General features: G+C 63.2%; 50 protein-coding genes and 1 tRNA gene. 22 read left to right on the forward strand and 29 right to left on the reverse strand.

From position 1 onward, the window contains the following. Positions 1-220 precede the first annotated feature (220 nt). The 3 genes from VNH11_06770 to VNH11_06780 form a co-directional block, all read right to left on the reverse strand. Positions 221-484, reverse strand: coding sequence for a hypothetical protein (locus VNH11_06770; protein ID HVA46060.1), 264 nt, complete (start codon positions 482-484; stop codon positions 221-223). Between the two features lie 3 nt (positions 485-487). Then, a complete protein-coding gene (locus tag VNH11_06775) occupies positions 488-745 on the reverse strand; it encodes a hypothetical protein (protein HVA46061.1) in 258 nt (85 codons plus the stop codon). 137 nt (positions 746-882) lie between these two features. Continuing rightward, positions 883-1,086: an ORF6N domain-containing protein gene (locus VNH11_06780; protein HVA46062.1), complete on the reverse strand. Its 204-nt coding sequence runs from the start codon at positions 1,084-1,086 to the stop codon at positions 883-885. A 287-nt stretch (positions 1,087-1,373) separates the two neighbouring features. Here VNH11_06780 and VNH11_06785 point away from each other — a divergent pair, with 287 nt between their 5' ends. The 4 genes from VNH11_06785 to VNH11_06800 are packed head-to-tail and all read left to right on the forward strand — an operon-like array spanning position 1,374 to position 4,419. After that, on the forward strand, positions 1,374-2,213 hold the full coding sequence (locus VNH11_06785; protein HVA46063.1) for a sugar phosphate isomerase/epimerase: 840 nt from the start codon (positions 1,374-1,376) through the stop codon (positions 2,211-2,213). Between the two features lie 5 nt (positions 2,214-2,218). After that, entirely contained in the window at positions 2,219-3,082 is an 864-nt protein-coding gene (locus tag VNH11_06790) for a carbon-nitrogen hydrolase family protein (protein ID HVA46064.1), read from the forward strand. Further along, positions 3,083-3,871 (forward strand): SDR family oxidoreductase, encoded by a 789-nt coding sequence (locus VNH11_06795; protein HVA46065.1) that lies wholly within the window; start codon positions 3,083-3,085, stop codon positions 3,869-3,871. It begins immediately after the preceding gene. Positions 3,872-3,882: 11 nt separating this feature from the next. After that, positions 3,883-4,419, forward strand: a complete 537-nt coding sequence (locus tag VNH11_06800) for a hypothetical protein (protein ID HVA46066.1) — start codon at positions 3,883-3,885, stop codon at positions 4,417-4,419. A 4-nt stretch (positions 4,420-4,423) separates the two neighbouring features. Here the strand turns inward: VNH11_06800 and VNH11_06805 are convergent, their stop codons facing one another. The 11 genes from VNH11_06805 to VNH11_06855 all read right to left on the reverse strand — a co-directional run bounded on the left by VNH11_06805 (position 4,424) and on the right by VNH11_06855 (position 18,723). Further along, positions 4,424-5,752: a DUF1501 domain-containing protein gene (locus VNH11_06805; protein ID HVA46067.1), complete on the reverse strand. Its 1,329-nt coding sequence runs from the start codon at positions 5,750-5,752 to the stop codon at positions 4,424-4,426. Between the two features lie 97 nt (positions 5,753-5,849). Beyond that, on the reverse strand, positions 5,850-8,243 hold the full coding sequence (locus VNH11_06810; protein ID HVA46068.1) for a DUF1549 domain-containing protein: 2,394 nt from the start codon (positions 8,241-8,243) through the stop codon (positions 5,850-5,852). Positions 8,244-8,434: 191 nt separating this feature from the next. Further along, the gene (locus VNH11_06815) at positions 8,435-8,752 is read right to left on the reverse strand and encodes a hypothetical protein (protein HVA46069.1); all 318 of its coding nucleotides are present in this window, start codon (positions 8,750-8,752) and stop codon (positions 8,435-8,437) included. A 96-nt stretch (positions 8,753-8,848) separates the two neighbouring features. Beyond that, positions 8,849-9,340: a biopolymer transporter ExbD gene (locus VNH11_06820; protein HVA46070.1), complete on the reverse strand. Its 492-nt coding sequence runs from the start codon at positions 9,338-9,340 to the stop codon at positions 8,849-8,851. 71 nt (positions 9,341-9,411) lie between these two features. Then, a complete protein-coding gene (locus VNH11_06825; GenBank protein ID HVA46071.1) occupies positions 9,412-9,855 on the reverse strand; it encodes a biopolymer transporter ExbD in 444 nt (147 codons plus the stop codon). Between the two features lie 4 nt (positions 9,856-9,859). After that, a complete protein-coding gene (locus VNH11_06830) occupies positions 9,860-10,654 on the reverse strand; it encodes a MotA/TolQ/ExbB proton channel family protein (GenBank protein ID HVA46072.1) in 795 nt (264 codons plus the stop codon). Between the two features lie 158 nt (positions 10,655-10,812). Then, positions 10,813-11,850, reverse strand: a complete 1,038-nt coding sequence (locus VNH11_06835) for a hypothetical protein (GenBank protein ID HVA46073.1) — start codon at positions 11,848-11,850, stop codon at positions 10,813-10,815. Between the two features lie 32 nt (positions 11,851-11,882). Then, positions 11,883-15,263, reverse strand: coding sequence for a hypothetical protein (locus tag VNH11_06840; GenBank protein ID HVA46074.1), 3,381 nt, complete (start codon positions 15,261-15,263; stop codon positions 11,883-11,885). A 114-nt stretch (positions 15,264-15,377) separates the two neighbouring features. After that, complete coding sequence (locus tag VNH11_06845) at positions 15,378-16,862, reverse strand: von Willebrand factor type A domain-containing protein (protein ID HVA46075.1); 1,485 nt, start codon at positions 16,860-16,862, stop codon at positions 15,378-15,380. Then, the gene (locus VNH11_06850; GenBank protein ID HVA46076.1) at positions 16,855-17,370 is read right to left on the reverse strand and encodes an RNA polymerase sigma factor; all 516 of its coding nucleotides are present in this window, start codon (positions 17,368-17,370) and stop codon (positions 16,855-16,857) included. The genes VNH11_06845 and VNH11_06850 overlap by 8 nt, the downstream gene beginning before the upstream one ends. 927 nt (positions 17,371-18,297) lie before the next feature. Next, positions 18,298-18,723, reverse strand: a complete 426-nt coding sequence (locus VNH11_06855) for a hypothetical protein (protein ID HVA46077.1) — start codon at positions 18,721-18,723, stop codon at positions 18,298-18,300. 415 nt (positions 18,724-19,138) lie between these two features. Between VNH11_06855 and VNH11_06860 the strand changes: the two genes are divergently transcribed. Continuing rightward, entirely contained in the window at positions 19,139-20,152 is a 1,014-nt protein-coding gene (locus tag VNH11_06860; protein HVA46078.1) for a hypothetical protein, read from the forward strand. A gap of 185 nt (positions 20,153-20,337) precedes the next feature. On the opposite strand, the gene purN is transcribed toward VNH11_06860, so the two are convergent. Next, entirely contained in the window at positions 20,338-20,979 is a 642-nt protein-coding gene (gene purN, locus VNH11_06865; GenBank protein ID HVA46079.1) for a phosphoribosylglycinamide formyltransferase, read from the reverse strand. Between the two features lie 10 nt (positions 20,980-20,989). Beyond that, on the reverse strand, positions 20,990-22,741 hold the full coding sequence (locus tag VNH11_06870) for an ATP-binding protein (GenBank protein HVA46080.1): 1,752 nt from the start codon (positions 22,739-22,741) through the stop codon (positions 20,990-20,992). A gap of 128 nt (positions 22,742-22,869) precedes the next feature. On the opposite strand from VNH11_06870, the gene VNH11_06875 reads away from it, so the two are divergent. The 6 genes from VNH11_06875 to VNH11_06900 all read left to right on the forward strand — a co-directional run bounded on the left by VNH11_06875 (position 22,870) and on the right by VNH11_06900 (position 30,027). After that, positions 22,870-23,583: a hypothetical protein gene (locus VNH11_06875; protein ID HVA46081.1), complete on the forward strand. Its 714-nt coding sequence runs from the start codon at positions 22,870-22,872 to the stop codon at positions 23,581-23,583. Between the two features lie 62 nt (positions 23,584-23,645). Beyond that, a complete protein-coding gene (locus tag VNH11_06880; protein HVA46082.1) occupies positions 23,646-26,453 on the forward strand; it encodes a PD-(D/E)XK nuclease family protein in 2,808 nt (935 codons plus the stop codon). Positions 26,454-26,587: 134 nt separating this feature from the next. After that, positions 26,588-27,319, forward strand: coding sequence for a ThuA domain-containing protein (locus VNH11_06885; GenBank protein ID HVA46083.1), 732 nt, complete (start codon positions 26,588-26,590; stop codon positions 27,317-27,319). A 180-nt stretch (positions 27,320-27,499) separates the two neighbouring features. Then, positions 27,500-28,150, forward strand: a complete 651-nt coding sequence (locus VNH11_06890) for a penicillin-binding protein activator LpoB (GenBank protein HVA46084.1) — start codon at positions 27,500-27,502, stop codon at positions 28,148-28,150. A gap of 45 nt (positions 28,151-28,195) precedes the next feature. After that, a complete protein-coding gene (locus tag VNH11_06895) occupies positions 28,196-29,602 on the forward strand; it encodes a hypothetical protein (GenBank protein ID HVA46085.1) in 1,407 nt (468 codons plus the stop codon). Positions 29,603-29,775: 173 nt separating this feature from the next. Further along, positions 29,776-30,027, forward strand: a complete 252-nt coding sequence (locus tag VNH11_06900) for a hypothetical protein (protein HVA46086.1) — start codon at positions 29,776-29,778, stop codon at positions 30,025-30,027. Positions 30,028-30,344: 317 nt separating this feature from the next. Here the strand turns inward: VNH11_06900 and VNH11_06905 are convergent, their stop codons facing one another. From VNH11_06905 to VNH11_06915, 3 genes are all read right to left on the reverse strand, one after another. Beyond that, positions 30,345-31,466 (reverse strand): serine hydrolase domain-containing protein, encoded by a 1,122-nt coding sequence (locus VNH11_06905; protein ID HVA46087.1) that lies wholly within the window; start codon positions 31,464-31,466, stop codon positions 30,345-30,347. A gap of 85 nt (positions 31,467-31,551) precedes the next feature. Beyond that, a complete protein-coding gene (locus VNH11_06910; GenBank protein ID HVA46088.1) occupies positions 31,552-32,040 on the reverse strand; it encodes a universal stress protein in 489 nt (162 codons plus the stop codon). Between the two features lies 1 nt (position 32,041). Then, the gene (locus tag VNH11_06915; GenBank protein ID HVA46089.1) at positions 32,042-32,224 is read right to left on the reverse strand and encodes a hypothetical protein; all 183 of its coding nucleotides are present in this window, start codon (positions 32,222-32,224) and stop codon (positions 32,042-32,044) included. 299 nt (positions 32,225-32,523) lie between these two features. Between VNH11_06915 and VNH11_06920 the strand changes: the two genes are divergently transcribed. Both VNH11_06920 and VNH11_06925 read left to right on the forward strand, forming a co-directional pair. Continuing rightward, positions 32,524-33,645 (forward strand): GNAT family N-acetyltransferase, encoded by a 1,122-nt coding sequence (locus tag VNH11_06920; protein HVA46090.1) that lies wholly within the window; start codon positions 32,524-32,526, stop codon positions 33,643-33,645. Then, positions 33,633-34,490, forward strand: coding sequence for a hypothetical protein (locus VNH11_06925; protein HVA46091.1), 858 nt, complete (start codon positions 33,633-33,635; stop codon positions 34,488-34,490). The genes VNH11_06920 and VNH11_06925 overlap by 13 nt, the downstream gene beginning before the upstream one ends. Here VNH11_06925 and VNH11_06930 read toward each other — a convergent pair. Further along, a complete protein-coding gene (locus VNH11_06930; protein HVA46092.1) occupies positions 34,487-35,854 on the reverse strand; it encodes a hypothetical protein in 1,368 nt (455 codons plus the stop codon). The two genes, VNH11_06925 and VNH11_06930, sit on opposite strands and share 4 nt — an antisense overlap. Positions 35,855-35,997: 143 nt before the next feature. Here VNH11_06930 and VNH11_06935 point away from each other — a divergent pair, with 143 nt between their 5' ends. From VNH11_06935 to VNH11_06945, 3 genes are read left to right on the forward strand one after another with little or no spacing between them, the layout of a single operon-like run. Continuing rightward, complete coding sequence (locus VNH11_06935; protein ID HVA46093.1) at positions 35,998-37,689, forward strand: hypothetical protein; 1,692 nt, start codon at positions 35,998-36,000, stop codon at positions 37,687-37,689. Between the two features lie 2 nt (positions 37,690-37,691). After that, positions 37,692-38,369, forward strand: a complete 678-nt coding sequence (locus VNH11_06940; protein ID HVA46094.1) for a DUF4190 domain-containing protein — start codon at positions 37,692-37,694, stop codon at positions 38,367-38,369. Positions 38,370-38,375: 6 nt separating this feature from the next. Next, positions 38,376-39,065 (forward strand): DUF3299 domain-containing protein, encoded by a 690-nt coding sequence (locus VNH11_06945; GenBank protein ID HVA46095.1) that lies wholly within the window; start codon positions 38,376-38,378, stop codon positions 39,063-39,065. Between the two features lie 10 nt (positions 39,066-39,075). Here the strand turns inward: VNH11_06945 and VNH11_06950 are convergent, their stop codons facing one another. From VNH11_06950 to VNH11_06970, 5 genes are all read right to left on the reverse strand, one after another. After that, positions 39,076-39,432, reverse strand: a complete 357-nt coding sequence (locus VNH11_06950) for a hypothetical protein (GenBank protein ID HVA46096.1) — start codon at positions 39,430-39,432, stop codon at positions 39,076-39,078. Between the two features lie 196 nt (positions 39,433-39,628). Then, entirely contained in the window at positions 39,629-40,474 is an 846-nt protein-coding gene (locus VNH11_06955; protein HVA46097.1) for a hypothetical protein, read from the reverse strand. A 198-nt stretch (positions 40,475-40,672) separates the two neighbouring features. Further along, on the reverse strand, positions 40,673-41,242 hold the full coding sequence (locus tag VNH11_06960; protein HVA46098.1) for a DUF1501 domain-containing protein: 570 nt from the start codon (positions 41,240-41,242) through the stop codon (positions 40,673-40,675). A gap of 21 nt (positions 41,243-41,263) precedes the next feature. Next, positions 41,264-41,881, reverse strand: coding sequence for a redoxin domain-containing protein (locus tag VNH11_06965; GenBank protein ID HVA46099.1), 618 nt, complete (start codon positions 41,879-41,881; stop codon positions 41,264-41,266). A 48-nt stretch (positions 41,882-41,929) separates the two neighbouring features. Then, entirely contained in the window at positions 41,930-42,379 is a 450-nt protein-coding gene (locus VNH11_06970) for an FxsA family protein (protein ID HVA46100.1), read from the reverse strand. Between the two features lie 87 nt (positions 42,380-42,466). Between VNH11_06970 and VNH11_06975 the strand changes: the two genes are divergently transcribed. The 4 genes from VNH11_06975 to VNH11_06990 all read left to right on the forward strand — a co-directional run bounded on the left by VNH11_06975 (position 42,467) and on the right by VNH11_06990 (position 45,117). After that, positions 42,467-43,345 carry a tetratricopeptide repeat protein gene (locus tag VNH11_06975; GenBank protein HVA46101.1) on the forward strand — a complete coding sequence of 293 codons (879 nt, stop codon included), beginning with the start codon at positions 42,467-42,469 and terminating at the stop codon, positions 43,343-43,345. 78 nt (positions 43,346-43,423) lie between these two features. Beyond that, positions 43,424-43,498 (forward strand) — tRNA-Pro (locus VNH11_06980). 312 nt (positions 43,499-43,810) lie between these two features. Further along, the gene (locus VNH11_06985) at positions 43,811-44,566 is read left to right on the forward strand and encodes a DUF4339 domain-containing protein (protein ID HVA46102.1); all 756 of its coding nucleotides are present in this window, start codon (positions 43,811-43,813) and stop codon (positions 44,564-44,566) included. Between the two features lie 83 nt (positions 44,567-44,649). After that, positions 44,650-45,117 carry a hypothetical protein gene (locus VNH11_06990; protein HVA46103.1) on the forward strand — a complete coding sequence of 156 codons (468 nt, stop codon included), beginning with the start codon at positions 44,650-44,652 and terminating at the stop codon, positions 45,115-45,117. Positions 45,118-45,369: 252 nt separating this feature from the next. Here VNH11_06990 and VNH11_06995 read toward each other — a convergent pair whose 3' ends face one another. Continuing rightward, on the reverse strand, positions 45,370-45,642 hold the full coding sequence (locus VNH11_06995; protein ID HVA46104.1) for a hypothetical protein: 273 nt from the start codon (positions 45,640-45,642) through the stop codon (positions 45,370-45,372). Positions 45,643-46,371: 729 nt separating this feature from the next. Between VNH11_06995 and VNH11_07000 the strand changes: the two genes are divergently transcribed. Further along, entirely contained in the window at positions 46,372-47,301 is a 930-nt protein-coding gene (locus VNH11_07000; protein ID HVA46105.1) for a hypothetical protein, read from the forward strand. Between the two features lie 65 nt (positions 47,302-47,366). Continuing rightward, positions 47,367-47,879, forward strand: a complete 513-nt coding sequence (locus tag VNH11_07005; protein HVA46106.1) for a hypothetical protein — start codon at positions 47,367-47,369, stop codon at positions 47,877-47,879. A 93-nt stretch (positions 47,880-47,972) separates the two neighbouring features. On the opposite strand, the gene VNH11_07010 is transcribed toward VNH11_07005, so the two are convergent. The 3 genes from VNH11_07010 to VNH11_07020 all read right to left on the reverse strand — a co-directional run bounded on the left by VNH11_07010 (position 47,973) and on the right by VNH11_07020 (position 49,836). Next, positions 47,973-48,353 (reverse strand): HipA N-terminal domain-containing protein, encoded by a 381-nt coding sequence (locus VNH11_07010; GenBank protein ID HVA46107.1) that lies wholly within the window; start codon positions 48,351-48,353, stop codon positions 47,973-47,975. 249 nt (positions 48,354-48,602) lie between these two features. Continuing rightward, positions 48,603-49,400 carry a HipA domain-containing protein gene (locus VNH11_07015; protein ID HVA46108.1) on the reverse strand — a complete coding sequence of 266 codons (798 nt, stop codon included), beginning with the start codon at positions 49,398-49,400 and terminating at the stop codon, positions 48,603-48,605. A 136-nt stretch (positions 49,401-49,536) separates the two neighbouring features. Further along, complete coding sequence (locus tag VNH11_07020; GenBank protein ID HVA46109.1) at positions 49,537-49,836, reverse strand: hypothetical protein; 300 nt, start codon at positions 49,834-49,836, stop codon at positions 49,537-49,539. Positions 49,837-50,030 lie beyond the last annotated feature (194 nt).

Below are 50,030 nucleotides of genomic sequence, written 5' to 3' on the forward strand. Positions count from 1 at the left end.
CCAGCGCGGCCATGATCCAAATCAGTAACGTGCATCTGATGCTGCGCCGGCTTGCCCCGGTCGCTCAGCCCGAATTCCACTACGCCGGCGCTGCTTGAATTCTACGGAAAAACAAGCGAAAAGTTTTCGGATAGCCTCTGAACCCCTCGCTCACCCCCTTCGCTCATCCGATTCAAATTCATCCAGGTTGTGGGCCCGTCGAAGCAACAGCCCGGCCAGGCTAAACAGCCCGAGGAAGCCGAACCAGAATGCTGGGAAGGCCCGCTTGTGCCACCATGTCAATCTCGATGAGATCCGCCGCATCTTCGATCAAGGACCCGTTGCGATTGCCGCGATTTCCGCCGAGCTTGTGGTTATCTAACAAGCTCTCATCAATAATAGTACGACGAGCACCGCGCTTGCCGCAGCAGGTGCGGGTGGTGCGGCGCGTGGGTGGCCGTGTCGATCCGCAGCCGAGCAAATTTCGCCAATCACTCTCTTTCATGGTTCATTGCCGCGCCTTGGCAGTTCGCTTCCTCTTCACCTGATCCGTGATCTGGCCCTTCGCGGCGTCGTCGGCGTCGGGCAAGAAGCCGATGCGGCGCTTCTTGGGCGCCGCGGGCGGGGCCATGAGCTGGCGGATGGCTTCGAACACGATCTGGAACGTTTGATCGTGCTCGCCGAGATTACGCTCGTGGTCGTCGAGCTGGCGGGCCAGGTCTTTGTGCGTGGCCAGGATTTCGCGCAACCGGACGAAGGCCCGCATGATGGCGATATTGACCTGAACCGCACGCTTACTTCGTAAAACGCTGGATAACATCGCGACCCCTTGCTCCGTGAAGGCGTAGGGAAGGTAGCGGCCTCCACCGCGCCCGGCGGGCTTTGAGATTCCAGTTTGGAATCTCAAAGAGTCGGCCTCCCCCGCACTGAGTTGGACATAAAGTCAGCCGGGAATCGGTCGATGTTGCGTTTGACCGCCTTGTTCAAGTTGAAGGTCTCGACGCCGTAGAGTTCGGCCAGGTCGCTATCGAGCAGCACCTTCTGGCCACGTATGGATAGAATCGCGTGCTCGATGCGTTCCGCCGGAACTAAAAGCTCTTTCGCCACCGCGAGCCTCCTATGACGCCAGAAATGCCGCCTCTCGCCACGAGTCTACCGCTCAAATTAGGGCCGGGCAACGGAAAGCGGCGTCCAAACGCCCTCGGTCTTCAGCTTTGTGAACGGGATCCGCACGTCGGGCCTCTGGTTGCGGCGGCGAGCCACGATCGTGTCGCCCCCCGCTCGGCTCATAAGGGAAAGGCGACCGGAACCAGACCTGCAATAGGTACTGGACGTTCCGGCGGCGGCAAGCATAATTGGAGTTCAACGCACGGCCCCTACCCGGAGAACTCAGCATGACACGCCTTTCTCGTCGACGCCTCTTAAGCATCACCGCCGGCGGCGCGGCCGCGGCCACACTCGGCTGGCCACGCCGGGCACGCGCCGCCGCGCAGCCCGGCTTTGTGCTGGGCATGCAAAGCTACTCGCTCCGCAGTTTTCCCGTCGATAAGGCGCTCGACGATATTCAAGAACTCGGATTGCACACCGTCGAGTTTTTCAACGCGCACCTCGCGATCAACAGCACGCAGCAGCAGATCGACGCGATGAAGCAGAAGCTGGCGAAGCACGAAATCAAGCTGCTGGCCCACGGCGTGAACGGGTTCGGCAAAGATCACGAAGCGAACCGCCGCGTCTTCGAGTTCGCCAAGAAGGCCGGCATCCGCAACATTTCGGCCGACCCCTCGCCCGACGCGTTCGACAGCCTCGACAAGCTGGTCGAAGAGTTCGACGTCCGCATCGCCATTCACAACCACGGCCCCGGCGCCCGATACGACAAAGTCGACGACGTGCTCAAGGCCGTGCAAGGGCGGCACAAGCTGATCGGCGCCTGCGCCGACCTGGGCCACTACATCCGTTCGGGCGAAGACCCCGTCGAGGTGATCCGCAAACTGCAAGGCCGGCTGTACGGCATTCACCTGAAGGATTTCGACCAGCCCAAGGGCAACGCCAAGGGAGTCATCCTGGGCAAAGGCCAGCTCGACGTGGTCGCGGTCTTCAAGGCGTTGAAGAAGGTCGAGTTCCCGGCCGACGGCGCGCTGTCGATCGAGTACGAGGAGCATGCCGATAACCCGATGCCCGATCTGCGTGAGTGCGTGGCCATCGCGCGAGACGCGGAGCAGAAGGCAAACGCGTAGAAGCCATGAAAATCGCGGGCGTGCAAATGGACGTGGTGTTCGGCCATCGCGAGGCGAACCTCGCGAAGATCGTCGAACGGCTGCGAGAAACGGCCGCGGCCGGTGCGCGCCTGACCGTGTTTCCCGAATGTTCGCTGCCGGGCTATTGTTTTGACCATCTCGACGAGGCCCGCGAGCACGCCGAGCCGGTTCCCGGTCCCAGCACGTTGCGTCTGGCGGAAGTCTGCCGCGAGCTATCGATCTACGCGGTGGTTGGCCTGCTCGAAACGGACGGCCCGCGGTTGTTTAACGCGGCGGCGCTGGTCGGCCCGGCCGGCGTCGTCGGCGGCTATCGCAAGATCCACTTGCCCTACCTGGGCGTCGACCGCTTTACGACGCCGGGCGACCGGCCGTTTGGCATCCACGCCGCCGGCGATGTTCGCGTCGGCATGAGCATCTGCTACGACGCGGCATTTCCCGAAGCGGCCCGCGTGTTGGCCCTGGAAGGGGCCGACGTGATTGCGTTGCCCACCAATTGGCCGCCGGGGGCGGAGTGTACGGCGGACTTCGTCATCAACGCCCGCGCCCTGGAGAATAACGTCTACTACATGGCGGTGAACCGCGTGGGCAGCGAGCGCGGCTTCCGCTTCATCGGCAAGAGCAAGATTTGCGACCCGCGCGGCCACGTGTTGGCGGAGGCGCAACACGAGCAGGAGACGGTTCTGTACGCCGAGATCGATCCGGCCCTGGCCCGGCAGAAGCACATCGTGCGCGTGCCCGGCAAACACGAGATCGACCGCTTTGCCGACCGCCGCCCGGCGTTCTATGGAAAGATTCTGGAGAAAGAGGCGGCGCCAGCCGCCAATCCCCGTGCAACACAGAGGTCCTGATTGTCCAACCTTTCCGGCAAGACCGCGCTGGTGACCGGCGCCAGTCGAGGCATCGGCCGGGCAACCGCGCTGGCTTTGGCCGAAGCGGGCTGCGACGTGGCCGTGAACTACCGCTCGGCCGCCGCGGAAGCCGAGGATCTGGCCGAGCAAGTCGGCCGTCTCGGCCGCCGGGCTTTGTTGCTCCAAGCCGACGTGGCCAATCAGGCGGAAGTGGAGCGGATGGTGGCTGAGACGACCGACCGCTTCGGCCGGCTCGACATCGCCGTCTCGAATGCCGCCTATAGCGATCGCGAGCCGTTTTATGAGGCCGACATGGCCGGATTCCGCCGCACCGTCGATGTGACCATGTGGGGCGCGTTCTACCTGTTGCGCGCGGCGGCCCGGCGGATGATCGAGCAAGGCGACGGCGGGTCGGTCGTCGTCATCAGCTCGCCGCACGCCTTTGTGGCGGTGCCGCGGTCGATGGCGTACAATATGTCGAAGGCCGCCATCGACCACATGGCCCGCACGGCCGCCATCGAGCTGGTGGAGCACCGCATCCGCGTGAATCTGATCCACCCCGGCTGGATCGATACGCCGGGCGAGCGAAAGTTCGCCAGCGAAGAACAGTTGGCCGGAGCCGCGGAAAAGCTTCCCTGGAAGCGAATGGGCCGGCCCGACGAGATTGCCCGTGGCGTGGTCTTTCTGTGCGACCCGGCGAGCGATTACATCACCGGCTCGTCGCTGGCGATCGACGGCGGCATCACGCTGCCGTGGTGGGCCAACCGCGGCTCGGCCGTTCCCGAATAGATTGAGGATGCATGCCAACGAATTATCTATTGCCGTGTGCCTGCGGCAAGAAAACGACCGTCGATGCGGGCCAGGCGGGCCTGAACGTGCGCTGCCAGTGCGGTGCGGAGTTGGCCGTGCCGACGATGCGCGGCCTATCGTCTCTGGAACGCATCGAGGCCGCTCCGACGGTCGAGCGCGGCGAACCCGCGGTGACCTGGGGACCGCGGCAAGGCCTGATGTTCTTGGGGGGAACCATTCTCGCGGCGGCCTCCTTGGCCGCACTCTGGTTCTGGTGGAGCATCCCCGCCGCGCCGTCGCTGAGGGATGACTATCAGGAGCAGACGCGGCAGGCGATTGGGCAGCTCCCGCCTGAAAAAATCGTCGACCTGTGGCATGAGTTCCGGACGGGCATCGAACAGCCGCAGTGGGAAATGGCCCTCGACCGGTACGACGCCATCGTCCGCGACCGCATGCAATGGGAGATGCTTGTCGGCGGCGTCGCCGCGGTAGGGTTGCTGCTGGTGGTGATTGGACTGCTGATCGGCCCGAAGGCGATGGGCCGATAGGCGTTCAGATCAACTCCTCGATCGCGTGGCCTTCGTTCAATACCGGCAAGGGACGCTCGGCGGCATCGTAGAACGTGTGGTGGATGTCGATGCCTAGCACGTGATACATCGTCGCCAGGATGCAGCCCGGCGAACAGGGGCGCGAAGTGGGATACTCGGCGCGCGAATCCGTCGAGCCGATGACCTGGCCCATCCGCAAACCGCCGCCCGCGTAGAGCACCGACATGGCGCCGGGCCAGTGGTCGCGGCCGGCGCCGGGGTTGATGCGCGGCGTGCGGCCGAACTCGCCCATCGCCATCACCAGCACTTTTTTCGCCAGGCCACGGCGGTCGATGTCGCTCACCAGCGCGGCCACTGCCCGGTCGAACGTGGGCAGCAAGCGGTTCTTCAGCTCGTTGAAGTTGTTGGCGTGCGTGTCCCAGCCGCCGCCCGCCTGGACCGAGACGAACGTCACCCCGGCCTCTACTAATCGGCGGGCCAAGAGACAGCTTTGCCCCAGGTCGTTGCGGCCGTATTCTGCGCGGAGCTGGTCGTCTTCTTGCTTGATGTCGAACGCCTGCCGGGCCTTGTCGCTGGTCACCAGATCCAGGGCGTCGGCGTAAAACTTGTCCAGCCCGGCGATCGAACCTTGCGTGTCGAGGTCGCGACGCATGTCGTCGAGGCTGCCCAACAAGTCGTGCCGGCGGTGCAGCCGCTTCTCGTCGATGCGGCCCGGTAAGCGGAGATTGCGCACCTGGAAGCTGTCGGAATTGGGATCGGCGTCGGGCGAGAACGGATTGTACGAAGCGCCGATATACGCCGCTTTGGTGAAGGCGTGGTTCCGCGGCAACGTGACGTAAGCCGGTATGCCCGGTGCGTTCGACCCGCGCAGCCTGGCCGTGATCGAGCCGCAGGAAGGATAAATGTTGTCGTTCACTTCCAGCGTCGGCTGGTAGCCGGTGAGCATCCATTGAGCGCCCATGCCGTGCCCGGCGTTGGTGTGCGTGCCCGAACGGACAACCGCCAGCTTGTCCATGATCTGCGATTGCAGGGGCAGATGCTCGCTGATCTGGATGCCCGACACGTTGGTGTCGATCGGTTGAAACTCGCCGCGGAACTCGGCGGGCGCCTGCGGCTTAAGATCGTACATGTCGATATGGCTGGGACCGCCCGCCTGCCAGACGAGGATGACGGCGGTGTCTTTGACCTGCGCACCGGCGGCACGCGCCAGGGCCCTCTGACGCAGCAGACCGGGCAGCGTCAAGCCGCCGACGCCCAGCGCGCCGACCTTGACGAAGGTGCGTCGCGACAGCCCGTCGCAAAGGCGGAAATTCTTTCCCAGCACGTCGAACATGGTCAGTTCTCCTCTAAGCGTAGGGCGGGACCAGCGAGCCGAAAGTCGCCTTTCGGTGGGCCGGCGCTCGCAAGCTCGCTGGTCCCACCCTACATCGTCAATGATTGAACACAAACTCCTTGGAATTCAGCAGCGTCCACAGCACGTCTTCCAACGCGGGCCGCGGATCTTTTTCGGCGACGACAAACGCCGCCGCCTTGGTCCGCTCGGCCTCGGTCGGCAAACGCGACAAGGCCCCCAAATACAATTCGTCGATGATCTCGGCCGGCGGCTTCTTCTCGGCCAGCAGCCGGGCGATCACGCCGTCGCCCGAAGCAATTTTGTTTTCGACCTCGTCGGAATTCGACAACAACAGCACCTGTCCCAGCGTCGCTCCGGTGGTCCGCTCGCACTCGCAACCGGTGACGCGGCGCGGCCGGTCGAACGTGTCCAAAAAGTACGAGCCGAACCCTTCGTGCGGCAGGTCGATGGCACGGGCCGTCGAGGCCACCCGGTCGAACCGCGTATGCGTGCCGCAGGCCTGGTCGAGACTGTCGAGCAGCACTTCGGCGATCAGCCGCCGGGCATAAAACCGGGCATAGTTCTGCCGGTCCTGCTGGTTGGCATCGGTGGGCAGCGAGTCGAGCTGGTAGACGTTGCTCGTCACGATCGTGCGAATGATGCGCTTGACGTCGAGCTTGTGCTCGATGAAGTCGCGTGCCAGGGCGTCGAGCAACTCCGGGTTCGAGGGCGGATTCGTGTCGCGCATGTCGTCGACCGGATCGACCAGTCCCCGGCCCAGGAAGTGGCCCCACATCCGGTTCACCAAGGCGCGGGCAAAAAACGGGTTGTCCGGCGCCGCCATCCAATCGACCAATGCGTGCCGCGGATCTTGTTCGGGCGACAGCTTGGCCACCGGCCCGGCCAGAAACTTCGGCTCGGGCGTTTTGCCGGTCAGCGGGTCGCGTTCGCCCGTCGTCGCATTCGGCGCCGAAAAGTAAGGCGGCGGCTGGCCGAAGCTCTTGCGGCCCAGCCGTGTGAAAAAGCCGGCCAGGCCGAAGTAGTCGTCCTGCCCCCAACGTTCGTAGGGGTGATGGTGGCAGCGGGCGCATTGCAGGCGGATGCCCAGAAAGACCTGGGCGGTGTCGGCCGTCGGCTGATGGAGTTGGTCGTCGCGCATCTGCCAGAACCAGTTGATGGCCGGCGCGTCTTGCCACTCCCCGGCCGCCGCGACCACCCCGCGCACGAACTCGTCGTAGGGCCGGTTGCGGGCGATCATCGACTTGATCCAGCCGTGAAAGGCGTAGGCCGCCTGATCGGCGCCGGCGAGCTGCGAGTTGCGCAGAATGCTACCCCAACGCAGGGCGAAGTAGGCCGGGTAGTCGGGCGACGCCAGCAGCCGGTCGATGAGTGCCTCGCGCTTGTTCGGCGAGGCGTCGGCCAGAAACGCCTTGGTCTCGGCCACCGTCGGCAGCCGGCCGCAGAGGTCGATGGTCGCGCGGCGCAAGAACGTGGAGTCGCCGGCCCGCGGCGAAGGCGCCAGACCAAGCTGCCGCCACTTGGCCAGCACCAGCCGGTCGATATAGTTCGCGACGGCAAAGTCGCCGGCGCTGGTTTGAATGCTGCCGTGGGGAACCTGGGCGCGGAACACGGCCACTTGGCCCATGTAGCGGGCCATGATCGCCGCCTCGCCGGTCTGCGTGCCGCACCGCACAAGCCCACGCTCATCGACGGCCGCCACCAGGTCGAGATTGCTGGCGTACTGGGCCTGCCGCGTCACGTCGCGCCGGCTGCCGTCGCTGTATTCGGCCAGAATGGCAAGCTGCTGCTCCTCGACCTGCGTAGCGGCCGCCGGGCCCGCGCGCAACACCCGTTCGGCGGGCTCGACGAACAGCTTGGAGATCACCGGCGCGTCGGGCGACGAGCCTGGCAGACCCTGCTCGATCCAGCGCAGCAGCAACTGATAGGGCTCGCTGGCCGGCTCCAGCCGCTGCCCGCCGCCGTGCGGCGCCGCACCCGTGGCCTTCAGCAGCAGCAAGCTTTGTTCGGGCGAGGCGGGAAACACACGCCGGCCGCGGGCGAAACGCACGATGGCGTCGTAATCGAACTGCGGGTCGAAACCAAACAGCGAAAGCTTGAATCCGTTCTGGCCGCTGGCTTTGCCGTGGCATCCGCCGGCGTTGCAACCGTAGCGTGAAAGCACCGGCACAACGTCGTTGGCAAAGTCGATCCGCCGGCCGGAATCGTAGGCGACGACCGTCAGCGGCAGCTTGGTCTGTTGCTGGCCGTGATGGACGACGATTTCAGTCTCTCCCGGCGCCAGCGGAACGACATAGCCTGCTTCATCGACGCGGGCGATGGCCGGATTGGCGACTTCGTAGGCGCAGGCATGGGTGACGTCGCCGCCGGCCGCGCTTACGAGCAATTGCCGTCGGGCCAGAGAATCTTCGAGCACCACCTTGTTCGGATTGACCGTGAGAGTTGGCTCGTCGGCGCGGATCGCGCCAGGCACCGAAGCGCAAAGGCAAGCGATTGCCAGAGCGCGGCACGCCAAGCGCAAAGGGACGCACTGCGAGACAGCGGCCGGAAGCATCGAGTTGGTTCTCCCCAGGCGGGAATCGGGGGCGGTGGGTCAACCGATCAACTGACGTTGATGTTAGCAGAAAGCCGGCAGGATGGCAAAACGCTGAGGGATTCAGCCGCTTATTCCCAAGCGTCCAGCGCCCCACCACCCAAAGCCGCGTCCGTGGCGAACCGCTCTTCGTCAACGATCGCTTGCAGCCTGGCACCGGTCCGGCGCAACTCTTCAGCCCTTGCGAAATGGTGTCCCTCGCTCTCGAACATCGAGACGACGTCTTCGAGTTGCGTGCCGCAATGGACCACCTGCTCGACGAGATCGACGAAGTAGCTCGGCGTCGCGCCGGACTGCGGAAAGCGGGCGTGCTGGCAGTAGTAGGCGAAAAGCCCGGTCGCGCTCGTCGCAAGGCGCAGCCACTCGTCAACCAACCCGTCGATCTTCAATACCGCGCGGACCGCCGCGTGTTCTTCCCGCCAGCATTCGACGAGTTTCGCGATGCCCTCGATTGCAGGTCGAATTCTTGTAATGTGTCGATGGCTTCATCCGCCTTGCTTGGGCGGGGCGAACTTGAGCTTCTCGATCAGCTTGACGATGTGCCCGGAGCGATCGACGTGGCCCGAAATGGCCGTGATCGCCCTGACGACCTCCTCGTAGTGCAGGTCGTAATCGGCGTCGATCTCGACCTCGGTCTGCGAGGCCAGCGAGTTCGGCCCCGTGTCGGTGCCGACCAACTCCATGATGGCGGAGTTCAAATCTTTGAAACTTCCCAGCCGGCGCTCGCCCATGAGGATGCCGCTGAGCCGCCCGTCGCTGTTGGCGGTGAGCCGCAGCTTGATGGGCGGCAGGTCCTGGACCTCTTGCGCGGGACCGGCGGCGGCCAGCGGCATCTTGATGTTGAAGTCGCCTTCCTGCGAGGCGATCTTGAAGCTCATCACGAAGAAGGTCAGCAACTGGAAGACGACGTCGATCATGGGCGTCATCTGCATCTCGACTTTGTCGTTGCCCGATGCGGCGGATTTGCGGATTTTCATGGCTCTCTTTTTCTAGGTCTCTGCCTCTCTCCTTCGCTCCGTCTCTCCCTCGCTCCTTCCCTCCCTCCCTTCTACGGGTCCAGGGCCTCTTGCTTGGCCCGCAACGAGAACTTCTCGAAGCCTTGCTCCTGACATTTCTTGATCAGATCTTGCACCAGGCCGGTTTTCGTGTCCCGATCGGCGCGAATGATCACCGAAGCGTCGGCGGGCTTCTTCTCCTGCCGTCGCATGATGTCGACCTCCGTCCGCAGGATCCGCGTCATGTCGGCGATCGGCACGCGGTCGCCCCCCATCAACACCGTGCCCTGCGCGGTCAACTGCAAGATCAGCGGCGCCTCGACCGGCGCGTCGGGCGGCTTGGCCAGCGCGCTCGACGGCAACTTGATCCGCTGGTCCTGGTCGCCTTCCGCAAAGTTGATCAACACCATGAAAAAGGCGATCAACTGAAACGTCATGTCGATCATCGGCGTCATGTCGCCTTCCGCCGAGATGTCGAATTTCTTTCGTTTTGCCATTCGATCAACTCTTCTTCTGGAACCGGCCCATCAGGCCTTCGCTCACAATGCCGACTTCCAGCGTCAGCCGGGCCATGCGGTTGCGCATGATGCCGAACAAGGCGATGGCCGGAATGGCCAGCCACAGGCCGACCAGCGTGGTGATGAGCGCCATGGAAATACCCTGGGCCAGCTCCGACGGCTTCGGTTGCGTGGTGCTCTGGGCGATCGTCTGGAACGCCTGCACCATGCCGTCGACCGTGCCCAGCAGGCCGACCATCGGGCTGATCGTGCCGATCAGCGCGATGTAGCCCAGCCGGTGTTCGAGCTTCATGGTCTCTTCTTCGCCCACCTCCTGCATGGCCTCGATCGCCTGAGCGTATCCCGCCGAAAGTTTGCCCAGCCCGGCGGCCAGGACGTGCCCCAGAAACGAATCGTCGTTCTTGGCCAGGTCATAGGCTTCCTGGTACTTCTTTTCATTCAAGTTCGCCTCGAAGGCCTCGACCAATTCCATCGGCACGATGCTCGACCGCCGCAGCGTGAGCACGTTCATCACGATCAAGGCCACGAAGGTGAACGACAGCGCCAGGAACGCGATCACATATTTCGGCCCCAGCGCCTTGTAAAAGAACGTCAATTGGCTTTGGCGCGGCGCTGCGGGTTCGGCACCGCCTGCGTCGGCCGGCGGCGCCGCCTCTTCGTCTTGCGCTTGGGCCGCGGCGGGGCCGAACGCGCTGAGAAAGCCGTAGTCAAACAGGCCCAACAGCAACAGGCCGCAGATGCCTGTCGCCAGCCAGCCGGTCAATTTTCGGGAACGCATGGAAGTTCTCTATTTGGGGTTGGGGGGATTTTGGATTTTGGATTTTGGAATGCCCAGGCGAGCCGGGGCGTAAGCGTGTCGGTAGGTCTTTGGTCTTGGGCCTTTGGTCTTTGGTCTTTCCTGAACCCCGAACCCTGAACCCTGAACCCTGAACCCTCCTACATCTTGGCCCACGTGCTGTTCGGGTAACGCTCCTTGAGCAACGCCGAAGCCTGCGTGGCGCGGTCGACCTTTTTCAGGTCCTGCCAAAGCGAAGCCAGGTTCCACAGCGCTTCGGCGTGATATTGAGGGTTCGCGAAATACAGAACATCCACGTGCAAATAGGCCAGCAGTGCCTGCTTCGTGTGGTTGGGAATCTTGCGGTAGCAATTGCCGGCCACGACATACGCCCAGGAGTGCAGGTCGATCTCCTCAGCCTTCAACTCCTTGATGACGGCCTCGGCCAGCTTGACGCCTTCTTCGGGCTTGCCGGTCTCGCCCAGGCAGGCCGCCTTGCCCAGCATGGCCGCCAGCTTTTGCGACTCCGGCGTTTTGCCCTTCTCGGTCAGGTCCAGCGCCGTATCGAATTCCTTCAAGGCATCTTCGTATTTTTTCTCGGCCAGCTTGGCTTTGCCGATGTCGATGCCCGCCTTGATCTTGTAGGCGTCGGCCGGGGCCGTCGAAAGCGCCTTATAGAACTTCGTCGCTGCCTCGTAACTTCCGAGCGAGACCGCCAAATCGCCGGCCAATTCATTGGCCGCGTAATAATGGTAGCTGTTGGGATTGACGTCGATAAAGGCTTTCACTTGGCCACCGGCCTGCTTCACGTCGCCGCTGCCGCCCAGCGCCAGTTTGCCGTTGCAATAGGCCCGCATATAGTGGATTTCGGCCTTCACCTCGGCCTTGTCGATCGAGTCGGTGTCGAGCTTGTCGAGCGACCGCAAGGCGTTTTCGAAGGCGCCGTTGTTCACCTGGTTGCGGATCAGGTTGAGTTGCGGCGGCTCGTCGGCCAGGCGAATCGACTCGATCTCGTAGGTCGGCACGGACTCTTCCTTGCCGCTCTTTTCATACTTCACTTCGTCCTTGCTCATCGAAGTGATCGAGCACTTGATCTGCTGCGTTTCACCGATTTTCTTGATCGTGTCGTCGGCCGCGCGGACCGTCAGGGGGACGGCCAGGCAGCCGGCAACGATCGCCGCAATGCGTGATGCTTTCATATGGATCGACTCCTGGTTATTCAGTTGTTGTTCTATCTGAATCCGGTGAATTGTTTTTCTCGCCGCGCCCGCAGGCGCTGTTCTTGCACCTTCTGGGCGCGGTTCATTTTGATGAAGACGAACACCGCCACCGGAGCGACCACGATCAACAGCACGCCGAAGATCAGCAGCGGCGAGGTGCCTCCTTCGGCTTCCGTCGACGCCGGCGCGGTCGCGGCCGGTTTCTTGGCGCCCGGCGTTGCGTTGGCCGGCGTGGTTGCTCCCGCGACGGGCGCGCTCGCCCCCTCCGCGGTGGCCGAGGAGTTTGCCGCCAGGGACGCCAGCGTCACGGGCCGATCGTTGCCTTGCAGTTGCTGGATCGTCCGAAACAGCGACTCGAATTTCTTCATCCATTCCGGACCGCCCATCTCTGGCCGATTGCGAAAGGTGTAACGGATATTGTCTTCCGCCCTTTTCAGCAGGCCGGTCTTCTCGGTGCCGCTTTTCGTCTTGGCCAGGTCCATATAGCACTTCGCCTGGTTGTAGCGGGCTTCGTCGAAGGCCTCTCCCACGTTCTTTTGTCCTTGCGTGCGGACGGCAATCATGTTCCAACCCCAGAGCAGGTTTTCGGTGCGGCCCTCCTTGTTCTTCTGTTTGACGTCGCCCTCGATGGCCTTCAGGTAAAACTCCGGCTTCACCGCGCCCCAGTCCTGAAAGTTGCGAGCGGCCTCGGCCTGCGCGTCGAGCAGGTTCGATTTTTCCTTGAGCACGGCCAGCAACTCGTCGCGGGCCTGCTGGAAATTGCGCAGCCGCCGCTGCGTGCGTGCCATCCGCACTCGCACAGCCGGAACCGCCCCTTCGGGCGCGAAAGCCTTGTCGGCCTTGGCGGCTTCGATGATGCTCTCGTCGGTCTTGAGCGACTTTTCATAGTAGGCCTTCGCTTCGTCCGGGGCCTCCTTGGCGCCGTCGGCGTCATATCCGCTGCCCAGACTGAAGAACGTCTCCGCGACCCAATTCAACGAGTTAAAGGTGTTGCCTTTGCCGCGCGACGAAATGCGGTCGAGAAACAGCTCGAACCCCTTCGAGACCTTGGTCAGCTCGTCGGCCTTCTGCTCTTGCCGCAGGCGTTGAAGCTGCTGCTCCAGTTCGCGGCCGAGCACGATATAGATGCGGGTCAACTGGCCGGCGGCATCGGCGTCGCCCGACTCGTTCACCAGCTTTTCCAGCGATTCCATTGTGCCTTCGGCCTTGTCCAGCGCCTGGTTGGCGACATAAGCCCGCAGGGCCAGTTTATAGGTCTCGACGGCGAACTTTCCTTGCTTCGTCACCGGATCGCCGGCGGCGACCAGCGTGAGCGGCCCGATCTTGGCATCGTTCAACAGGTCGATCGCCTTGTCGGCCTGGCCCGATTCGATATCAATCTGGCCCAGCGAGAGCGCGGCCGTGGCCATCGTGGCGCTGACCGAGGCCGTGCCCTTATCGATGCCGTCACGGCTCAGCTTCAAACCGTCGTCGAGCAGCTTGCGGGCGGTCTCGACCATTTTGTCCAGCTCCGCCTGGGGCGGACGCTCTTCGCTGCGCGCCGCCCGCAGATAGGCGGCCCACAGCGCTTGGCCGGCCTTGAGGTCGGCATCGCCGCGGCGCGGCGAGTCGTCGGGAATCTTGGCCAGGTACTCCAGGGCCTTGTCGAGCTGCTCTTCGCCCACGGCCACCTGCAACAGCAGCCCCCAGGCTTCGTCGGCCTCTTCGCCGCCCGGCCAGGCCCCCGTGATAAAGTCGGCCGTCTCGACCATCTTGTCGCGGTCGAAGGCGTAATCGGCCTGGGCCTTTCGGGCAGCGTCGTAGGTTTGCAGGTAGGCGGCCATGGCGATCTTGGCGCACTGCCGGCCGCCCTGGCTCTTGGGATAGTTCTTGGCCACAAACTCGCCCATTACCGCGGCATCGTAATAGTTGCCCGCCTGATAATCGAGGAAGCAGAGGTAATAGCGCGCGATATTCACGCTTTCGATCGGCGTCTCATCGTCGCGCAGCTCCAGGGCCAGCTTGAAATAGCTCAGGGCCTGGTCGCGAAGCTGCCTGGCTTCCGACTCATAGGTGGGCACGTTGGCCTGGTCTTTCATTGCGGCGGCGACTTTGATCTGCCCCAAACGGTCTTGCCAACGGTCGAGCAACTCCTTGGCCCGGTCGAGCGCTTCGGAGAAGTTTGCCGGCTCCTTCTGCTCGCCCTCCGCGCCGCCCAGCAGCTTGCGATACAGCTCCTGCCCTTCGTCGCGATAGGGATTCATGAACGCCAACGCCTTGGCGACGAACTGCGCCTGCTTCTTGGCGGCCAACAGCAGGGCCTTCTTGCGCGCCTGGTCTTCGGGCTTGCTGAGCGAGTCGGACAACAGCTTGTTGGCCAGCGCCGTGAAATACGTGATGCCCAGGCCGTCCACCGTGCGGGTTTCCGGGGGCAGGGCCTTTTCGAGCCAGTCTTCGCCCCGGCTTACGGCCGTCTCGTAGTTCTTTTCGTTCTCGGAAACGAGGCACTCCAGCGACAGCCGCAAGGCGGTGGCCTTGTAGGGGCGGATGGCGGGATCGTCGCCTTGCGAGAGCATCGTTTCATACAGCCCAATCGCCCGCTTGGTGTCGCCCAGCTTCTGATAGCACTCGCCCTCTTTCATTCGCGCCAACAGGCCGACCATGCGGCGGCGGAACTTGTCGTACAGTACCTTGTATTTGTCGGCCGCTTCGTGCAGCAGCTTTTTTTGCTCGGCCGAACCGGCGGGGTAGCTGCCGGCCATGACTTGCAAAATGCCGGCGGCGAACATCCGGGCGCGAAGCACGTCGTCGCGCGCCTGGTCGCGTTCTTCGATCTTCTTGGCCTCCTTTTTCGGATCGTAGATTTTCTTGAACTCGTCGAGTCGGGCCGTGAACTTCTTCTCCGCCTCATCGAACACCTTCTTGGCCTCTTCGAACATCTCGCGGGCCTGCTTGGTGAGCGCGTCTTTCTTGGAGGCGTTCGCCGGCCGCTCGGCCTGCTCGAGCAGACTCCGCCCGCGCTCCACCAGGATGTTGCCCAACTCGGTCTCGGCGACGGCGGCCTTGGGATTGGCGGAACTGGCCTTGATGAACGCCGCGAAACGGTCGCGGGCCTTGTCGAGCAGCTTGCTCTTGGCGGCCGCATCGCTCTCGGCCTTCGCGTTATCGACCAGCAGCCGCCCTTCTTCGAAGGCCAGCTCCTGTTTTTGTGCCTCGCTGAGCAACGGGCTGGTGCGCATCAACTCCAGGTAGTCGAGCGCCGCGTCGAACAGTCCCTGCTCTTTCAGCCCCTCGAGAAAGCGTGCGTAGGCTTCTTCGGCCGGTGCGGCCTGCGCGCACAGCAAGACGAAGCCGGCCGCGGCGCACGAAATCAGGTGCGGTAAACGACGACCCACGAAGCGAAGAAGTCTCATCGCTGTTGTCCTCGAGCGTGCAAGTGGGAAAGGTGCCCATGACCGTTCGGGTTCCGGATCCGGCGGTCGGGCTGCATAAGATAGAGGGATCACCGACAGCTCCAGCTTATAAAGTCAAAACGCGCGAAGCAAGGAACCCCGGACAGTTTGTGCCCGAACCAGCATCTCGATAAACTCTCGCCACCCCGCGCGGTCGCTCACCCGCGGCTCGATTTGCCGAGCCAGCCCGGCGATTTCGCCCAACGAAGTCTGCTCGGCGAAGGGTGAACCGGCCAGCGACTCCGCCGAGAGCGCGACCAGGGCGGCTTGCCGCCAGGCGATGGGGGACGAGTCGAAGTCGCCGCGAAACGAGGCTTCGTCGATCGACACGGTGGCAGTGCCTTCATCCGGGTCAGGCCCGCGATAACTCACCTCGCCGAAAACCATTGGGCCATGTGGCGGTCTTCCCAGGCCGTCGTTGGCCTCGGACGGCACGGGTAGGCCGCCCCACGGGGATTCTTCAGACAGCCTTTCAGCAGGCTCGATCTCCAGCAAAACCACGGCGGCGCGATCGGTTCGAACGTCGGTGTTTCCGCCAAATTCCTCTGCCGAAGCCTGGTGTTCGTGGCCGGTTTCACCGCTAGCGGGTGCGCAGCCGATGAGGCGATATGCCTTCACCCGTTCTGGATTGAACCTAACGTCGAGCGAACCGGATTGCGGAGCCACGCCAGCAATCATCACCAGCCAACGGCGCGCGGCGCCCTCTTCCGGCAACCGGCGAAACGGGCTTGGTGCCACGGCCACGATCGTCGGCCGCTGCGATTCGCCCGTGGCAAGACCATAGTCAATGGCGGCAAGAAACTCTTCCACGCGCACGACGGCCGCCGATGGAAGCCTCCCCTCTGCCAGCTCGCGCCGCACAAGGCGATAGCTTGCATCGTCGGTCGCCAACGGCGCCTCGATCGCCGGCTGGCGGGCCACAGCGAGCCAGGGCAGCAGCCCCGTTTGCCGCCAAAAACGATCGAAGCCCGCTTCGCGATTCAGACGCACCGAGGCGCGTTCGACCGCGCAGCGGCTCAGCTCATCGACCGAAAACGCGACGGGCGCAGACGGATTAAAGGCCACATCGGTCCAGGCCGCCAGAGCGAGCGGCTCATTGATAGTACACCTGATGCCGGCGCGGCCGCCTTCTTCGAGCCTCGTCGTTGCGGCAAGCGATTCCACCATAGCCGCGGGCCCGGAGTCCGGGTGGACAACCTGACTATCGAACGTGTCCAACCCGGCTTCGGTCCAGCGCCACGCCGTCGAGCGCAAGGCATCGCCCGCCAGTGCCCGCTCTTCGAATCGCCATGCCACAAAGGCCATCACCGACAAGGCGTAACCCAGGCTGAGGGCGCAAAGCATGGCCGCCGCGGCCGCCTGCCTGGCCAGCGCCGGCCAACGCTCGCGCACGCTTGGCACCATCGACAACCGTTGCGTTAAAGCGGCCGGCAGAGGCACATCGGCCAAGGCCGCGTCGAGATCGGCGTCGTCGGCCAGCGGAATCGACCGCAGGCGAGCCAACAAGCCGGTGGGCAAGTCCACGGCGTTCAGACGGGCGGCCAACTCGGCGTCAATCATGGCGTACCCCCGGATGGCAGATCGCCAACCAATGTTGCCGGAGCTGTTGTCGGGCACGGCTGACGCGCGACAAAACGGTGCCCAGCGGCACGTCGAGCACGTCGGCCGCTTCTTGGTGCGTCAGTTCTCCGACCACCACCAGCAGCAGCGTCTCGCGTAGTTCGCTGGGCAAGCGGTCGAGAGCGTGCTGCATTTCGTCGGTAAACGGTTCGAGGCATGAGTTGTCGTATTCCACCGTCGGTTCGTCGGCGGTCGCGATCGGTCCCGCCGACCTCCACGGCCGGCGGCGAAGGCGGTCAGCCACTCGTCGCCGCAAGATAGTGGCCAGCCAGGCACGTTCGCTGCCTCCCGGCCGGCAACTGCGGCGGCTGTTCCATGCGGAGCGAAACGTATCTTGCACCACGTCTTCGGCCTCATGACGGTCGCCCACGAGCCGATACGCCAACCGGTACAGGGCCGGTCCGTGCTCGGACACCAAGCGGTTGAATTCGGCAAGCGAGAGCGACACGAAATCGTATAGGACTGACCGGTGAGCGATTCTGCATTGGCCCGATCCTCATTCTACTATTCGCAGACGGGCCGCTCGATTATTCCCGACGAAGCTAAGAAGCCGGGCGGGAACAAAACTCGAATTACATAGAACCCGCGGGTTGGACCGCGTTTTCGACGATTTTGCCGAGGCCCGGCTGCGCCCCGAGCCACCACCACGAGACACCCGCGCGGCGCCGAGACGAGAAGTCCGTGCGCGTTCGTAAAGCTTCGCCGAACCCGTTCCCATTTTCACACTAACCCGAAGCGCAAGCGAGGTTTTGCCGTCTTTTTCACGTTCCTCGCTGGCGCTTCGGGTTGGTGTACGGCACCTGCGTACCGGGTTAGGCGAAGCTTTACGCGCGTTCCTCTGTAAACATTTGTGGCTTAACGGCTTATGGCGATGCCGACGTAAAGCTTCGCCGAACCCGTTCCCATTTCACACTAACCCGAAGCGCAAGCGAGGTTTTGTCGCCTTTTTCACGTTCCTCGCTAGCGCTTCGGGTTGGTGTACGGCACCTGCGTACCGGGTTCGGCGAAGCTTTACATGCCGACAGGCGGGTGCCCTGTCACGCGGACACGGTGCGCAAAACAAAATCGCGGCGCGCGCGGCGCTTTTCTTTTGCGCGAGGGGGCCGTTTTGGACCCGGCATTCGAGACCGCGCAGAACAAAAGCGCCGCGCGCGGCGTTTTTTTCTCATGCACGAGGGCCTCGTTTTGATCCCGGCCTTCGAGACGGCGCGCCGTGCAAAAGCGCCGCGCGCGGCGCACCGGGGCCGGTTGTCCGCGAGTGTCTCGACGATCCATCCGCGTGGCCCGCTGCTTGTCGGCGCCGCGCGGACGCGACACGCCTGTCGCTTCGCGCGCGCAGACCAAGCCCGGATGTGGCGGTTTACTGACGCCTTATCTACCGCCCGGCGCGGCGATTGCTGCCGATCCACTGGTCGGGCCGCACGGCGTTGTTGGCGGACCAGTGCGCCGAGTAACCGGCGATATATGGATCGGGATTCACGGTCGGGCGGGAGTTCGAATAACCGAACCATTCGCGGGCGGCGATGCGGCGCTGCCGCTGCGCCGTGCGAAACTCGGCCTTGCGGCGGACCGCCTCTTTCGGATCGTCGCGCCGCTGCATCTCCTGCGTATAAAGCCACATTTCGGGCGTCATCTGCGTCATCGACGTTCGGTGAGGCAGCTCCTCATGGACGGCCTCTAGGTCCGCCTTTGCCTTGGCTGAAGCGGCGGCCGCACGTTGCGACGCGCGCGGAGATTGGGCGAAGGCGGGAACGGAAGCGAGCAACAACCCGCAGGCCGCCGCGGAGATCAACTTCTTCATGGCAAGGATTCCTCCAGCAAGGTCCAGACAGGCTCTTCCCGCTCGGCGACAAGAGCCGACGGGACGCGGGAAGGCCGGTCGAAGGTGTTTATTGGCCCTATCAATGGCGTTTCGGCATTTGACGGACGGCGCGATTAGTCCGGTTTTTACGAAAGTGGCGTCGGCAAGGAACGTGCCGGAGATTCGGGAAAAATGGGTGGTTGTCCGTGATCCGTAGCGGTGGGTATGGTTAGATATAGTGCCGCTTCCGGTGTAAGGTGGGACCAGCGAGCTTGCGAGCGCCGGCCCACCGTTGTCAGGCGTCAGGTATCAGGTTGTTTGTCCTGACGCCTGGCCCCTGAAACCTGACGCCTCAAATCGGTGGGCCGGCGCTCGCAAGCTCGCTGGTCCCACCCTACAAGTCTGCTTATTCCGCATGCCTTATCCCCACGTCATTCGCCTGCGCGGCCCGTGGCACTTTGAGCCGCTGGCACGGGCCACGCTCGACGCCGATGGGCAAATCACTGAAATCAGCGCCGGTCTGCCGCCCGCCGGCCGCGCCACGGTGCCTGAGGATTGGGGAGATCGCTTGGGCAGCGGCTTCCGCGGCCGCGTGCGGTATCGACGGACCTTCAACCCTCCGGCCACGCTCGATCCACACGAGCGGCTTTGGCTGGTCGTGAAGGGCGTCGACGCATTTGGACACGTGTCGGTGAACGGCACCCGACTGGGCACGATCGACGGCTACGCGCTGGCGCGCGGCTTCGAGGTGACGCGCCTCGTCGGGCCGCGCAACGAGATCGACCTCGAAGTCGAGCTGCCGCAGGAATTGCCCGGCGTGACGCAACCCTTGCGGCCGGGCCGCGAGCGTTTGCCCGGTGGCCCGATCGGCGAAGTCCGGCTGGAGGTCCGCGCGCAATGGTTCCTTGAGCCGCTGGCAATCTGGAGCACTCCGGCGAGCGACGGCTTTCTGATCCGCGGCCAGGCTCGGGGCGAGCCGCTGGCATCGCCTTTGGCGGTCGTCGTCTCCGGCTGCGAACGAGAAATCGCTTACGTCGAAACGCAGGTGGGCGCGTGGTTTGAAATCCTGGCTCCCGCGCCCGATTTTCCGGTCTGGACCACGCACAGTCCAACACTGGCGCCGCTGGAAGTCAAGCTTCTCTGGGGCGGCACGGCCGTTTGGCAGGCCGTCATTCAAACGGCGTTGCGAGGGGCGGTCGTCAACGCCGACGCCACTTTGGTGGAGCAGATTTTGCCCGACGCCGCCTACCAGGAGTTCGACCGCAACGGCAGAACGGTGATCCAACGGCTGCCGCTGGAATGGGCCGAGCCGGTTTGCTTCCGACTGGCATATCATCCGTCGGTCGTCGGCTGGTCGGCCCTGCCAGAACAGCCCGCTCCCAGTGCCGCGACCTATGGCCGGCCGTGGCTTGAGAGCGGCGAGCAGTGAGGGTTCGCGGTGGCTGGGCCAGAGCCGTGCGCTCGACCCGTTCTCCACTTCACGCGCGGCCGCGGCGATGCCCCGGTAGCGCCACCACCGGGGCATCCGCTGGCCGGTGGCGCGTATTGGTGGTTGCCGGGTCGTTCTCGGCCAGCTTCTGCCCCAGCCACCGCCGTGGCTTGGGAGCGGATGAATCATTCCGGTTGCATCCACACGCGGCGGCCTTCCGCACGCAGCCGGCCCGATGCGATCTGCCGAAGGGCGTCGGGGTAAGCCTGGCATTCGGCCTCGAAGACCCGCGCCGCCAGCGACCCGGCCGTGTCGTCGTCGTGGACGGCGACCGTGCGCTGCAAGATGATCGGCCCGTGGTCGTATTGGTTGTCGACGAAGTGGACGGTGCAGCCGCTCACCTTGGCGCCGTAATCGAGCACGGCCTGATGTACGTGATGCCCATAGTACCCCAGGCCGCAGAAGGCGGGAATGAGCGCGGGATGGATGTTGACCACCCGCCACTCAAAGTCGGGCGGAATGGCCACGAACTTCAGAAAGCCGGCCATGGCCACAAGCTGGCAGTCGGCGGCCCGGCAAGCGTCGAACACCGCCCGGCTGAAGGCCGCGTCGTCAGCCGCCGCGCGCCGCTCGACCACCTTCGTATCGATGCCGGCTTCTGCCGCGAACGTCAGTCCGCCCGCCTGGGGATTGCTGGCAACCACGACCGCGATTCTCGCGTCCAGCTCGCCCCGGCCGATCTTGTCGATCAGATTGAGGAGCGTGGTGCCGCCGCCCGAAATCAACACGGCCAGCCGCAAGGGAGAACGTCGAGGAAAGTTGGGCATACGTGCGTCGCTAAAGACCCACCGGGCCGGCCGCCGGCTCTTCCAGCGAGGGTGCCAGGAAATCGTCGCGCGAGGCATGTCCCAGGTCGCCCAGCGCTTCGGCCGCCAGCCGGTCGGCCGGGGGACGCTCCGCGACTCGCCAGGGAAGGCGGACCGTGAACGTGCTTCCCTTGCCCAGTTCGCTTTCGACCGAGACATCGCCGCCCAGCAGTTTACAGAGCTCTTTGACGATGGAAAGGCCCAGGCCGGTGCCGGAGTATTCGCGGGTCATGGCGTCCCCGCCGGGAATCACGGTCCGGCCCTGCCGGAACTTCTCGAAAATTTGCGCCTGATCGTCGGCCGAAATGCCCACGCCCGTGTCGGCCACCGTCAGCAACAGCTCGTCGTCGGCGCCGGCCTTGGCGGCAACCACGATCCGCCCGCCGTCGGGCGTAAACTTGATCGCGTTGGAAAGCAGATTGGTGAGGATTTGCTGCACCTTGCCCTGGTCCTGAAAGAGTCCGGGCAAATCCGGCTCGACCTCGATGTCGAGATCGAGGTTCTTGCGTTCGGCCAGCGGGCGGGCCATGTCGCATTGGGCCCCGATCACGTGCTCAATGCGGAATTCAGTGGGCCGCAGCTCCATCTTGCCGCTTTCGATCTTGGCCAAGTCGAGAATGTCGTTGATCATGTCGAGCAGCATTTTGCCCGACTTTTGAATGTTCAACACGTAGCGGTGCTGTTTGTCATCGAGCGACTTGATGGAGCTCAGCACGTCGCTGAAGCCGATGATGCTGTTCAGCGGCGTGCGCAGCTCGTGGCTCATGGTGGCCAGAAAATCGCTCTTCAGGCGGTTCAACTCGAACAGCCGCATGTTGGCCTGAGCCAGCTCGTCGACTTTGACGTCCAGATTCTCGTTCAGCCGGCGCAGCTCTTCTTGGGCGGTGACCAGGTGGCCCAGCATGCGGTTGAAGGCCACCGCCAGTTCCTCGAATTCGTCGGCCGTGCGGATTTCGGCCCGCTGCTCCAGGTTTCCGCGGCTGACCGCGTCGCTCACGTCGCGCAGGTGCTTGAGCGGCTTGACGATCACGTAGCGGACGATGAAATAGGCGGCCAACATCGCCAAAAAAGTGATGAAGATGGCAAACGTAACCAAAATCGCGCGGTTGACAACTTGGTCCCAACGTGTGGCCGCGTTGGAGATCGTCACCTTGGCGACTGCGATGATCTGCCCTTCCGCTAGGTCGGGCGGGCCGGTGGAAACCCGATGGCACCGAATACAAGAGGACTCGGCGTAGACGGGACGGTAGTAGACATATTGCTCGCCATTGTTGATGAACCGCTGTCGATGCGGCTCCTCGGTTCCCGGGGCTTCCGCCTGCGCCGGAGCTTCGGCGAATTCGTCAAGCACCCCCGCATCAAAGGGATCGGCGGGGGTCGCGGCGTTGTCGGCGTCGGCGGGGCGCAAAAAGGTGCAGTCGTAGTCGCGACCTTGGAGGCCCGCACCCATCTTGCGCAGAAAGTCGATCCAGTCCTTGTCGCGGACTTCGTCCAGCAGTTGCCCCGCGTAGTTGACCTTGCTCCAGTGAACCGCGAGTAAGCTGGTGTCGACGAGCCTTTTGGCCGTCGACGGGTTCTGTTTGGCCACTAGGCTGTCGGTGCGCAGGCTGTAGGCCCAGAAGCTCAGGCCGATCAGCAGCACCAGGCAGATGCCGAACAGCGCCAGGAACTTGCGCTCCAGATGGGTCTCGCCAAGCTGGCGTTTGATGGAACGATACGACATGCGTTTTCGGTGCGGGTGAGGGTTCGCCCAGCCTGCCTGGCATTCTACGCCCGCCCGCCAGCGGCTCCAAGGTCAGACGGCCGGCGGTGGCTACCCTCCGCCGTCCGCCTGGGTTACGATAAAAGGCGATGCCGATCACCTTTCTTTGTCCCCAGGGCCACCGGCTCACCTGCCCTGACCATCTGGCCGGAAAACCGGGCAAGTGCCCCAAGTGCGGAGTCGTCGTGCGCGTGCCGGCCGGCGACGCGCCGGAAGAGACCGACGACGACGCCAGCCGCATCGAATCGACCGGCGACGGCGTGAGCGCCAGCGACTTGGGCGCCGACCAGATTATTTTTCTTTGCCCCAACGGGCATCGGCTGAACGGGCCGGCGAGCCTGGCCGGCCGGCCGGGCCAGTGCCCGCACTGCGGCATCAAGTTTCTCGTTCCCAACCCCGACGAGGAAGACGAAGAGGAGGATCAGCCGTTCGTCGAGGAAGAGACGCCCGACTTCCCGTTGAACGACATCGTGATCCAGATCGACACGTCGGGCAAAGGCGGTTCGTCGAAGGGAGGCAAATCGGGCCTGACGTCGGCCTCCTCGCCCAACGTCGCCGCGCATCCCTTGGCTTCGCTCTTGGCACAGCTTTGGCGATACAAAGCGCAGGGGGCGACGATTGAGCTCCACCTGGGCGACGGCAAGCTGCTCGAGCCCGATCAGTTCTCTTCGAAGGACGCCCAGCACGCGATCTTCGCGTCCACCGAAGCCAACGGCACGCACACGCTCACCGCCGTCGCCTGGTCGTCCATCCAGCGTGTCGTGGTGCGAGGTCTGCAGCAGCTTCCGAAGGAGTGGTTTTAGGGCATGGCGTCCCGGCAAAAAACTTCGCATAATGCGAGACGCCCGTTCATGAGGATGAGACCATGCCGCCCGTGCGAACCTTCTTGGGATGGATCCGACCCGCGCTGGAACAAGCGGCCCGCTGGCTGCTCGACCGCTATGCCGCGGCCGACGCGGCCGATCTGGCCAAGGTCATCGTGGTGCTGCCGGGCGCACGCGCCAGCCGCCGCTTATTGGAAATCCTCGTCGAGCAGGCGGAGCAGCGTCAGCTTGCCTGCACGCCGCCGCAAATCGTCACGGTCGGACATTTGCCCGAAAAGTTATACGAGCCATGCCGCCACGCCGACCGGTTGACGTGCCGCCTGGCCTGGCTGAAGGCGCTGGAAGACACCGACGCCGGTCTGCTGCGGCGAATTGTGCCCGACCCGCCCGACCGCCAAGACCCCGCGCGCTGGCTGGCTCTGGCCGAGATGGTGGGACGGCTTCACGACGAATTGGCCGGGCACGGCTTGATCTTTGCCGACGTGCCCGAACGAGGTTTTCGACCGGCGGAAAACTCCGCGCTGCGTGCGGCCGAGGCGATCGAAGTCGGGCGGTGGCAGACGCTCGCGGAGGTGCAGCAGGCCTATCTGCGGCGGCTGGAAAAGCTGGGCCTGGCCGACACTCAGCTTGCCCGGCTGCAAGCGGTCAACAACAGCCAATGCCGCTGTGCCAACGACATCGTTCTTGTGGGCCTGGCCGATATGCCGCGCGTGGCCGAGAAGATGCTCGAACAGGTGGGCGATCACGTGACGGCGCTCGTCTATGCTCCGCCCGCCATGGCCGAGCGGTTTACGAAGCTGGGCACCCTCGTGAGCGGCGCTTGGCGCCAGGCGCACATCGAGCTGAGCGACGAGCAGATCATCGTGGTCGATGGTCCGGCCGATCAGGCGACGGCGGCCGTCGACGCGCTGGCCGGCTACGCGGGGAAGTATGCGGCCGACGAGATCACGATGGGCGTGCCCGACGTGGGCGTCGTCCCCTTTCTCGAACGCCGCTTCGAGCAGTTCGACCTGCCTTCGCGCTATGCCGAAGCGTTGCGGCTGCGGCAAACGGCGCCTTATCGGCTGCTGTCGGCCGTGGCCGATTATCTCGACGGCGGACGGTTTGCCGATTTCGCGGCGCTCGTGCGTCATCCCGACCTGGAAATCTGGCTGGCCGGCGACGACCAATCGGGCGATTGGCTGGCCGCGCTCGACACTTGGTACACCCGTCACCTTCAGTCCAGGCTGGGCAAGGCCGCGCCCGATAACGACGACCTTGGCGGCAAGGTGGCTACGATCCAAAAAAAAATCGACCGACTGTGCAAGCCGTTTCGCGGCCAACGACCGCTGGCCGAGTGGGCCAAGGAGATCGCCGGCTTGTTGGTGGCGGTCTATGGCCGGCGGCAGCTCGATGCCAACCACCCCCCCTTTTTCGCCGGCGGTCGCATCGTGCTGGCGGCCTGCGAAAAGATCCACACGGTGCTGAAAGAGGCCTTCGGGGCCGACGCGAAGCTCGCCGGCCGCTGGGGCGCGCCCGACGCCGTTCGCCTGCTCTTGCGGCATATCGACGACGAACCAATTCCGCCCCTCGCCGGGCATTCGGCCATCGAGTTGTTGGGCTGGCTGGAGCTGCCGCTCGACGACGCGCCGGCTCTGGTCGTCACCGGTTTCAACGACGGCTTTGTGCCGTCGTTCATCAACGCCGATCCGTTCTTGCCCAACGGCTTGCGGCGGCAGCTTGGGCTGGAAGATAACGACCGCCGCTATGCCCGCGACGCCTACGCCCTGGCCGTGCTGGCCGGTTCGCGCCGCGAGCTGCGGCTGATTGCCGGGCGACGTTCGGCCGAAGGCGATCCGCTCACTCCCAGCCGGCTGGCCTTTGCCTGCCCGCGTGACAAAATCGCCGGCCGCGTGCTGGCCTATTTCGGCCTGGCGGCGTCGCCCTCTCCCGATCGCGTGCCGCGAGGCCTGGTCGCCGGTCGAGTTCAATCGACGTTCCGGCCGCCGCTGCCGGTGCCGCCGAAGGAGCCGCCGGCGAGCTTGCGCGTGACGCAGTTTCGCGATTATCTGGCGTGTCCGTATCGCTTTTATCTGAAGCACGTGTTGCAACTCGTCTCTCTCGACGATCTGGCCGAAGAGATCGACGCCGCCACGTTCGGCTGGCTGGCGCACGAAGTGCTTAAGGCGTTTGGCCAGGATCCGGACAACTCGCGGCTCACCAGCGCCGAGAAAATCGCCGACGTGCTGAGTGCCGAGCTGGCGCGTCTGGTGGTCGGCCGCTATGGCGAACAGCGTCTGCCGGCGGTCGACTTGCAGGTGGAGCACTTGCGTCTGCGGCTGGCGTCGTTTGCGCGGTGGCAGGCGGAGTGGGCGGCCCAAGGCTGGCGGATCGCCACGACCGAGGTGGAGATCGACGGCGAGGCGGCGCCCTTCCCGGTCGATGGCCGGCCGATGTTCTTGCGCGGGCGCATCGACCGCATCGACCGCCACGACGGCGATGGCCGCTACGTGATCTTCGACTACAAGACTTCGGACAAGGGGCAATCTCCCAATGCCACCCACCGCAAGAACGATTGCTGGATCGACTTGCAGTTGCCGCTTTATTGCCACTTGGCTCGGGCCATCGAAATCCAAGACGCCAAGATCGGTCTGGGTTATATCGTGTTGCCCAAGGACCTGACGGCCGTGAAAGACCAACTCGCCGACTGGACGCCCGAAGATTTGCAGGCGGCCGACGCGCAGGCGCGGGAGGTGGTCCGCCGCATTCGCGCGGGAGAATTCTGGCCGCCCGCGCCCGACCCGACCTTCGACGACTTTCCCGCCATTTGTCTCGGTCACAACGTCAATGCTGTTTTCGACGCGGACTGAAAATGACAAGAATACAGTTCGGGTTCAGGTCCAACTCATATCAGCGAGCGATCTGGTTTTTCGTCACCCTGCAACTGATTTGCCTCGGTTCTTCAGCAAGGGCGGACGAGGCGCCGCCGAAGAGGCCGAAGAGATTGCTGCTGCTCGGCCAGGGCCCCGACGGTCATCCGCCGACCACGCATGAGTACCTGCCTGGTCTGAAGGTATTGCAAGTGTGCTTGCAGGGTGTTCCGGGCGTGGAAGCGCGTGTCGAGCGCTGCGACGAGCCATGGCCGGAAGGGCCCGACAAACTGGCCGAGGTCGACGGCTGCGTGCTGTTTCTCTCCGAGGGAGCCAAATGGATCAACGCCGATCCGCGCCGCTATGAGGCGTTCACCCGGCTTGCTGCCCGCGGAGGCGGATTGGTGGCGCTGCATTGGGCAATGGGGACCAAGGATACGGAGAACATCGGACCGTTTGTGCGCCTGTTGGGCGGTTGTCACGGCGGTCCGGACCGGAAATACACGGTGATCGAAACCCGTTGGCAGGCTGCCGATCACCCGATTGCCAATGCCGTGGGTCCGCTCACGGTCCGCGATGAGTTTTATTATCGCCTCAAGCTTGTCGAACCGGGCGACGCGATTCAGCCGGTCATTACGGTGCCGATTGAAGGCCGCGACGAAACGGTGGCCTGGGCCTGGCAGCGCCCCGACGGCGGTCGCTCGTTCGGTTTCAGCGGGCTTCATTTTCACGACAACTGGCGCCGTGAGGCGTATCGGCGACTGGTCAGCCAGGCCGTCCTGTGGACATTGAAGCTTCCCATGCCGCAAGCGGGACTGCCGGTCGATGTGCCCCAGGCAATCTTCGAATTGGCGCCGCAAGACTGATTGCCGCTTGCCCAGATTGCGGTTTTTCCGTAATATCACCGCTCGTGTGCCAAGTTGCGAGAGGGCCGTTCCGGCGATGCCAAGTTTTCCAAAAGAATCGGCCGATCTACAGGTATCAGGGACCGCTGCGCCATAAATACAAGGCTGAAAAGCCTGACCTACTTGCACGGAACGGACTCCATGCACCGACGCCACTTTCTTCGATCAAGCTTCGTTACACTGGCCGGCTGCTTGGGCGGCTGCCGCGGGAATCAATACGCCGAGGTGAAACATCCGGGCGACCCGTCGATGGTCGGCAGTCACCAGGCCGGAGGCGAGACCTGGCGGCCGCTGATGGACGAGGCGGTTGGCAAGCTGCTCGGCCGCCATTCGGTCGCCCGCCAATCGGGTCCCAATGGCCAGGTTCTGCCGCCGCTGCGGATCTGTTTCGTGGGCGTCGAAAACAAGAGCATCGAAGAAATCGGCGATTTCAAAGACCAGCTTTACGAACAGATCGACTCCAAGATTCTCGAAAGCCAGATCTTTCAGCCCGTCAGCAAGCGGTTCGTCGAAGCGGGGCTGATGCAGACCCGCCTGCGGCCCGACCTGTTGATGGTGCCCGCCAACATGCGGATGTTCGTGGGCGCCATGGAACAACAGGGCCAGCCCTTCGACTACCTGCTTTACGCCACGATCACCTCCGGCACCACCCGCGAGAACAAAGACTACCAGCGCGACTATCTGCTCACGATGGAGCTCGTCGATGTCCACAACGGGCAATACGACAAGCAATCGGCCACGTTGAGCAAGGGCTACTATCATTCGCGGCTCAGTCGGCTCATGAAGGGGTGAAGAACGGTAGATGGCAGACGGTAGACGGTAGACGGGGATTCTTAGATGACCGACGATTGCCCGCTGGTTTGCGCCGTGCATCGCCGAGATCCCGGTCTACCGGCTGCCGTCTGCCGTCGATGGATCCTTTTCCTTTTACTGCCCCTTCTGCCGCTCTTCGCCCTTGGCTGCGCGACGCACGAACGGCGGCTGCTGGCCATTCGCGACGGTTTTTATTCGGGTGACCTGCCGGTGGCCGAAAAATCGCTCGACGATGGTCTGAAGCACGACCACCGCGACTCCGAAGTGCTCCTCTTGGAACGCTCCATCGTCGAGTTGGCCGAAGGACGCCCGCGAGAGTCGGAACAGGCGCTGCGCACCGTCCGCGACCGGTTCGACGAGCTGGAACGGGCGAGGCTGGGCAAAGCGGCGATTGCCTTGATCACCGACGACAGGCACAAAGCCTATTGCGGCGAAGATTACGAGAAGGTGCTCATCCGGGCACTGCTTTCGCTGGCCAATCTGCTCGGCGACGGGCAAGACGCCGTCGCTTACGCCTTGCAGGTCGCCGACAAACAGCAACAGATCATCGAGGCCGCCGGCGCGGAGGCTTCGAGTGACGGCCCGAACCCCAAGCTGGCCTACAAGCAAGTGGCGATCGGCCCCTACCTGCACGGGCTGATTCGCGAAGCCACGCACGGCAACTATGACGACGCGGCCCGCGCCAGTGCCTTGGTCGTTCAATGGGAACCGCAATTCCTCGACGGGCGCGCCGACTTGGAACGTGCCCGGCACGGCCGTCATTCGGCGCCGGGCAACGGCGTACTCTACGTGTTCGCACTGGTCGGACGCGGTCCCTACAAAGAAGAGACGCTTGAACTGCCCACGACCGTCTCACTGTTGATTGCCGACCGGATCATCAGCGCCACGAACAAATACAGCTTGCCGCCCACCATTGCGCCGGTGAAGGTGCCGCGGATCGTCATACCGCCCAACGAAATCGCCGGTATCGGCGTCTACGTCGATGGCCGGCCCGCGGGCACCACGGCCACGATCACCGACGTTGGCCGGATGGCCGTCGAGCAGCACCAGGCAATCTACCCGCGCATCCTTGCCGAGGCGGTGGTGCGGCGCGTCGTGAAAAAAGGGATCGTGCTCGGCGCCAAGGAGGCGATGGGGGCCAACCAGGCGACGCTCACCAGCGTGGCCCTGGACGTGGCGGGCATCGCCTGGGAAGCAAGCGAAGCCGCCGACACTCGCTGTTGGGGCCTGTTGCCTGACAAAATTCAGGTGCTGCGCCTGGAGTTGCCCACCGGCCGGCATCAGGTGGCGCTGCAGCCGGTGAGCCGCTATGGCTCGACCGGCGCCGCCGAACCGCAGGCCGTGACGATCGACGACGGCCGCAACACCTATTTGCTGGCGAACTTTCCCGATTCGCGGCTGGTGGGCAGAATCGCGACGAATTCGCCGTAGTGTGGCCTACAAGCTCGAAAACAGGGCGTAGCAGAATAGTCGGCGCTGGTGCCGGCCGGGTCGGCATCGGTGATGGCGGCTATTGTGCCGCTGAACGTGCTTCCTTCCGTCGAACTCACGGACGACGCCGTGGCGGTCAGCGAAGCATCGGCGACGGTGGTGGCGTTGGCGACGTGACGGGCCTGGGCGTCAGCGTTGCGTCATCGACCTTGGCGGTGCCGGTGAGCGTGACGGTCTGGCCGCCGACGTCATGCACGACGATGGAGAATGGCGAGCTGGCGGTCTCGTCGCTGAAGACGTGCGTGCCGGTCAAACTGAAACCGCCCGGCACGCCTGAGATCGTTTGCAACGTGCCGGTCGAAGTGACGCCCGCGCCCCAGGTGATCGTGGCGGTGAAATCGCTGGCCGCGTTTTGGTGTTGGTGACCGTAAACGTCGACAGCAGAAGTCGATCTTCGAGCCGCTCCGGAAAGAGCCCCCTCGGCCGAGCGCGCAAGGACTTCGTTGCCTTTTGATTTCGCCGGGCTTTGGCACGGTTCCGCCCACCGGTCGATGCGGCGTTACGCGGAAAGTTCGATCGATACATGATGTCCTCTCTTCGGTGGAATAGCTCGATGGCGGAGTATAGACGCTCGCCAAGGCAATCGCAATCGTTTCGCTCGAGGCATGTCCCTCGTTAAGACGAAGTCGAACTGGCGGAGGGGAACCCTCTCGCAGGCGCTCGCAAGCTCGCTGGCCCCGCCCTACTTGCCAGGCACGATCGCCGCGGCGGCAATCGTGCCGATTTGGCCGGCAAGCTTGTTCACGGAACCTTTCCCGTCCGGATGCACACGGTTGCTGAGAAAGATCACCGTCAGCTCGAGCTCCGGGTCGATCCACATCGCTGTGCCGGTGAACCCGCCGTGTCCAAAGGCGCGGTCGGAAAAGCCAGTCCCTCGGTTCGATGAATAAGCGCTGCGCACGTCCCAGCCGAGTGCCCGCAGGCCGCCTTTGACCGGCTGCGCGCGCGTCATCTCGGCGACCGTCTCCGGCCGCAAAATGCGGACACCGTTGAACTCGCCGCCTTGCAAAAGCATTTGGGCATAGACGGCCAGGTCTTCCGCGGTCGAGAACAGCCCGGCGTGGCCGGCGACGCCGCCCAGCGCGTAGGCCCGTGGATCATGCACCTCGCCCTGCATCCAGCGATCGTTTCGCTTTTCCGCGGGCGCGGCCCGCTGGCGCAGCCCATCACCAGGCAGATAGGTCGTCTCTTTGAGGCCCAGCGGAACGAAGATGTGCTCGGACGCGAAACGATCGAGGTTTTCGCCGGCGACCCGTCGCACCAACTCGCCCAAGACGATAAAGCCCACGTCGGAATATTTGAACGCCTCACCCGGTTTCGCTTGCGGCCCGCTTGCCATGACGCGGGCCATCGCCTGTTCGGGGCCATCGGCGTAGTCTTCGATCGGATTGTCGGCGATCAGGCCGCCCTGGTGCGTCAAGAGTTGCCGAATGGTGATCGACTCCTTTTCCGCTTGTGCGAAACCGGGCAGGTATTTCGCCACGGGGTCGTCGAGCGCGAGTTTGCCCTGCTCGGCCAGCAGCATCACGCTGGTTGCGGTGGCGACGGGCTTGGTGAGCGAGGCCATGTCGAAAACGGTGTCGACCGTCATCGGCCTTTTAACCGGCTCGACGCTGCGCTCGCCATAAGCCTTTAGAAAAACGATCTTTCCACATCGGGCGACGAGCACCACGCAACCCGGCATCTTGCCGGCGGCCAATGCTGTTTGTACCGCGTCGTCAATTTCGGTCAGACGGTCCGCGTCCATACCCGCCGCTTGCGGTTCGGCGCGCGGCAACTGCGCCACGGCCATGCTCGCAGACATGGCGACCGCCGCGACGAAAGCCACAAAACCAGCCGGCGCGCTTCGATTCATCCGATTCATGTCCGTGATGTGCGGAGTCCGTTTCCTACAGGAACCGCGGGGCGGGCACGGGCAGCACGCGCGGCTCTGCCAGCGGCGGTTCTTCGGCGGGACGGTCGCGAAGGGTGAGCACCGGAGCACGCGCGTGCCGCAACACATATTCGGCCACGCTACCCAGCAACAGATGCACCAGGGCACTGCGGCCGTGAGTGCCCATCACGATCAGGTCGCAGCCGCGCTCTTGCGCCACCCAGCAAATCACCGGGCCGGGCGGGCCGGCGTGCAAGATGCGCTCGACCGAAACGTCGGGCAAAACCGGCACCGCGTCGAGCTGCTCGCGCAACGTCGGGTCGGTCGGATGCTCTTGTCCCACCAGGTTCAACGTCTCCGGCACGTCGAAGGCGTGCAACAGCACCAGTTCGGCCCCGGTGTCGTGAGCCAGACGCTGGGCGTAGGCGAACGCCCGACCGGAGGCGTGCGAAAAGTCGACCGGACAAAGAATCCGTCGGATCAGTGAGGGTGCCTGAGTGTCCATATCAGGGAATATCGCGGAAGGCCAACCAACTCATGTACGCCAGAATCAGAGAACAGATCACGAAGCCCACGTCCATCATGATGCTGGCCTTGCCGAAGGGCACTCCGAGTGCAAGATCGAGGCCGAATAACAACAATAACAGGCAGGCCACGACCAGTCCGGAGATGGTCAACGCTTTGGGCATCGAAGGTGTTCCTCAAAGTTGCACGACCGCCGCCGGCGTTTGCCCGATGGCTGCCAAGGTGCTTCAAGTATAGTTAGGGGCAACGTGCTGTCCCAGTGCCCCTGGGGAGAAAAGTCTGTGACCGGTCGTGCCGTGTAAAACGATTGGGCCGGATGGGAGGGTTCAGGGTTCAGGGTTCAGGGTTCAGGCGGCGGGATGGAAATCCATGCCGCGCCTGATGCCTGACGCCTGATGCCGGACGCCTCCCCACGGCGTGACCTATCCTTGCATGTCACCACTGACTTGCACCAGGCGTACTTATGGCAAGTGCCATCGACGATGGGCCAAAGCTGGTCGAGGCACGCCGCTCCGGCTCCCTTGCGTTCGACATCGTGCGTTCCGCGTCGGAACTGCGCCCCTGCCGAGAGCGGTGGCTCGATCTCGACGCCCGTATGGCCACCCCCATGCAGACCTGGGCCTGGATCGAAGCCGCGGCCGCAACCTTCCAGGGCGACGGCCCGATCGAGATTGTCGTCGGCCGCGACGGCGACGAAATCGTGGCCGGGGCTCCGCTGATTGCCCGGACTCGGCTTGCCCGCCAAGAGTTACTGAACTATCACGGCCTCTACGAGCCGGCCGACCTGGCGTTCTGCGACGCGGAGGCCAACGCCGCCCTCGCCGAGGCGCTCTGGCGACGAGGCCGTCCGCTGTTCCTGCCACGCGTCTTTGCGGCCTCGCCCACGGTCGCGGCCATGGAAAGGGCCGTAGGACGGTCCGGCAAATTGATCGTTCGCCCACAGGCAGCCACGCCCTGGATCGCGCTCGACGAAAGCTGGGCCTCGCCGGAACAAAAACTGTCGTCGCGGCGCCGTTCCGACTTTCGGCGTTCCCGTCGGCACGCCGAGCAGGCCGGTCCGGTCCGGGCCGAGCTGCTCTCGCCTCACAGCGACCAGGTTGAGGGGTTGCTCGATCGGGCCTTCGACGTGGAACGCCGTTCGTGGAAGGGCACGACGGGCACGGCCCTGGCAGATAGCCGCGCGGGCGAGTTTTATCGACGTTATGCCAAACGCACGGCCGACGCGGGACAGTTCCGCATCGCCTTTTTGCACGTGGGAAATCAAGTGGCCGCCACGCAGTTTGGCGTCGTCCACGGCAACCGCTATTGGGTGCTCAAGGTCGGCTACGACCCGCAGTTTCATCGTTCGAGTCCGGGCATTTTGCTGATGGTCGAAGCGATCAAGCAGGCAGTATCCGACGGTCTGGAGACGTATGAGCTGTTAGGCACGGTCGAACCCTGGATTCAGGTGTGGACCGAACTGGAGCGTCCCTGCGTGTCGCTGCGGTGGTACCCGGCGAGCTTCAGCGGCGGGCTGGCGCTGGCGGCCGACATGATGGAAAAAGCGGGCCGGGCATTAGCAACAAGAAGGTCATGCGCGAGTTGAATGCTTATCTGCGGCATGCGGTCCGCCGTTGCTTGATGCCGCTGGCGGCGCGTGCGGCGAGCGCCTACATCGCCGGGCCGGAGCTCGACGACGCTTTGAAGCTCGCCCACGGACTGGCCCGGCAGGGGTTCGCCAGCACGCTCGGTTTTTGGGACGGTGAGGGCGACACGCCCGAAATCGTGGCCGGACAGTATCTGGCCGCGCTGGAGGCGATGTCGCCGCTCGCCGACAGTTACCTTTCGATCAAATTGCCCGCCTTGGGCGATTCGCGACCGTGGTTGGACTCACTGTTGGCGGTGGCCCGGCGCAGCCGCCAGCGAATTCACTTCGATTCGCTGGGGCCGGAGGCAGCCGACATGATGTGGTCGGCCGCGATGCAAGTGGCTCAACCCGGCGACGTGAAGGTCAGTTGTTCGCTGCCCGGCCGATGGCGACGCAGCTTGGACGACGCCGACGCCACGGTCGCGGCGGGCATCATTCCACGCGTGGTCAAAGGGCAATGGCCCGATGCGGCCGGGCCCGACAGCGACTTGCGGCAAGGCTTTTTGAAGGTCGTCGACCGGCTGGCAGGCCGTGCGCCGCACGTGGCGATCGCCAGTCACGACGCCCCGCTGGCCGGCGAGGCCATCCGACGCCTCCGCGCGGCCGGCAGCACGTGTGAATTGGAACTTCTCTACGGACTTCCCCAACGCGCCACTTTGGCGGTGGCCGCGAGCGAGGCCGTTGGGGTGCGGTTCTACGTGCCCTATGGAAAGGCGTATCTTCCCTATTGCCTGGGTCAGGCCCGGCGCCAGCCGCGGCTGCTGTGGTGGCTGGTCCGCGACGCGTTGCGATTGGGGTCTTAGGTCTTTGGTCTTCGGCCTTGGGCCCGCTGGAAAATCGCCGCATACGGCGCGGCCGCCCAGACGAACGAGAATGGCTCGATCGGAATGCGAAACCGCGCCGACGCGATCGTCAGCGTGTGAAACAACGTCACCGCCGCGAAAGCGCCCACGAGCGGCCACAGCGTCCGCCAGCGCGATCGCAGGAGCAGCAACCCGACCAACGACGACACCAGCCAGACCACCGTTGTCATTCGATAAATCCCGCTACGGGCCTTGGGGTTGGTTTCGTCGAACAGCAGAAAGTAGCGCAGCCGACGCAGGCAAAGTTGCACGTATCGGTCGGGCTGTCGCGTGATGAATTCCCAGGCTTGGCTGCCCAGCCGCCGCGAACGTTCTGGCTCGCTCAGCCCCGCGAAATCGCGGTAGCCGGTCGGCTTCAGCAACACGTCGTCAATATAAAGTGTCTCGTGCCGGGCATCCCACAAAGCCCGATGCCGGCCTGCCAGGCTGCCGTCGTGACGATGCCGCGGGGCTTCGTCCGAACTTTTGGGAATCTTGTCCGTGCCCCAGCTCGCTGCATTGTTGCCCTGCCAGAAGGCATAGCCGAGCGTCGATTTGACGAACACAAATTCGCCATGCACCCGGTGGTTGCGATCGAGCCAGGGAGCGACCACCATTGCCGCGACGATGCCGATGGTGGCCACGCGGCCGGACCTGCCGCAGCATGCCCAAAAGGCATTCGTCCAGCCGTCGGCGATGACCATGTCGCGGTCACGCCGCCAAAAAAGATACGCCGCCCAGGGGAGCGCGAGCGCCAAAATCGGATCGATCAGCAACAGGCATCCGGCCAGGAGCCCGCCAACCAGGGCTTTGCTCCAGGTGTGCCGGCCGCCGGGCCACGCCACCCAGGCCAACAGGGCCGTCAATACCAACGCACTCCACACGGCCACCTGGAAATGGGTGACCATATAAATATGGCTGGGATAGAGTGCCGCAAGCCAGCCGGCCGTCAAACCGAGAACCGGCCAATCGGCCAGCAGCGACCAACCGAGCCACACCACGCAGAGACCCAACAGCGTTCCGGCGACCGCCTGCAACACCTGCACGATCAGCAGGCTCACCGGAGATCCCACGCCGAAGCAGTAATATACAGCGGCCAGCAAACCTGGATAAAAGGGTGCTTGCTGGCTTGTGGGACCGAAGACGCCGAGAAAGGTGACGGAAAAGCCGCGGCCCGCCAGCAGGTTCTCGGCGATCTCACCGTGCTCGTAGGTGGTTCCGCCGGCCTGTTGGTGCGCGCCGACGAGCCAGATGGCCGCCAAGCGCAGGGCCAGCGCAACCAGAGCCAAGACAGCCAGGTTCGCGAGATTAAGGCGGCGGGACATGGGCGGCGATTCTATCGTCGCCCGGCAAACCGCGGCAGAGCAGTTGCCCACCACTGCCCATCGCTAACCGCTTGGTGTAGAATCCACGTGCTGGGCGTAGCCCGCTTGCTCCGCAAGCGGAAGGCCAGAAGGAGACCAAAATCATGTTTGCCCCGAAGTTATCGTTCTTGGCGTTGCTGCCGCTGTTGGTTCTGTCGCTGCCGGCGGCCGCCGTCGCCTGCCCCTTCTGCAATGCGCAGACCAAGACCCTCAGTGAAGAGATCGACTCGTCGGACGTGGTCATTATCGCCAAGCTGGTAAAAGGGCCGCCGAAAGAGGCGGTCATCGCCGGCAGTGCCGACGCCGAGGCGACCTTCGAGATCGTCCAGATATTGAAAGGCGGCGATGCCCTGGAAAAGAACTCCGCGCTGGTGGGACTCGCCCCCGACAGCCCAAAGCGGCCCCGTCAGTCGCGGCAAATTCGCGTGCTCTACTTCGGGCAGCAGCCGGTCGGGACGGAATTCCTGGTTTTCGGCGTCGACCCGAAGAAGGTGCAGTGGACGACTCCCAACGCCCTGTCTCCAAGGGCGGTAAAGTATGTGTCGCAGCTTGTGGGGCTGCCGAAAAGCGGGGCCGACCGGCTGACGTTTTTCCAGGAGTATCTGGAAGACGACGAATCGCTCCTGGCCACCGACGCTTATGACGAGTTTGCCCGTGCCCCCTACGCCGAAGTCAAACAGCTTAAGCCGCGGATGCACCGCGAGCAGCTTCTGAAGTGGATCAAGAACCGCGATGTGCCGGCCTCGCGGCGGCGGTTGTATTTGACCATGCTCGGCGTGTGCGGGCAGGCCGACGACCTCGCCGTGCTGGAGCAGATGATCAAATCGAGCGACCGGCAGGTGCGGACCGCGCTGGACGCGATGGTGGCCTGCTATCTCATTTTGAAGGGTCCCGACGGCATGCCGCTGATCGAAGACCTGTTCCTGAAGAACAAGGACGCCGAATATACCGACACCTACGCCGCCATCATGGCCGTGCGGTTCCTCGGCCAAGAGACGACGGCGGTGCCCAAAGAGCGGCTGCTGGCCGGCCTGCGGGCCATGCTCGACCGGCCGCAGCTTGCCGACCTGGTCATTCCCGATCTGGCCCGCTGGCAAGATTGGAGCGCCATGAAAAAGCTCGTGGAGCTGTTCAAGAACGCCGACGAAGAATCGTCGTGGGTCAAAGTGCCGGTGGTCAACTACCTTCGGGCATGCCCCAAACCGGAGGCGAAGGCCTACCTTGCCGAACTCGCCAAGCTCGATCCGGAGAGCGTGAAGCGGGCCAACAGCTTTTTCCCGTTTGGAGCGGCCGCTCCGGCGGTGCCCGCGGATAAAGCGACCGCCAAGCAGCCCCAGGTGCCCGCGCCGGACAAATCGGGCGGTGCCGCCTCCGACGCCAAGCCGGCCAAGGCGAACGGTTCGAGCGGCAGCAAGAGCGACAAGGGTCCCAAGCCCGGCCAGTCGTCGTCGAACGATCGGGCGGTGGTGGTTCCGGCGTTGATCGGCGCCGTGGTGGCGATGGCCGAACAGACGGCCGCGCCGGAGGAATCCGCCGAGCGGCCTGCCGTGCAGCAAGACCCCGTTGCGACTACACTGGATGATGCGGAACCGGCCCGTCCCGAAGCGGCCTGGCCCGAAGCGGCTTCCGACGGCGAATCGCGGCAAACCGCTCAGGCCGCTGCGCCAGGCGTGGTTCCCGCGGCAAGTCGCCGCGCACGCCAACCCGAGGCGAACCGCTGGCAGGTGGCCTTCGTAGCATTAGGGGCGGCAGGGGTGTTGTTTGGCTTGATGTTTACCATTTTGCGTCGCAATTGAACATGAGCGTTGACGTTCAACAAGATCGCGAATTGACCGCCGACGACTATCGGCAGTATCGGGCACTGAGCAGCCTGGCGGTGATCAGCCTGGTGGCGGGCGTGCTATCGTCGCTGGTTTTTCTCGACTGGATGCTGGCCGCCATCCCGATGATCGGCATCGTCGCCGGCATTCTGGCCTTGCGACAAATCCGATCGAGTCCCGAGGCCTACACCGGCGAGTTGCTGGCCCTGCTGGGCACGGTGCTCTGCGCCGTGCTGTGGACCGGGGGCTGGTCGCGGCTGGCCTACGTTCGGGCCACCGAAGTGCCGCCCGGCTACGAACGCATCAGCTATGATGATCTGCAGCTCGATCCCGCCCAGCCGATGGTGTTCCCGCCCGAAAAGGCCCAGGAACTGAACGGCAAAAAGGTGTTCATCAAGGGCTTCGTCTATCAGCCGACGGGCGGCCAGACGACGGGCATCAAGCGATTCATCTTGGTGCGCGACAAGGGGCAATGCTGCTTCGGCGGCAATCCGAAGATCACCGACATGATCGAGGTCAAGCTGCAGGGCGACCTGGAGGCCGAGTTCAACATGCTTCCGCGCAAGCTGGCGGGCACGTTCCGCATCGCTCCGGGTCTGAGCATGCACGGCCTGGCCGGCGCCTTGTATCACCTCGACGCCGATCACTTGGAATAGGACGGAATGGATCTCGCGCCGTACGTCGCATTTGCCGTAGGGTGGAGCAAGCGAGCTTGCGAGCGCCGGCCCACCGTAAACGACGTCGCCATCGGTGGGCCTGATTCGTTGCTCGTCATCGCTCTGGCGGCCGTACTTGCCACGAGCGGGTGCGGCGGCGGCAACGCCCCCGCGATGACCGCCGATTCGCCGCAGAAAGCGACCACGAGCGCCGCGTCCAAATCGCAGGCCGCTCCTTCCAAAGCGAAAGCCGACGAAAGTGCAAGCTCGCCTTCGGCGACCGCCGAATCCGCGCAGCCTCCCGAACCTGACCCGCAGCCGCGGCGAACGCGCGACATCAGTTTCGACGATCTGAAGTTCGACATCAACAAGGGCGACGCATTCCAGCGCTCGATGCTGACTGCGAAGATCGAGACGCTCGACGGCAAGCCGGTCCGCATTCGCGGCTTTATCTTGCCCAGTTTCCTGCAGACGGGGCTGACGCAGTTCGTTTTGGTGCGCGACAACATGTCGTGCTGTTTCGGACCCGGTGCGGCCCTTTACGATTGCATCATCGTGGAGATGAAGCCGGGCAAGTCGACCGACTACAGTCTTTATCCGGTGGCGGTCGAAGGCATCTTTTCCGTCCAAGAGATGCTCGACCCCGACGGCAAGACGGTGGCCGTGTTCCATCTCGACGGCGAGTCGGTGCGTTGAACTAGTACGGCTAGTCGCCGCGCATGTACCCCCAGTCGCGCTCGTTGGCGTAGTACCGTTGATGCGCCGTATTGTGCCAATGCCGCCGCGCTCCAAACCAGCCCCAAGGATAGGTCGGCACCGCCTCGACGTTCTGCCGCCATAGAATCTGACCGGCCGGCGGCACCTTCTTCATCAGGCCCTTGGAAACCGGCGGCGTGCCGACCACAACCGGATCGACCACGATGTAATGCCGCGTCTCGGGCGCGTAGGTATCGCTGGGATAGGGCGCCTGACTGCGGCGCGCCCAATGCGGCAGCCCTGCGTCGGCGACGCCGCCGCAGATGAGCGTGTAGGCAAAAACCAGGATTGTGGCTCGATCGACCATGCGCGGCACCTCACGTCGGTAGGGATCGCCCTCCGTGGCGTTCCGCAATCCAGCCAGCGGGCTTACCAACTCGTCGGCCGCGGAACGCCACGGAGGGCGTTCCGTACAGATACCCGCCTGCCGAAAATCTGGTCACAGGCCTGCCCGCCCTACCACTTTATCGGCAGCCTCGCGCCCGTCACGCCAACCCGATCGTCTACCAATAAAAGCCGCCGGCGGGCGTGGCGAGGCCCATTCCGTAGCCTGCGTAGCCGTAGTAGCCTGGGAAGCCATAGAAGCCCGGCGGCGAGTACAGCCCGCCCATTCCCGGATACATGAAATAGGCCGGACTGGGCTGATAGGCCCACGTCTGATTGAACAGCCCCGGATAGGGATAGCCGAAGATGCCATAGCGATAAGGTTGACCGAAACCGCCGAAGGTGTAGCCGGCCCCGCCGCTACCGAAGGCGCCGAAGTGGTAGGGAAACGCGAAACCGCCGAAGCCGGTCCAAAACGGGCTCGAGTACCCGCCATAGTACGAATTGTTGTAGTAAAAGTATGGATTATAGACCGACCACCCGGTGCGGAGCGGATAGTAACGGTACGGATAGAAGTACCGCGGTCGGTAGAGCCAGGGCGGGTAGTTGGTCGGTCCGTAGGCGGCGCCAACCCCGTAAGGATGACCGCCATAGCCGTAACCCGCGTAGGATCCATAGTTGCCGTAGCCGATGAACGACGGGTTGTAGTACGGATAAAGCGCCGTGTCGACGGCCGGCTCGTTGCCGTTGCCCGCACCCGTCTGGGGGCGTGCCAGCGAGTTTCGCCGTGAGTAAAGATCGACGGCGGGCTCATCGCTGTTGCCCACGCGCGTCCCCGAGCCACCGAGATCGATCGGTTGGTAGTTGCGAATCACCGCCGGCCGCGTGATCGGCGCGCCGGCCAGCACCTGTGCGTCGTATTCGCTGATCCACCGTTTTCTGGCGGCCGCTTGCTGAGCCGCGGCGTGATCGGCAGCCATCAACAAGATAGCCGACAACAACAAGGCTGTGCGAAAAGCAAACATCGGATTACATGATGTAGGGTGGGACCAGCGAGCTTGCGAGCGCCGGCCCACCATCGGCGCTCATGGTGGGCCGGCGCTCGCAAGCTCGCTGGTCCCACCCTACGATTTTATTCCCCCGCACCGCCCGCGGCTACATCCACTGCCGGATCACGCGGCCTTCGTTCAGCCGCATCGGGCGGCCGTCGGCGGTGTAGTGGATCAGGTCGAGGGGAATGCCCAGCTTGGTGTAAACCGTCGCTGCCAGATCTTCGGTGAAGTATTCGTCGGCGGTGGCGTAGCCCCCTTCGCCGTCGGTCCGCCCGATGACCGTGCCGCCGGGCATACCCGCTCCCGCTGCCAGAATAAAACCGGCCGTCGACCAGTGGTCGCGCCCGACATCACATATTGGTCGGCGGTGCCGTGACTGCCGTTGCGCGGATTCCAGCTTCGCAAAATCGAAAACCGCGGCAGCTCTTTGGCCAGTCGCGGCACGACCTCGGTGAACTTCACGCCCGGCACGGCCGTGTCGATCGCCTGATACGGGCCACGGACGCTGGCCGGCGCTTCCGGTTTGGGATCGAAGGTGTCGTGATGGCTGGTGCCACCCTGCGTCCAGATGAGGATGCAGTTGACCTCGGCCGATGCCCGGCTGGTGGCGGCCGCGGCCCGGCGGCCGGCCAGCAGTTCCGGCAGCGACAGCCCCAAACCGGCCAACGTGCCGACCTGCAAAAAGTGGCGGCGCCGCACCGCTTGGCAATCGCGTGTGATACCGCTCAGTAGGTTGAGCATCGGTGGTCCTCGCTTCGACGGTTATTTCTTGGCCGGCTGCTCGGTGGCCCGGCCGGCGACTTCCTTTTGCACGTCGACCTTCTCGGAGCCGGTGAGATCGGCCACCTTGCCGGCCAGCTTGTTGGCCAGCAGGCCGCTGGGATCGCAGCCGGCGGCGATCGACACGATGCGGCCGCCCTTGCCGATCAAGAAGTTCGTGGGCATGGTCTTCGTCTTGAACACGTTCCAACTATCGCCCTTGGTATCGACCGCATAAAGCATGTTGAGCTTCTTCTGCTTCACATAATCGGCCACTTTCGCGTCGGGCTCCTTGAAAACGGCCAGGCTGATCAGTCCCTTTCCCTCGTAGGCTTTGTGCAGTTCCTGAAAGTAGGCCAGCTCTTTGTCGCAGCCCGAACAGCCGCAGGTGAGCCGCACCAGCACGGGACCTTTGGCGGTCAGCTCGGCGAGCTTGATCTCTTTGCCGTCGGCGTCTTTGATGGCGAAGTCGGGTGCCTGATCGCCCACGGCCAGTTTCGCTTCCGGTTTGCCGTCGCCCGCGGCCTCCTTCGCTTTCGGCTCGGCCGCGCCGGCCGCAAGAGAAAAAACGCACACCACACTGGCCAGAGTTCCAAGCAAGGTCGTCCACGGGCGGGTCATAAGGTTTTCCTTTGGGAGAGGAGGGAGGCGGGTCCAATACGCATCAATCTACATTGATCGGTCGTGCATGGCAAGCGCGACGAGCGGCGCACTAGCCCGCGTGCTCCCACGGCCCGGCCCGCGGAACGAGTACACCTGGAGTCTTCCCTGCCATCGGCTCTTGAGCCAAGTGCGGATGAATCGCCGCAGCGGAGGCACGAGCAGCAGCACGCCGACGACGTCGGTCAAGACGCCGGGCGTGATGAGCAACAATCCGGCAATCAAGATCAGCAGCCCGTCTTGGATGGAGTCGGTCGGCATCTGGCCACGGGCCAGCTCGTCTCGGATGCGGCGCCATGCCCGCCAGCCCTGGGAACGGATCAACCAGGCCCCCAATACGCCGGTGCCGATGACGAACAGCATCGTCAGTCGCCAATCGGTGTGGGCGCTCAGCCAGACCAGCAGGGTCAATTCGACCAGCGGCAGCAGGGTGAACAGCAGAAGGAGACGGAACAGCACGCGGGCACGTTGTGGGGCGATGGAAATCGTCTGTCTCCATTGTACCGACCCTCGCAATGCCGGCTCGAACGTTTATAATGTTCGCCTATGATGCACTCGGTTCAAATAAAGCGGCCTCATCGGCTCGAATCGCTCTGCGCCCTCGGCATGCTGTTTGGCCTCTGGCCGGACGCGGCGCACGGCGCGGAAGATGTCGGGAAACTCGTCGCGCAGTCGCGGGCGGCCTGGCAGGCGGGCGATACCGCACGGGCGGTTGAGCTGGCAACCATGGCGGTCGAAGCCGGCCCGGATGACGCCGCGACCTACGTGTATCGGGGCTCTTTATACGAAATGCAACGAAAGCACGCCGAGGCCGTGGCCGATTTCGACCGGGCCATCGAACTCGATCCCCGCAACGCCGAGGCCTACGATCATCGCGGCAGCGAGCGCTTCAAGCAGGGGCGGTTCGCCGAATCGATCGCCGACTTCGACCGGGCGATCGCGTTCGACCCGGCGCGTGAAGCGGGCCATTGGAAGCGGGGCATCTCGTATTATTACATGCGGCGTTATGACGACGGCCGCAAGCAGTTCGAGCATTATCAGACCGTCGACAACAACGACGTCGAAAACGCCGTGTGGCGGTTCCTCTGCATGGCGCGGCAGGACGGCGTGCCCGTCGCCCGGCGCGAGTTGCTCAAGATCAAGCAAGACCGGCGGGTGCCGATGATGGAGATTTACGCGTTGTTCGCCGGGCAGGCGACGCCCGACCAGGTGCTGGCCGCCGCCCGTAGCGGCGACCCGCCGCCCGACGAGTTGCGGACGCGGCTGTTTTACGCCGACATCTACTTGGGGCTCTACTACGAGGCCTTGGGCGAAGAAGCGAAAGCCCGCCAGTTCATCGAGTCGGCTGCCCAGCGTGAGATTTCGCACTACATGTGGGACGTGGCCAAGGTGCATGCCGAACTGCTGAAGCGGCCCGGCAAGTAAGCGGAGAGTGGGGGCGACTTGACGTTGACCGTGGCCGGGGGTTGGATAGAATCGACTGTTCGGCAAAGTCCCTCGCATCGGGGCGTAGCTCAGCCTGGCTAGAGCGCTACGTTCGGGACGTAGAGGTCGCACGTTCAAATCGTGTCGCCCCGACTAACTTAAAGCCTTGTGAGATAACGACTTGCAAGGCTTTTTTCGTTGACACAAAGAGCGGCCGTTTCTGCCCTGACACAATTTCTGACACAATTTAGTACGGGTTTCCGTCAGGGGTTCTGGCCGTCCGCCCCTCCCCTTTCTTCGCCATATCGGCCGCAAGGCCGCTCACGCGGTCAATTGGCGGAGGAAATGTCTTAGGGGTCTGCCCCCAGACAAGCCGCTAGGGCGATGCCCAGCCCGGCCAATTCTTGATCCCGACCCCGCTCCTCGCTATGATCGGATCGCTTTCCCCTTCTTGGAGCGATTCCTATGGCAGACTGGTTTTATAAGGTAATGGGCGAGGAGTACGGGCCAATATCGTCGGCCGAACTGAAAGAGAAGGCGGCAGACGGAACGATTGACCAATCGAGTTTGATTCGCAAGGGACGCGACGGCGATTGGATTAGTGCCCACAAGACGAGTTTGTCTTTCGGCGGTCCAGTGGTGGCTATCGACACGAGCAAGGCGAGGATGCCTCGCGTCAAGCCTGCCGCCCCGGTGGAAACGGCCAAGCCAGCCAAGCGGTCAACTGTTACTAAGTTTTGGTGGGCGATTCCTGCCGCCCTCGCGTTAATCGCCATTCCCGTGATCGTCTTTTTTGCCATAGCCGAAAAGCCAGAAGTCGCGTTCAAGAGGTTAATCAAGCCGAAGGTTGACAAAATACAAGAACAAACTATCAAGGCGGGATCGGTGCAGTATAGGGTTGGTGCTATGTCGTATGACATCAAAAAAACTGATTCGCTTGTCTCCCCATACTTGGCCGTTCTTCGCTTCATACTAGGCATGACCAACTCTAACAATCCAGACGACCACTTCAGAAACAGCGGGGGACACATGGAAGTTAATTACGCATTCCAAGATGGAAGTTGGAAACTCGTTAATGCAACGCATCATCAATATCAAGGAGATCGGAAGGAAGAGCTACGGAAGTACGGAGTAAGGGAACGCGAGCTTGCGGACATTCCCGACTTCCTTGATTGGCCTTGCACTGATGTTGCCCAAGATTTGGGGCTTGGCCTGCCATGATGGCTTCGCCGTAGGCGAACCCTAATTGACGGAAGAAACCTAGGGCGGTAGGCTGTTGGTTTTAACCCCTCTAAGGTGCCGTCATGCTTCAGCCAAGAGTTAGAGCGATCGCGTTGGCCCCTCCAACCCCCGGACAAGGTATCGTCGTCGATACGAATACAGTTGGAGAATCCGAAATCGAGCAGTTGAAGGCCGCGAACCTCATCATCGACGATCAGGGGTGGATATTCAACAGAGAAGAGGTTGAGCGGTTACACAAAGAACGCAAGCGGCTCGCTTCCCTCGTTTTTCGCAAAGAAGAACGTTTGAAAATCGAAAAGACTGGTGACGACGTATCTGTGAGTCTGAAAGGGCATCCGCGACACATTGAAAACGGCCGTGAGTCCGTTGTGATTTTGGCCTACCTTCTTTCCGACGTTGGCCTAGATGTAGGTGACATATTGGAAGTGCGACATGATGAAGAAAGCACTCTAGCTTTTATCGTTCGCCATGCTAGCGAAGACGACGTTAACAAACACTACCAACGTTTTTGCGAACCCAAACCCACCTAACTTTTCTCGCCAATTCCCTCCCCCCGTCCCCCGTACACGGCAGCCTACCTGAGCGGCCAGACTATGCCTTCCGGCCGATTACACCCCCTCGAAACCGCGATAAGTAACCAGACTACAGCGAGGTTTCACGCGATAACCTCGCACGCGAGGGGTTGCCCTATTGGCCGTAGGCCAAAAAAAAACCCCTTGCCCTATTGGCCATAGGCCAAAGGGGAGGGGCTTCGTTGGCCGTAGGCCAAGGCGAAAGGACACTTAGGTTTTTGCAAGCAGCCTAACGTGCCTCGCAACTAGCTTGACGTAGTTTGCTAGTTGCTTGCGTTCCATGATGACGTAGCGTTCCGCGTATGGAACGCTCAGAATGACCTTGGAACGCTTGCCGCTCATATCGTGGTGGAGCATCCGCCCCGCCTTAAAAGTCGCCCCTACGCGGCCTTCGTCGGTCATTGCGAAGACCTTCGCGGCACGTCTGCCGCGTAACATCCTGCCGTTTCGGATTCCGCCCTGAAACCTCAATTCCACTTCCATAGCACAATCCCTTTCGTGAGAAAAACACCGGATAGCCCGTAGCGTGCCGTTCCTGTCAACGGCACGTTGACGGGGCATCCTACGCCCGTTGCAAAACCCGCATAACCTGCGTTGGGTTCCACGGTTTGCCCCTCCGCGTTGTATGGCCCTCGCTGTTGAGCGAATCGGCAATCTGCTGTAGTGTCTGCCCTACCCCTCGCGATGCCGTCATACGCTCGTATAGGTCGCTATACGCCTCATTCGCTTGCTTTGTGATAACCTTGCTGGCGGCTTGTCGCCCCTTTGCCAAGCCTCGCAATCGAGAGTCTTCGCGGCCGTTCCAATGGCCTTCACGGGCGGAGCCTAAGCGTTGACCACGTGCCATAGCAGCCGCTAACGCGGCCTTCGTTCGCTCCGATATGCGTATGGCTTCATCTTCAGCGACCGCAGCGAGGATGTGGATAGTCAATCGGTTTGCGTGCGGATTGTCGCAAGCGATGAAGTCTACGCCCGTTTCCATTAGCGTAGACGTAAAGGCGACGTTGCGAGCAAGTCTATCGAGTTTGGCGACTACCAACGTCGCTTGTGACCGCTTAGCGTGCGGTATGGCAGCGAGCAATTTCGGCCGCGTTTTGCTCTTGCCCGATTCAATCTCGGTGTACTCGGCAATGATGGTTGCGTTATGCTGGCTTGCTAACGCTTGCACGGCCGCACGTTGGCCTTCCAATCCTAGCCCCGACTCTCCCTGTCGTGGTCGCCTTGCACTGGCTCAACAAATACTACGGCCATACCCCGGCCGCGAAGTTTGGCCCGCTGGCGTTGAAGGCGTTGCAAATGCGGATGGTCGAGGCGGGCCAAAGCCGGCGCTACGTCAACGACAACATCGACCGCATTCGCCGCTGTTTGAGTACGGGGGGCGGGTTCGCCACGCGCGAGCTTTATAGCGATGCCGATGAAGTGATTTTCGACGCCATGCGGCCGGCGATTCTCACAAGCATTGTTGAACTGGCGGAGAAAGGCGACTTGCTGGATAGGTGCCTGCCGGTGAGCTTGCCGCCGATTGGTGAAGATCGGCGCCGCGACGAAAAGACCTTGTGGGCGGAATTCGAGGCCGCGCGCCCGAAGATTCTGGGCTCGCTGTTCGACGCCGTGGCGGGAGCGTTGCGAGACTTGCCGCGGGTGAAGCTTGTGCGGCTACCGCGCATGGCCGACTTCGCCAAGTGGGCGACGGCCGCCGAACGGGCGCTTGGCTGGCCGCCTGGCACGTTCATCGCCGCGTACACTCGCAACCGCGACGCCGCGAACGAACTGGCCCTTGAAGCATCGCCCATCGCGGGCCGGCTGTTGGAGCTACTGGCCAAAGGCGAATGGGAAGGCAAAGCCGGCGAACTGTTGAGCGCCCTCGACGAAAGCTATGGCAGCGAAACGAAACGGCCGCCGGGCTGGCCCAAGAATCCGCGCAGTATGTCGGGCCATTTGCGCCGGCTGGCACCATGCCAGCCGCGGCCGATCGCTTCGCCGATTGGATACCCCGGCGGGCCGCCGATGGCACTTTGGGATGGGAAGCCCCGGACGTGCCAGAAGCAAGCCGCTGGTGGGCACGATCGACATTCGACGCGCTGCCGACGTGGCCGCAAAGGCATTCACCCCTTGAACCGTAACCGCCTACAATTTCCGTAGGCGTGCGACCGTCGGCGGGCTGCCGCGGTCGAACTGGCCTTTTTACTCTCAACACGGAACAACGCATGGCAATCAAGCACGCGCTTACGATCGAACAGCAGAACGCTATCGACTTGCTCGCGACGGGCAAGACCGACTTGGAAACGGCCGAAGCCGTCGGCGTGCGTCGTGGCACCGTGGCCAAGTGGCGGTTGCACGACCCGCACTTTCAAGCCGCGCTTAACGCCCGCCGGCAAGAGGTCTTTGGAGCGGTGGCCGACAAGCTCCGTTCGCTGGCGCCCAAGGCCGTCGATGCGCTGGCCGCGGCGATGGAAGGCGGCAACGTGTCGGCCGCCGTGGCGATTTTGAAGGCGACCGCACTCGACAAGCTGGCGCGGCCGGCCGGCCCGACGGATGGCCAGCAAATCATCGACGGGATGGTCGAGGCCCGCTTCAAGGCCAAATGCTCCGCCAAGGAAAATGCCTACATGGGGATCTTGACCAGCAACCCCCTACGCGACGATGCCGCCGACGAAGCGGCCGCGCGTCAGGAAATCGAGGCGGAAATCAAAGCCCGGTTGAGCGGCGACGGGCAGTAGCGGCCAACAACGGCGATGCGTGTCGGTAGGGTTGATGGCCGCACGCGAGCAACCTGCGGCCGGCTCATCGGCAATCGGCCACTTGTGTCGTTGCTAGTCGGCGACCAATTCAAATGGGCTAGCTATCGTGCGCTTCCCGAATCGGCGCAAAAGCTCGACTTCGTCGGAATCGTCAATTGCCTCGCTCTTCACGATGTCGCGAACGGATGGCTGTTTCAGGCTCGGCAATCGCATCACGAAAAAGGGCCATAGCTCGTCCGACTTGTAAACCTTATCGACGTCGGGAAACTCGACAATGGGGCGCAGCTCGCCGGACCTGCGAAAATCGTCGGTATAACGAAACGTCCATTCGCCGTCGGCTGCACTGAGAATCCCGATTGTCATGCCCTTAAAGCGAAGTTGGAAGTCGGCACGTGCGTCAGGGGGCGCGCGGAGCTTCTCGTCTTTGCCCATCCAGCTTTTCAGCAATCTCAAAAAGCTACTCGTCCCAGCCATTGGCTGTTGTGCTCCGTTCGGTTGCCCGCCTGCTACGAAATCGCATTCAAAAACCGGTCGTGCCGACTCTCCAGGCAACGCATCACGAGCGCCCGGCGTGCGTCGGTCATGAGCGGACCAAACTCATCCTCTATAAGTCTACCGCACAAAGCCAGAGGTTCGCGCCTGGCAAGCGTCTCCAAATGGCCCCTAAACTCAGGAGAATCCTGGTAGATCCCCGACACCAATTCAAAATGCCCTATCTTTGAGTTCGTCATCGTCCCACCCTATTTGAGGGACGCTCCGATCAATGTAGGCATCCAACATATCGGGATCGGCCAGTATTCGTGCCACTTTTTCCTCGCTCACGTTCCAAAACATCGCACGCGCCGTATCGTAAACCGGCGAAAAACGCGGGGACGGCTTCTTTGTGACGGGAACGATGAATCCCCAATTGGCCGGGTGCCGGTCATTATTGCCGACGAGCGCATCGAAGGCCAGCATTTCGACGACACCGGGCAGAATCTCGTCCGCATGGTCCGGGAAAGCGAATTTGATTGCCGCCAAGACGGTTTGGAAGGTGTAGAACACCTGCTCCTGGCGTGCCGCTGCAATCGCCTCCACCGTCTCTTCGTCGAGATACTGCTTAAAGACTTCAATACCATGCACAAGTGATTCTTCGCCGCGGCGGAGAAAATACTTGCTCAGGAGCCGGACCTGCGTTCCGACGATTCGCAGTTGCGTCGTCGCCATCTTCATACCGAAGGCTTCACCTATCCTGGTCAGAAGGTGCTCCGTGACAGATTCGTTCGGGTAGGACTTAGAACCAACCTTTGCGATGAAGTACGGCCAGAAGCGAATTGCTCGTCCTGGTTGGCCCGGCGTGTATTCCTGCATGCGAATAAAGCTTTTGGGAGCATCGCCGCCTATCGAATCTGCGGATTCAACGCAGTAACGATCCCGCCTTAGTGGTTTGATGATCGAAGCCCAGTTCTGCTGAAACTCAGAGAACCGCCTGATAGGCTCGTCTTTGATCGTATCCGGCATGGCCTTTATCACGACTCCGGGTTAATCCGTGCGCGACTCGTTTCGTGCCACGCGACACGCTGGGCGCATGCGAGGTTGCAAGCGATTAAACCGCATTCCAGCACCGCCCTTGTTGGTTGTATTTGGAACGGAGCGCTCACCGCGCCGGCGCTCGGGCAAGGTTAAGCTCCAAAAGCTTGGCCAAGATGTCGTCGTGGGCTAGATCGGCGGGCCAGCCGTAGGAGGCGAACACCGCTTCGTCGAGCCGGCGATGGGCATTGGCGAGCCACGCGGGCCGCTGGTTATAGAGGTTGGTCAAAGTCCGCTTGCCAAGCTCTTTCGCGCACTCGGCATCAACGGGCACCAGCCGGCGATAGTGAACCGTGCCGACGCCGCGGCTGTTCGGATTTTCGACGTACCGCGCCCAAGGCCCATCGACCGAACCGGGAAACGTCAAAACTTCCTCCCGCGTCCATTCGGGCGGGTTGAGCCAGCCGTTGCGCAGTTGATCTAGCCCATGTTTGACAGGTCTCGGGTCGGCAATCGCCGTAAGTGCTTATTTTCCAACGGCCGGCAGGGTGATTGGCGAAAAAGCGTAGTGACAATAAAATGGCTTCCGAAAATGGTTTTATCCTGATAACGCCTTGACGT

Source organism: Pirellulales bacterium, assembly GCA_035533075.1.
Taxonomy (GTDB): Bacteria; Planctomycetota; Planctomycetia; order Pirellulales; family JAICIG01; genus DASSFG01.

Bases quoted from the DNA above. Each gene is read 5' to 3' on its own strand.
- VNH11_06945 (HVA46095.1), top strand. From the start codon at position 38,376: ATGGATCTCGCGCCGTACGTCGCATTTGCCGTAGGGTGGAGCAAGCGA.
- VNH11_06835 (HVA46073.1), bottom strand. From the start codon at position 11,850: ATGAAAGCATCACGCATTGCGGCGATCGTTGCCGGCTGCCTGGCCGTC.
- VNH11_06790 (HVA46064.1), top strand. From the start codon at position 2,219: ATGAAAATCGCGGGCGTGCAAATGGACGTGGTGTTCGGCCATCGCGAG.
- VNH11_06800 (HVA46066.1), top strand. From the start codon at position 3,883: ATGCCAACGAATTATCTATTGCCGTGTGCCTGCGGCAAGAAAACGACC.
- VNH11_06935 (HVA46093.1), top strand. From the start codon at position 35,998: ATGTTTGCCCCGAAGTTATCGTTCTTGGCGTTGCTGCCGCTGTTGGTT.
- VNH11_06990 (HVA46103.1), top strand. From the start codon at position 44,650: ATGCTTCAGCCAAGAGTTAGAGCGATCGCGTTGGCCCCTCCAACCCCC.
- VNH11_06940 (HVA46094.1), top strand. From the start codon at position 37,692: ATGAGCGTTGACGTTCAACAAGATCGCGAATTGACCGCCGACGACTAT.
- VNH11_07015 (HVA46108.1), bottom strand. From the start codon at position 49,400: ATGCCGGATACGATCAAAGACGAGCCTATCAGGCGGTTCTCTGAGTTT.
- VNH11_06860 (HVA46078.1), top strand. From the start codon at position 19,139: ATGCCTTATCCCCACGTCATTCGCCTGCGCGGCCCGTGGCACTTTGAG.
- VNH11_06995 (HVA46104.1), bottom strand. From the start codon at position 45,642: ATGGAAGTGGAATTGAGGTTTCAGGGCGGAATCCGAAACGGCAGGATG.
- VNH11_06880 (HVA46082.1), top strand. From the start codon at position 23,646: ATGCCGCCCGTGCGAACCTTCTTGGGATGGATCCGACCCGCGCTGGAA.
- VNH11_06915 (HVA46089.1), bottom strand. From the start codon at position 32,224: ATGCCCAAAGCGTTGACCATCTCCGGACTGGTCGTGGCCTGCCTGTTA.
- VNH11_06890 (HVA46084.1), top strand. From the start codon at position 27,500: ATGCACCGACGCCACTTTCTTCGATCAAGCTTCGTTACACTGGCCGGC.
- VNH11_06830 (HVA46072.1), bottom strand. From the start codon at position 10,654: ATGCGTTCCCGAAAATTGACCGGCTGGCTGGCGACAGGCATCTGCGGC.
- VNH11_06805 (HVA46067.1), bottom strand. From the start codon at position 5,752: ATGTTCGACGTGCTGGGAAAGAATTTCCGCCTTTGCGACGGGCTGTCG.
- VNH11_06870 (HVA46080.1), bottom strand. From the start codon at position 22,741: ATGTCGTATCGTTCCATCAAACGCCAGCTTGGCGAGACCCATCTGGAG.
- VNH11_06925 (HVA46091.1), top strand. From the start codon at position 33,633: ATGCGCGAGTTGAATGCTTATCTGCGGCATGCGGTCCGCCGTTGCTTG.
- VNH11_06855 (HVA46077.1), bottom strand. From the start codon at position 18,723: ATGAAGAAGTTGATCTCCGCGGCGGCCTGCGGGTTGTTGCTCGCTTCC.
- VNH11_06965 (HVA46099.1), bottom strand. From the start codon at position 41,881: ATGACCCGCCCGTGGACGACCTTGCTTGGAACTCTGGCCAGTGTGGTG.
- VNH11_06985 (HVA46102.1), top strand. From the start codon at position 43,811: ATGGCAGACTGGTTTTATAAGGTAATGGGCGAGGAGTACGGGCCAATA.
- VNH11_06955 (HVA46097.1), bottom strand. From the start codon at position 40,474: ATGTTTGCTTTTCGCACAGCCTTGTTGTTGTCGGCTATCTTGTTGATG.
- VNH11_06905 (HVA46087.1), bottom strand. From the start codon at position 31,466: ATGTCTGCGAGCATGGCCGTGGCGCAGTTGCCGCGCGCCGAACCGCAA.
- VNH11_06785 (HVA46063.1), top strand. From the start codon at position 1,374: ATGACACGCCTTTCTCGTCGACGCCTCTTAAGCATCACCGCCGGCGGC.
- purN (HVA46079.1), bottom strand. From the start codon at position 20,979: ATGCCCAACTTTCCTCGACGTTCTCCCTTGCGGCTGGCCGTGTTGATT.
- VNH11_06920 (HVA46090.1), top strand. From the start codon at position 32,524: ATGGCAAGTGCCATCGACGATGGGCCAAAGCTGGTCGAGGCACGCCGC.
- VNH11_06770 (HVA46060.1), bottom strand. From the start codon at position 484: ATGAAAGAGAGTGATTGGCGAAATTTGCTCGGCTGCGGATCGACACGG.
- VNH11_06875 (HVA46081.1), top strand. From the start codon at position 22,870: ATGCCGATCACCTTTCTTTGTCCCCAGGGCCACCGGCTCACCTGCCCT.
- VNH11_06910 (HVA46088.1), bottom strand. From the start codon at position 32,040: ATGGACACTCAGGCACCCTCACTGATCCGACGGATTCTTTGTCCGGTC.
- VNH11_06895 (HVA46085.1), top strand. From the start codon at position 28,196: ATGACCGACGATTGCCCGCTGGTTTGCGCCGTGCATCGCCGAGATCCC.
- VNH11_06825 (HVA46071.1), bottom strand. From the start codon at position 9,855: ATGGCAAAACGAAAGAAATTCGACATCTCGGCGGAAGGCGACATGACG.
- VNH11_07005 (HVA46106.1), top strand. From the start codon at position 47,367: ATGGCAATCAAGCACGCGCTTACGATCGAACAGCAGAACGCTATCGAC.
- VNH11_06820 (HVA46070.1), bottom strand. From the start codon at position 9,340: ATGAAAATCCGCAAATCCGCCGCATCGGGCAACGACAAAGTCGAGATG.
- VNH11_06775 (HVA46061.1), bottom strand. From the start codon at position 745: ATGCGGGCCTTCGTCCGGTTGCGCGAAATCCTGGCCACGCACAAAGAC.
- VNH11_06960 (HVA46098.1), bottom strand. From the start codon at position 41,242: ATGCTCAACCTACTGAGCGGTATCACACGCGATTGCCAAGCGGTGCGG.
- VNH11_06840 (HVA46074.1), bottom strand. From the start codon at position 15,263: ATGAGACTTCTTCGCTTCGTGGGTCGTCGTTTACCGCACCTGATTTCG.
- VNH11_06975 (HVA46101.1), top strand. From the start codon at position 42,467: ATGATGCACTCGGTTCAAATAAAGCGGCCTCATCGGCTCGAATCGCTC.
- VNH11_06950 (HVA46096.1), bottom strand. From the start codon at position 39,432: ATGGTCGATCGAGCCACAATCCTGGTTTTTGCCTACACGCTCATCTGC.
- VNH11_06930 (HVA46092.1), bottom strand. From the start codon at position 35,854: ATGTCCCGCCGCCTTAATCTCGCGAACCTGGCTGTCTTGGCTCTGGTT.
- VNH11_06845 (HVA46075.1), bottom strand. From the start codon at position 16,862: ATGATTGACGCCGAGTTGGCCGCCCGTCTGAACGCCGTGGACTTGCCC.